Source organism: Paenibacillus oleatilyticus, from assembly GCF_018998565.1.
Classification (GTDB): Bacteria; Bacillota; Bacilli; order Paenibacillales; family NBRC-103111; genus Paenibacillus_G; species Paenibacillus_G oleatilyticus.
Genome location: NZ_JAHNZO010000001.1, coordinates 366131 through 422363 on the forward strand (window position 1 = coordinate 366131; position 56233 = coordinate 422363).

General features: G+C 52.6%; 55 protein-coding genes, 2 pseudogenes and 4 riboswitches (2 of these 61 cut by a window edge). Of the genes and pseudogenes, 16 read left to right on the forward strand and 41 right to left on the reverse strand.

Features of this window, described 5'->3' with window-relative positions:
- Together KQX66_RS01610 and tdh are read right to left on the reverse strand one after the other, a co-directional pair.
- A protein-coding gene (locus KQX66_RS01610) for a glycine C-acetyltransferase (RefSeq protein WP_216788966.1) crosses the window boundary here: on the reverse strand, positions 1-662 show its 5' portion. 517 nt of this gene lie to the left of the window's left edge; only the first 662 of its 1179 coding nucleotides appear in the window; its start codon is at positions 660-662; its stop codon lies off the left edge, out of view.
- Positions 634-1740: an L-threonine 3-dehydrogenase gene (tdh, locus tag KQX66_RS01615; RefSeq protein ID WP_216788968.1), complete on the reverse strand. Its 1107-nt coding sequence runs from the start codon at positions 1738-1740 to the stop codon at positions 634-636. The genes KQX66_RS01610 and tdh overlap by 29 nt, the downstream gene beginning before the upstream one ends.
- Positions 1741-1957: 217 nt before the next feature.
- Here tdh and KQX66_RS01620 point away from each other — a divergent pair, with 217 nt between their 5' ends.
- Positions 1958-2518, forward strand: coding sequence for a helix-turn-helix domain-containing protein (locus tag KQX66_RS01620; protein ID WP_025849811.1), 561 nt, complete (start codon positions 1958-1960; stop codon positions 2516-2518).
- Positions 2519-2604: 86 nt separating this feature from the next.
- Here KQX66_RS01620 and KQX66_RS01625 read toward each other — a convergent pair whose 3' ends face one another.
- From KQX66_RS01625 to KQX66_RS01635, 3 genes are all read right to left on the reverse strand, one after another.
- Positions 2605-3645 (reverse strand): NADH:flavin oxidoreductase, encoded by a 1041-nt coding sequence (locus KQX66_RS01625; protein WP_216788970.1) that lies wholly within the window; start codon positions 3643-3645, stop codon positions 2605-2607.
- 223 nt (positions 3646-3868) lie between these two features.
- The gene (locus KQX66_RS01630) at positions 3869-4450 is read right to left on the reverse strand and encodes a TetR/AcrR family transcriptional regulator (RefSeq protein WP_216788972.1); all 582 of its coding nucleotides are present in this window, start codon (positions 4448-4450) and stop codon (positions 3869-3871) included.
- Positions 4451-4706: 256 nt separating this feature from the next.
- Positions 4707-5318: a DUF4304 domain-containing protein gene (locus tag KQX66_RS01635; RefSeq protein ID WP_216788974.1), complete on the reverse strand. Its 612-nt coding sequence runs from the start codon at positions 5316-5318 to the stop codon at positions 4707-4709.
- 317 nt (positions 5319-5635) lie between these two features.
- Between KQX66_RS01635 and KQX66_RS38170 the strand changes: the two genes are divergently transcribed.
- Positions 5636-5890 carry an NUDIX hydrolase gene (locus KQX66_RS38170; RefSeq protein ID WP_438804164.1) on the forward strand — a complete coding sequence of 85 codons (255 nt, stop codon included), beginning with the start codon at positions 5636-5638 and terminating at the stop codon, positions 5888-5890.
- 200 nt (positions 5891-6090) lie between these two features.
- On the opposite strand, the gene KQX66_RS01645 is transcribed toward KQX66_RS38170, so the two are convergent.
- On the reverse strand, positions 6091-7053 hold the full coding sequence (locus KQX66_RS01645) for an ABC transporter substrate-binding protein (RefSeq protein ID WP_253956837.1): 963 nt from the start codon (positions 7051-7053) through the stop codon (positions 6091-6093).
- A 268-nt stretch (positions 7054-7321) separates the two neighbouring features.
- On the opposite strand from KQX66_RS01645, the gene KQX66_RS01650 reads away from it, so the two are divergent.
- Complete coding sequence (locus tag KQX66_RS01650) at positions 7322-7882, forward strand: TetR/AcrR family transcriptional regulator (RefSeq protein WP_281935933.1); 561 nt, start codon at positions 7322-7324, stop codon at positions 7880-7882.
- 8 nt (positions 7883-7890) lie between these two features.
- Here KQX66_RS01650 and KQX66_RS01655 read toward each other — a convergent pair whose 3' ends face one another.
- From KQX66_RS01655 to gcvH, 12 genes are all read right to left on the reverse strand, one after another.
- Positions 7891-8694, reverse strand: coding sequence for a carbohydrate ABC transporter permease (locus KQX66_RS01655; protein WP_216788979.1), 804 nt, complete (start codon positions 8692-8694; stop codon positions 7891-7893).
- Between the two features lie 14 nt (positions 8695-8708).
- Positions 8709-9638 carry a carbohydrate ABC transporter permease gene (locus tag KQX66_RS01660; RefSeq protein WP_216788980.1) on the reverse strand — a complete coding sequence of 310 codons (930 nt, stop codon included), beginning with the start codon at positions 9636-9638 and terminating at the stop codon, positions 8709-8711.
- Positions 9639-9678: 40 nt separating this feature from the next.
- A complete protein-coding gene (locus KQX66_RS01665) occupies positions 9679-11046 on the reverse strand; it encodes a sugar ABC transporter substrate-binding protein (protein WP_253956838.1) in 1368 nt (455 codons plus the stop codon).
- Between the two features lie 21 nt (positions 11047-11067).
- Positions 11068-11979, reverse strand: coding sequence for an amidohydrolase family protein (locus KQX66_RS01670; protein WP_216788981.1), 912 nt, complete (start codon positions 11977-11979; stop codon positions 11068-11070).
- A gap of 346 nt (positions 11980-12325) precedes the next feature.
- Complete coding sequence (locus KQX66_RS01675) at positions 12326-13207, reverse strand: ATP-binding cassette domain-containing protein (RefSeq protein ID WP_216788982.1); 882 nt, start codon at positions 13205-13207, stop codon at positions 12326-12328.
- Positions 13204-13527: a GntR family transcriptional regulator gene (locus KQX66_RS37735; RefSeq protein WP_413789278.1), complete on the reverse strand. Its 324-nt coding sequence runs from the start codon at positions 13525-13527 to the stop codon at positions 13204-13206. The genes KQX66_RS01675 and KQX66_RS37735 overlap by 4 nt, the downstream gene beginning before the upstream one ends.
- Positions 13528-13670: 143 nt before the next feature.
- Positions 13671-14411, reverse strand: a complete 741-nt coding sequence (locus KQX66_RS01685) for a hypothetical protein (RefSeq protein ID WP_216788984.1) — start codon at positions 14409-14411, stop codon at positions 13671-13673.
- A gap of 18 nt (positions 14412-14429) precedes the next feature.
- A complete protein-coding gene (locus KQX66_RS01690; protein WP_216788986.1) occupies positions 14430-14900 on the reverse strand; it encodes a small multi-drug export protein in 471 nt (156 codons plus the stop codon).
- Positions 14901-15061: 161 nt separating this feature from the next.
- Positions 15062-16540, reverse strand: a complete 1479-nt coding sequence (locus KQX66_RS01695; RefSeq protein ID WP_216788988.1) for an alanine/glycine:cation symporter family protein — start codon at positions 16538-16540, stop codon at positions 15062-15064.
- Between the two features lie 790 nt (positions 16541-17330).
- Positions 17331-18248, reverse strand: coding sequence for an L-serine ammonia-lyase, iron-sulfur-dependent, subunit alpha (gene sdaAA, locus KQX66_RS01700; protein ID WP_216788991.1), 918 nt, complete (start codon positions 18246-18248; stop codon positions 17331-17333).
- Positions 18245-18928, reverse strand: coding sequence for an L-serine ammonia-lyase, iron-sulfur-dependent subunit beta (gene sdaAB / locus KQX66_RS01705; RefSeq protein ID WP_216788993.1), 684 nt, complete (start codon positions 18926-18928; stop codon positions 18245-18247). Before sdaAB ends, sdaAA begins: the two co-directional genes overlap by 4 nt.
- 43 nt (positions 18929-18971) lie before the next feature.
- Positions 18972-19370, reverse strand: a complete 399-nt coding sequence (gcvH, locus tag KQX66_RS01710) for a glycine cleavage system protein GcvH (RefSeq protein WP_216789689.1) — start codon at positions 19368-19370, stop codon at positions 18972-18974.
- A 368-nt stretch (positions 19371-19738) separates the two neighbouring features.
- A riboswitch (glycine riboswitch) is annotated at positions 19739-19858 on the reverse strand.
- 150 nt (positions 19859-20008) lie between these two features.
- Positions 20009-20109, forward strand: a riboswitch (glycine riboswitch).
- Positions 20110-20112: 3 nt separating this feature from the next.
- Positions 20113-20230, forward strand: a riboswitch (glycine riboswitch).
- Positions 20231-20340: 110 nt separating this feature from the next.
- On the opposite strand from gcvH, the gene gcvT reads away from it, so the two are divergent.
- From gcvT to gcvPB, 3 genes are read left to right on the forward strand one after another with little or no spacing between them, the layout of a single operon-like run.
- Positions 20341-21450 carry a glycine cleavage system aminomethyltransferase GcvT gene (gene gcvT, locus KQX66_RS01715; RefSeq protein ID WP_216788995.1) on the forward strand — a complete coding sequence of 370 codons (1110 nt, stop codon included), beginning with the start codon at positions 20341-20343 and terminating at the stop codon, positions 21448-21450.
- A 35-nt stretch (positions 21451-21485) separates the two neighbouring features.
- Positions 21486-22844, forward strand: coding sequence for an aminomethyl-transferring glycine dehydrogenase subunit GcvPA (gcvPA, locus tag KQX66_RS01720; protein WP_216788997.1), 1359 nt, complete (start codon positions 21486-21488; stop codon positions 22842-22844).
- Positions 22841-24298 (forward strand): aminomethyl-transferring glycine dehydrogenase subunit GcvPB, encoded by a 1458-nt coding sequence (gene gcvPB, locus KQX66_RS01725; RefSeq protein WP_216788999.1) that lies wholly within the window; start codon positions 22841-22843, stop codon positions 24296-24298. The genes gcvPA and gcvPB overlap by 4 nt, the downstream gene beginning before the upstream one ends.
- A 211-nt stretch (positions 24299-24509) precedes the next feature.
- On the opposite strand, the gene KQX66_RS01730 is transcribed toward gcvPB, so the two are convergent.
- From KQX66_RS01730 to KQX66_RS01745, 4 genes are all read right to left on the reverse strand, one after another.
- A complete protein-coding gene (locus tag KQX66_RS01730; protein WP_216789000.1) occupies positions 24510-25976 on the reverse strand; it encodes a Kelch repeat-containing protein in 1467 nt (488 codons plus the stop codon).
- Positions 25977-26002: 26 nt separating this feature from the next.
- Positions 26003-27283 (reverse strand): fibronectin type III domain-containing protein, encoded by a 1281-nt coding sequence (locus tag KQX66_RS01735; protein ID WP_216789001.1) that lies wholly within the window; start codon positions 27281-27283, stop codon positions 26003-26005.
- A gap of 279 nt (positions 27284-27562) precedes the next feature.
- Entirely contained in the window at positions 27563-28057 is a 495-nt protein-coding gene (locus KQX66_RS01740; RefSeq protein WP_216789003.1) for an RDD family protein, read from the reverse strand.
- Between the two features lie 170 nt (positions 28058-28227).
- Complete coding sequence (locus KQX66_RS01745) at positions 28228-29418, reverse strand: MFS transporter (protein ID WP_216789005.1); 1191 nt, start codon at positions 29416-29418, stop codon at positions 28228-28230.
- A 113-nt stretch (positions 29419-29531) separates the two neighbouring features.
- On the opposite strand from KQX66_RS01745, the gene KQX66_RS01750 reads away from it, so the two are divergent.
- Positions 29532-29843: an ArsR/SmtB family transcription factor gene (locus tag KQX66_RS01750; RefSeq protein WP_010493600.1), complete on the forward strand. Its 312-nt coding sequence runs from the start codon at positions 29532-29534 to the stop codon at positions 29841-29843.
- Positions 29844-29918: 75 nt separating this feature from the next.
- Here the strand turns inward: KQX66_RS01750 and KQX66_RS01755 are convergent, their stop codons facing one another.
- Positions 29919-30311 (reverse strand): FmdB family zinc ribbon protein, encoded by a 393-nt coding sequence (locus KQX66_RS01755; RefSeq protein WP_216789007.1) that lies wholly within the window; start codon positions 30309-30311, stop codon positions 29919-29921.
- Between the two features lie 170 nt (positions 30312-30481).
- Here KQX66_RS01755 and KQX66_RS01760 point away from each other — a divergent pair, with 170 nt between their 5' ends.
- From KQX66_RS01760 to KQX66_RS01775, 4 genes are all read left to right on the forward strand, one after another.
- Entirely contained in the window at positions 30482-32086 is a 1605-nt protein-coding gene (locus tag KQX66_RS01760) for a LytS/YhcK type 5TM receptor domain-containing protein (RefSeq protein WP_216789010.1), read from the forward strand.
- 5 nt (positions 32087-32091) lie between these two features.
- A complete protein-coding gene (locus tag KQX66_RS01765; RefSeq protein WP_216789012.1) occupies positions 32092-32835 on the forward strand; it encodes a LytR/AlgR family response regulator transcription factor in 744 nt (247 codons plus the stop codon).
- A 120-nt stretch (positions 32836-32955) separates the two neighbouring features.
- Positions 32956-35043, forward strand: coding sequence for a carbon starvation CstA family protein (locus KQX66_RS01770; RefSeq protein WP_216789015.1), 2088 nt, complete (start codon positions 32956-32958; stop codon positions 35041-35043).
- Complete coding sequence (locus KQX66_RS01775) at positions 35036-35239, forward strand: YbdD/YjiX family protein (protein ID WP_216789017.1); 204 nt, start codon at positions 35036-35038, stop codon at positions 35237-35239. The genes KQX66_RS01770 and KQX66_RS01775 overlap by 8 nt, the downstream gene beginning before the upstream one ends.
- Positions 35240-35500: 261 nt before the next feature.
- Here KQX66_RS01775 and KQX66_RS01780 read toward each other — a convergent pair whose 3' ends face one another.
- From KQX66_RS01780 to KQX66_RS01795, 4 genes are all read right to left on the reverse strand, one after another.
- Entirely contained in the window at positions 35501-36259 is a 759-nt protein-coding gene (locus tag KQX66_RS01780; protein ID WP_216789019.1) for a DUF4179 domain-containing protein, read from the reverse strand.
- Positions 36260-36359: 100 nt separating this feature from the next.
- Entirely contained in the window at positions 36360-36800 is a 441-nt protein-coding gene (locus tag KQX66_RS01785; RefSeq protein ID WP_216789691.1) for a sigma-70 family RNA polymerase sigma factor, read from the reverse strand.
- A gap of 277 nt (positions 36801-37077) precedes the next feature.
- A complete protein-coding gene (locus KQX66_RS01790; RefSeq protein ID WP_216789020.1) occupies positions 37078-37425 on the reverse strand; it encodes a hypothetical protein in 348 nt (115 codons plus the stop codon).
- A gap of 213 nt (positions 37426-37638) precedes the next feature.
- Positions 37639-38106, reverse strand: coding sequence for a hypothetical protein (locus KQX66_RS01795; protein WP_216789021.1), 468 nt, complete (start codon positions 38104-38106; stop codon positions 37639-37641).
- Between the two features lie 216 nt (positions 38107-38322).
- Between KQX66_RS01795 and KQX66_RS01800 the strand changes: the two genes are divergently transcribed.
- Together KQX66_RS01800 and KQX66_RS01805 are read left to right on the forward strand one after the other, a co-directional pair.
- Complete coding sequence (locus KQX66_RS01800; protein ID WP_216789023.1) at positions 38323-38634, forward strand: site-specific integrase; 312 nt, start codon at positions 38323-38325, stop codon at positions 38632-38634.
- A 199-nt stretch (positions 38635-38833) separates the two neighbouring features.
- Positions 38834-39010, forward strand: a pseudogene (locus KQX66_RS01805) (hypothetical protein); the annotation flags it as partial.
- 315 nt (positions 39011-39325) lie between these two features.
- Here the strand turns inward: KQX66_RS01805 and KQX66_RS01810 are convergent.
- Complete coding sequence (locus KQX66_RS01810; RefSeq protein WP_216789025.1) at positions 39326-40459, reverse strand: glycoside hydrolase family 88 protein; 1134 nt, start codon at positions 40457-40459, stop codon at positions 39326-39328.
- 65 nt (positions 40460-40524) lie between these two features.
- Positions 40525-41589, reverse strand: a complete 1065-nt coding sequence (locus KQX66_RS01815) for a LacI family DNA-binding transcriptional regulator (protein ID WP_216789026.1) — start codon at positions 41587-41589, stop codon at positions 40525-40527.
- A gap of 249 nt (positions 41590-41838) precedes the next feature.
- Between KQX66_RS01815 and KQX66_RS01820 the strand changes: the two genes are divergently transcribed.
- Positions 41839-42240, forward strand: a complete 402-nt coding sequence (locus tag KQX66_RS01820) for a LytTR family transcriptional regulator DNA-binding domain-containing protein (RefSeq protein ID WP_216789029.1) — start codon at positions 41839-41841, stop codon at positions 42238-42240.
- A gap of 4 nt (positions 42241-42244) precedes the next feature.
- Here KQX66_RS01820 and KQX66_RS01825 read toward each other — a convergent pair whose 3' ends face one another.
- From KQX66_RS01825 to KQX66_RS01850, 7 genes are all read right to left on the reverse strand, one after another.
- Entirely contained in the window at positions 42245-42586 is a 342-nt protein-coding gene (locus KQX66_RS01825) for a LytTR family DNA-binding domain-containing protein (RefSeq protein WP_216789031.1), read from the reverse strand.
- Positions 42587-42611: 25 nt separating this feature from the next.
- Positions 42612-42734, reverse strand: a complete 123-nt coding sequence (locus KQX66_RS37740) for a hypothetical protein (RefSeq protein WP_284439767.1) — start codon at positions 42732-42734, stop codon at positions 42612-42614.
- Between the two features lie 7 nt (positions 42735-42741).
- Positions 42742-43260, reverse strand: a complete 519-nt coding sequence (locus KQX66_RS01830; protein ID WP_216789032.1) for an accessory gene regulator ArgB-like protein — start codon at positions 43258-43260, stop codon at positions 42742-42744.
- Positions 43253-43543, reverse strand: a complete 291-nt coding sequence (locus tag KQX66_RS01835) for a hypothetical protein (protein WP_216789035.1) — start codon at positions 43541-43543, stop codon at positions 43253-43255. Before KQX66_RS01835 ends, KQX66_RS01830 begins: the two co-directional genes overlap by 8 nt.
- Before the next feature lie 555 nt (positions 43544-44098).
- A complete protein-coding gene (gene sdhB / locus KQX66_RS01840; protein ID WP_036679356.1) occupies positions 44099-44866 on the reverse strand; it encodes a succinate dehydrogenase iron-sulfur subunit in 768 nt (255 codons plus the stop codon).
- 2 nt (positions 44867-44868) lie between these two features.
- On the reverse strand, positions 44869-46629 hold the full coding sequence (sdhA, locus tag KQX66_RS01845) for a succinate dehydrogenase flavoprotein subunit (RefSeq protein ID WP_216789037.1): 1761 nt from the start codon (positions 46627-46629) through the stop codon (positions 44869-44871).
- 15 nt (positions 46630-46644) lie between these two features.
- Positions 46645-47301: a succinate dehydrogenase cytochrome b558 subunit gene (locus KQX66_RS01850; protein ID WP_216789039.1), complete on the reverse strand. Its 657-nt coding sequence runs from the start codon at positions 47299-47301 to the stop codon at positions 46645-46647.
- 260 nt (positions 47302-47561) lie between these two features.
- Between KQX66_RS01850 and KQX66_RS01855 the strand changes: the two genes are divergently transcribed.
- The gene (locus KQX66_RS01855; RefSeq protein WP_216789041.1) at positions 47562-48470 is read left to right on the forward strand and encodes a LysR family transcriptional regulator; all 909 of its coding nucleotides are present in this window, start codon (positions 47562-47564) and stop codon (positions 48468-48470) included.
- Between the two features lie 17 nt (positions 48471-48487).
- On the opposite strand, the gene KQX66_RS01860 is transcribed toward KQX66_RS01855, so the two are convergent.
- From KQX66_RS01860 to KQX66_RS01870, 3 genes are read right to left on the reverse strand one after another with little or no spacing between them, the layout of a single operon-like run.
- Positions 48488-49714, reverse strand: a complete 1227-nt coding sequence (locus tag KQX66_RS01860; protein WP_216789043.1) for a cation:proton antiporter — start codon at positions 49712-49714, stop codon at positions 48488-48490.
- Between the two features lie 53 nt (positions 49715-49767).
- A complete protein-coding gene (locus KQX66_RS01865) occupies positions 49768-50430 on the reverse strand; it encodes a potassium channel family protein (RefSeq protein ID WP_036679370.1) in 663 nt (220 codons plus the stop codon).
- Positions 50431-50443: 13 nt separating this feature from the next.
- Positions 50444-51796, reverse strand: a complete 1353-nt coding sequence (locus KQX66_RS01870; protein WP_216789045.1) for a TrkH family potassium uptake protein — start codon at positions 51794-51796, stop codon at positions 50444-50446.
- A gap of 66 nt (positions 51797-51862) precedes the next feature.
- Positions 51863-52007, reverse strand: a riboswitch (cyclic di-AMP (ydaO/yuaA leader).
- Positions 52008-53459: 1452 nt separating this feature from the next.
- Here KQX66_RS01870 and KQX66_RS37200 point away from each other — a divergent pair.
- A pseudogene (locus KQX66_RS37200) lies at positions 53460-53705 on the forward strand (CPBP family intramembrane glutamic endopeptidase); the annotation flags it as partial.
- A 106-nt stretch (positions 53706-53811) separates the two neighbouring features.
- On the opposite strand, the gene uvrC reads toward KQX66_RS37200, so the two are convergent.
- Together uvrC and trxA are read right to left on the reverse strand one after the other, a co-directional pair.
- Entirely contained in the window at positions 53812-55899 is a 2088-nt protein-coding gene (gene uvrC, locus KQX66_RS01880) for an excinuclease ABC subunit UvrC (protein ID WP_216789047.1), read from the reverse strand.
- Positions 55900-55989: 90 nt separating this feature from the next.
- On the reverse strand, positions 55990-56233 hold the 3' portion of the coding sequence (gene trxA, locus KQX66_RS01885) for a thioredoxin (RefSeq protein WP_010493653.1). Its footprint extends 74 nt past the window's final position; the window shows 244 of its 318 coding nt (coding positions 75-318); the start codon falls outside the window, past its right edge; it ends in the stop codon at positions 55990-55992.

Consider the following 56233-nt stretch of genomic DNA (forward strand, 5'->3'; position numbering starts at 1 on the left):
GTCGAGCCTTTGCCGTTCTTGCCCAGCACGCCGCTCGCATGAGCGTCGTCGACGTAAACGAAGGCGTCGTATTTCTCCGCCAGCTCCACAATGCTTGGCAGCGGGGCAATGTCGCCGTCCATGCTGAACACTCCGTCCGTTACAACGACGCGCTTCTTGAACCCTGCGCTTTCCTTGAGCACGGCTTCCAGTTGGTCCATATCTTTGTGCGCGAATATTTTCCGGTGCGCCTTCGTCAGCCGGATGCCGTCGATGATGCTCGCATGGTTCAGCTCGTCGCTGATGACGACATCGTCCGGACCGAGAATGGACGAGAGCACGCCTTGATTCGTCGTAAAGCCGGATTGGAACACGAGCGCCGCTTCCGTCCCTTTAAACTGGGCCAGTTCCTGCTCCAGCCGGTCGTGAATGTCGAGCGTGCCCGTAATGGTGCGCACCGAGCCGCTGCCGACGCCGTACTGCTCAATGGCCCGAATGGCCGCTTCCTTCAAGTCCGGGTGATCGGTCAGTCCCAAATAGTTGTTCGAAGACATCTGCAGCAGCCGGCGGCCGTTCAGCGTCATCCATGTGCCTGAGCGGCTCTCCCACACCGTAAGCGGACGATACCGTCCTTCCTGCTTCGCTTGCTCCAACTCATCCCGCAGTGAGTTCCAATTGACCATGAACGAGCTCCCCCTTATTGGTTGATTGTGTATCCGTGTCGTGGTGAAATACGATTTTGCCGCATTGACCGGAAGCCGCGAGCGCAAAAGCTTCCTCATACTGATCCAATGTAAAAGTGTGCGAAATGAGCGGCTTCAGATCGATCCGTGTCCGGTCGAGCAAACCCTTGAGCTGGTACCAGGTCTGGTACATGCGCCGTCCGGTGATGCCCTCCACGCGAATTCCCTTAAAAATAATATGCCGCGACAGGTCGAGCGAAACCTCCCGGGTCGGGATGCCCAACAGCGAGACTCGGGCCGCCGGAGCCGCCGCTTCGAAACCTCCGCGGATGGCGTCCGGGTGACCGGACATTTCCAGCACCACTTCCGCCCCTTCCCCGCCGGTATGCTCCATGATCGCCTGTACCATGGACGTCTCCTTGCTGTTAATCGTCACGTCCGCTCCCATCGTACGGGCCAGTCCCAAACGGTAAGCGTTTACGTCCACAGCCATCACCGTACCCGCTCCGCACGCTTTGGCCACCGCTACCGCCATCAAGCCGATCGGTCCGGTGCCGATGACAGCCACCGACTTGCCGACGATGTCGCCGGAAAGCACCGTCTGTACGGCGTTACCCAGCGGGTCCTGCAAGCAGGCGAGCTCGAAGGGGAGCTGCGGATCGTTGTGAATCACGTTGGTCGCTTTGACGACCGCGTAGTCCGCGAAGCAGCCCGGCGCCGTAATGCCGAAGCTTTTCGTATTCGGGCAGACGTGCGCGTTGCCGGTCCGGCAGGCCTTGCAGACACCGCAGACGATATGCCCTTCCGCCGAGATGCGGTCCCCGAGCTTCACGTTCGTAACCCGGCTGCCTACGGCTTCTACGACACCGGCGAATTCATGGCCGAATACGTTAGGCGTGACCACCGTTTGCTCCGCCCAGGCGTCCCATTGGTAAATATGTAAATCCGTACCGCAGATTGAAGTCGTTTTCACCCGGACCAGCACTTCATCGGGACCGCACTCCGGAACGGGAACCTCCTTCAATACCGCGCCGAACGCCCGCTTTTCCTTCACAAGCCCTATCATCGTTGTTCCCATCGTGCATCCCTCCGCCGGATGTTGTATAATATAATAAACCATTGTGCGCTATGGTGTACTTACACTATATTATACATATGTACGTGATATTGTACATAGGGTAAAGCGTCACCTTGGAAAAAAATTTTTTCTTCCCGCCGGCAAGTCCCAACGGAACCGTTGTGCGCGACCGCCGTTCGTTTATAATGGAGAGAGTAAAGCAGCATGGGAGGATATCATGGAGCACGAACAAATTCATAAGAAAATCGGCAAAAGCCTTCAGGCCATCCGCAAGGCCCGCTCACTGAGCCTCGACCAGGTAGCAGAGCTGACAGGGGTCAGCAAAGCGATGCTCGGACAAATCGAACGCGGCGATTCGAACCCGACGATCTCGATTCTCTGGAAAATTGTCAACGGGCTGCGCATCTCGTTTACGTCTCTGATCGAAGAGGAACCGGCCAAGGTCACGCATTTCCGATTTGAAAATTTGGAGCCTTTTGTGGAGGAAGAGGGCCGGTACCGGGCGTTCCCGCTCGTTCCGTTCGACCAGCAGAAGCGCTTTGAAATTTATACGGTAGAAATGGAAGCGAACTGTACTCACATTTCGGAGCCTCATAACGAGGGGATCGAAGAGTACATTTTGATGATGCAGGGGGAGCTGGACATCACGATCCAGCAGAAGACGTACACGCTGAAGGTGGGGGACGCGCTTCGGTTTACGGCGGACCAAAGCCATATTTATACGAATAAAACGGATCAGAAGACGATGTATCATAACATCATTCTTTACCCTTCTTGATCCGTAGCAAATGAAAACGGCAATCCGGGAAGCAGCGCCTCCTTCGGATTGCCGTTTTTGCTGCGTTATGCAAGGACCTCTGCTACTTAATAAAGTGTCTTCACTGCCTCAGACGTAAAGGGGACCAGTTCGGCTGTTCGGCCTTCGCGGATCTTGTTTGCCCAAGCAGGGTCTACCAATAACGCCCGACCTACGGCGACCAGATCAAATTCTTGACGTTCCAGCCTCTCGATTAACCCGTCGATGTTCGAATGATTCGCTCCCTTTCCTTCGGTAAAGAGAGTCATAAAATCCTCGTCCAGACCAACCGATCCGACCGTAATCGTCGGTTTCCCCGTCAACTTTTTGGTCCATCCGGCAAGATTCAGATCCGAGCCTTCGAACTCCGGCTCCCAGAAACGGCGCGTGGAGCAGTGGAAAATATCGACGCCCGCGTCGACCAAGGGCGCCAAGAACTGTTTCAGTAGCTCCGGCGTTTCAGCCAATTTCGCTGTGTAGTCACTCGCCTTCCATTGCGAGAAACGAAACACGATTGGGAATTCCGGCCCGACGGCGCGGCGGCAGGCTTCGATAACCTCTACTGCAAAGCGGGTGCGCGCAACCATGTCGCCGCCATAGCTATCAGTTCTCGTATTCGTTTTCTCCCAGAAGAATTGGTCGATCAAATATCCGTGCGCACCGTGGAGCTCAATGCCGTCGAAGCCTAGCCGCTTGGCTTCGGATGCTGCCTGTGCGAAGCCTTGGACGAGTGCGGCGATTTCCGATTCCGAATAATCGCCTACATGGCCTCGCGCTCCCATATGCCAAATCTGCGGTATGATCCGTCCGCCCGCCGCGTGTACCTCAGTCACTACGTTTGCCCAACCGTTTAATGCAGCTTCGCCATAGAAATGCGGTACGTTGCCTTGATTGGACGCATCCGGATGATTGATTACCGTACCTTCCGTCACGATAAGTCCGACACCGTTTTCGGCTCTGCGACGGTAATAGGCGGCCACATCCGAACCTGGCACACCGTCCGGGGAAAATTGCCGGGTCATTGGTGCCATCACAATACGATTAGACAGAGTCATTTTTCCGGTTACGAACGGTTCGAACAAGGCTTGAACAGATTGAGAATTACTCATAACAACCTCCAAATTAAATTATATTTGATTGAATTATGTTAATAATGTTGGCAACAGCGTTAAAAGAGTTACAGTCAGCAGCGAATTCGGATGTTCGCTCATGTACTTGGATAATCCCGGAGAACCACCTCCTTTAATCTACCCCAATCTCCCTTATGTCATCCATTGTTTACCAACCAAATCCTTTATTGACTACGTAGTCAAAAACTTCGCAAAAAAAAGATCAACGTTCAAGCATCGCAAAAGACGTACGCAAGACCGCATCGATCTGCTCTCGGGAAGCACCTGATCTCTCCATGATTTTCGCGCCGAGAAGAGCGTTGTTTACATAAGCGGCAAGCTCGTGGCTGGTATGGCGGGTCGTAATGAGCTGCTGCTCCTGACCGCTGCGGATGATCTTCTCCAGTATTTGTTTAACCTTGGCGAACATCATCTCGATTTCGCGGGTTACTTCCTTGTCGTCGGTTCCGAATTCCAGCGCGGAATTGACAACGAGACATCCTCTACGAATGGTTTCGTTGCCTTGACATAGCTTAGCATCGCGTATGGCCTCCAGCTTTTTCAAGGGGGACATTTCCCGGGATGCCAGCTCTTCCAGCATCGATATACTCTGTTCGCGATACAGCGCCAGCGCCTTTAAAAACAAGGCCCGCTTATCTTCAAATACACAATACAAACTTTGCTTCTTAACCTGCGTCGTACGGGTCAAATCCTCAAAGGAAGTCGACTTAAAGCCTTTCGTCCAGAACACTTCCATAGACTGGTGCAGTGCACGATCGACATCAAATTCTCTAGGTCTGCTCATAGGGCCATGATATCAATTCTTGACCGTGAAGTCAACAATCGTTCGCCGGTGCCCTCTAACAACTCACAGATCGTTCACCGCGCTTTACTGCTCGTCAGTTTAACAATATCGTGCCGGTTAGCCTCTGGAAATCCCCCCCCCCCTCTGACGTAGTGCGCGGACTATCTTGCGCCTACCAAAAGAAACCGTTACGGGTGAGGTATCATCAGTTTTTTTTGCCACCACATCATTTCTCGCTTAAGTTCACTTTGCTGACTTATAGCTTATCAAATTCCACTCCGTATTTATTGAAGATGGCCTTGTATTTATTTTCGAATATGGTCCATCGCTTTTCTGTTCCATACTTTTCCTGCAAAGCCTTGAAATAATGTTTAGCCGCTGTTACATCATTGGATTGTAATAGCAAATGAAAGCTCTCTTCGCCCAGATGTAAAAATGGACCTGAAGTATAGTAATCAACAATGGATCTGGCACTGGTCATAGTATCATAGAAATGAATAACCTCTTCTAATCCACTTAGCAGCGTTTTTCTTAAATCATCCATATTCGTATCAGGAGTGATTGAAAATCGATCTGGAACAGACTCAACAATTTCCCCAATTCTTGCTCTGAAGTGACACTCCGCTTCTTGGGGTGCTGTCAGAATCTCTCTCGATTGTATCTGTGCCAACTCCGCTGCATAAATACCGCAGTTCACATAAAACATTACATTGTCCGCTGAATTGCCTGAGGATTTTTGGAAATTGAACATGTAGATGAGGCTTTCTGTTATCTTATTGAAATTCAAACCCTTCTTTGCGAAGCCACGCTTGGAAAGGAACGGCTTTACGTCCTGCTTAATCATATCGCTAAAGATCTGCTGCAACATGATCCCTCCTAGAAGATTATTATAGATTTTTTGTTTCAAATACGTATCTGCTAAGACTTTCGAAGATGAATATATGTTTTGTCCATATTATAACATTTATCCGGTAGCTTTCTCACTATCCTGTCCGTTAGCGTAATGATCAAGACCATTGTTCATGGTACGGTTCAATGTAATGCATCTGTTAAATAGAAATAGGTTTTGTGGATTGGCAATGATAAGATATTGGAAGAGTAGTTTTGTTTTCTACGATATAGCTATGCTGTATAAGGCAAGTTGAAGAAACCGCAAAACGAGAGTTATGGGAAGAAACAGGTTTAATAGCTAATGATCTTGAGCTTTTAGGTGTTTTTTCGGGAGAAGACAGGCTGTATACATATCCAAACGGAGATGAGGTTTATACGATCGGCATCGTTTATGTATGCAGAGATTTTTCAGGAGAGTTTTTATCACAAACCAATGAAACAACAGAATTGAAGTGGTTTAATATTGATGAACTGCCGGATGATATATTCCCGCCAAATAAAAAACCTTTGAAGGCTTTTGTTGATTACATTAATCGAACCAAGGGATAACACCAACATTTTAAGTGTTTTATACACTTAGCATTAGCGGACTATCTATCCAAGTTTTCTTTAGAGCTCAAAATAATGGTCCTTCCCTATAAGGTGCTTATTCCAAAACAAAAAACTTGCCTGATCTTTGGCAAGTTTTGATTTAGTAATAAAGTAAAAGTGCCTATGACGGTGGTTTCCCTAGAAGGCACTGCACAAATCTATAGGCTGTCGAACCGCTTGCGAATGTCCTCAAGCAGCAGCTTGGCCGCTATAATGCCGCCGGACGTATTCCAGATCGGCTCGTTGACGACGAAGGCCCGTTTCGTTTTGACGACGTTCATGTTTTGCGCGAGCGGGCTGCCCAGCCATTCCTCGGCCGTTTTCTTGGCCCCGGTGTCCCCTTGACGGTCCGAGACGAAATAGAACATCACGTCTCCGTCGAGCACGGTCATTTGCTCCTGCGTAATGTCCGCAGAGAAATCGTCCTTGTTCTGGGCGTCCGGACGAGCAAAGCCAAGCTGGCTCAAAATAATTCCGGCGAAATTGTTCTTGTAATAGACGCGAACCTTGCCGGGCTGGAAGCGGGCCAGCGACACGCGCATGTTCGTCTTGTCGCCCAAGTGCGCTTTGGTCTGCTCGACCGCTTTGTTGTAATCGTCCAGCACGGCCTTGCCTTCGGCTTCTTTGTTCAGCGCCGCGGCATACAGCTTGAAGTTGTCGATCATGCTGTCGCCCAGATTTTCCGTAAAGACCGTCGGCGCGATGGCGGACAGCTGCTGGTAAATTTTCTCCTGACGCACCTTCGTCCCGAGAATCAGATCCGGCTTCAGCGTCGCAATGACCTCGACATTCGGCTGCGTTTCGTCGCCGATCATCTTCACGTCGGCCATCTGCTCCTTAATATGCTCAAACCACGGATCACCAATCCATGATTTCACAGCGGCTACCGGCTTGATGCCGAGCGCCAACAGCGATTCGGTGCCCTGATTCGTCAGAACGACGACCCGCTGCGGCGTGCCTGTGATTTTCGTCTCCCCCATAGCGTGCTTAATCGTGCGAGACGCCGGTTCCTGCTGCGAAGGCTGCTGCCCCGCTTCAGGCTTCCCGGTCCCTCCGACACCGCAAGCCGCAGCGACCAAAGCAAGAACCAACACAACCGCTAGTACGGAAATCTTTTTCAACCCGAATCCCCCAAATCCCTTGAACAACAACGATAACTTCCCCTTTCAGCGATCAACAAGTGGTCTTTTATCGATAATGATTATTATTATCAATGAAAACTCGAAAAAACTCCCGTTCCGACGGGATCAAGCCGATAAACCAAACAAGCGTTACAATTGTCACTTGTGTTACACTTGTAACATTAAACGAAATCGTCCGGTTATGCAATAACCTCGGCACTCCCCAGGGGCGAAAATGGACAGATGAAAGGAAGTGTCACACTTGGGCGTGGCTACGGGCAAGCTCTCCTTGCGGTCGCAGGAATGGATTCAGACTGCGCTGTTTCAATTAATGGAAAAAAAGCCCTACTCTCTCATCTCCATTACGGAGATTGCAGATAAAGCAGGACTTGCGCGCCAAACGGTTTACCGGAACTTTCAGGACAAAGACGAAATTTTATTGAATTACTTGACCCGGTTGATGAGCGGCGTGTGGCAACATATCGACGGCGGGCAGCCGTATACGGAAGCGATGTTCGTGCTGCTGTTCCGTACCTGGAAGGACAACATTCCCCCGTCGCTGATCCTGAACATCAAGGGCCAGGACCGCAAAATCCGGCAGCTCATCTTCCGCAGCATCTGCGATTGCCACGACGAGCTGTTTATCGGCGGAAGCCGAAGCGGAAGCGGCACGCAGTCCGACATTTACCGCCTGTACGGGCAGAAATCGTTCTCGGCTCTCCTTCACATGATGCTGATCGAGTGGACGCTGCAGGAATTTCATCTGTCTCCCGAGGAGATCGGCAAGGTCGTCAGCGAGCTGTCGGCTTCGATGCGGAAGTTTCTATGAGCTACCGCTTATTTGAGTCCGGTGAGCGCAATGCCGCGCACGATCTGCTTCTGGAAGATCACAAACAGCAGGATCAACGGCAGCACGGACACGGTCGCTCCCGTCATGATCAGTACCCAGCCGCTCGTATCCTTCAGCTCGCTGGAGAAGAACGCCACGCCAACCGGAATCGTGAAATGCGTCTCCGTCTGCGTCACGATCAACGGCCAGATGAACGCGTTCCAGCTGCCGAGAAACGACAGGATCGCCAGCGTCGCCAGCGCGGGGCTCACGAGCGGCACGGCGACGCGCAGCATGATGCTCCATTCGTTCATGCCGTCGATCCGCGCCGCGTCCAGCAGGTCCGAGGGCACCGATTCCATGAACTGCTTCATCAGGAAGATGCCGAAGGCGCTGACGAGCCCCGGAAACAGGACGCCAACGTACGTATCGACCCAGCCGAGCTTGGCGGACAGCAGATACCACGGAATGATCAGCATCTCGGTAGGCACCATCAGCGTGCTGAGAATGACGATAAAAATGAGCCGTTTCCCGGCAAACGTAAATTTCGCCAGCACATACCCCGCGACCGTATCGAACAAGCATACGCTCGCCGTCATGATCACCGCGATCGCAAAGCTGTTATACACCCACTCCGTAAACGGCGTCGTGGCGAACAATTCCGCATAATTGGCCAGCGTCGCGCGATCCGGCACGAGGCTGAGCGAGAAGACATCCTGCGGAGTCTTGAGCGAGGTGGCGACCATCCAAAAAAATGGAAATACCATCGCGAGCGTGCCCGCGGTAAGCAGTGCATAGCTGCCAAGTCTCATCGATCTCCCCCTCCTTAATATTCGATCTTCTTGCTTAGCACCTTAAGCTGCAGCAGCGACAGGAGCAGGATCAACGCGAAGAGAACGACAGTAGCGGCCGCCGCTTGCCCCATATTGAAGTGCTTAAATGCGAGATTGTAAATGTACAGCACAATCGAGACGGTCGAGTTGAGCGGACCGCCGGACGTCATGTTGAGCACCTGCGTGAACGACTGCAAATAATCGATGCTGCCGATGACGACGGAAAACACGATCACCGGGTTGAGCAGCGGCAGCGTGATGTGCACGAACCGCTGCCAAGCACCCGCACCGTCGATGGCGGCCGCATCGTAGTACAGCCGCGGGATGCCCTCCAGCCCCGTCAGGAAGATCAGCATCTGAAAGCCGACGCCCTGCCAGATCATGGCGGCGATGACCAGATAGATCGCCTGGGACGGCGAGCCGAGGAACAGCTGCGGATCGAGCCCGAGCGAGAGCAGAATACCGTTGACGACGCCGTTCTTCATCAGCATCCAGCGGAACACCCAGCTGACCGCCACGACGCTGGTGACGTACGGGATAAAATAGATCGTGCGGAACAAGCCGCGCAGCCGGCCGATGCGCTGCAGCAGCAGCGCTACAGCCAATCCGGCGGCGACTTGCCCTGGCACGCCGGCCAGCACGTAGACGAGCGTATTTTTCAGCGCTTGCAGGAACACTTCGTCCTGAAACAAGGCGGCGTAATTGTCGAGTCCGACAAATGGCTTTTCTTCGGACAGCATATCCCATTCCCGGAAGCCGACGTTAAACGAATACAGGATCGGCAAAATCCGGATCGAGACAAAAAAAAGCAGCGGCAGCAGCAGGCTGGTGTATACGAACACATACCGCTGCTTTTTCAAGCCGAGCCTCCGCTTCAGAGGGGCCCGGCTTCTGACAGCAGGCAGCGCTTCGGCACGTTCCATCGTTTCTCGTCCTCCTTTCTCTCGCAGCACGCACGCCGCCTTATTTTTTATCCTGCTTCGCCCAGTAATCGTCGAACAGCTTCTGCGTCTTCTTCACCAGCTCATCGTACGCTTTCTCGACCGGCACCTGCTTCAGCGCCACTTGATCAACCGCCTCGACGAAGTAATCGCGCTCCAGCTTCTCGTCCACGAAGAAGTGCGCATGCGCATAAGGCAGCTGCTGGATGAACGGACCGAGCTTCTCGTCCTTCGCGTATTTGTCCTGCAGCGCGACCTCTCGCTTCGCCGGAAGCTCCCCGACCTTCTCCACCCACTGCTCCTGCACTTCCTTGCTGGTCAGAAATTTCAGGAACTCGGTCGCCGCCTCCAGCTTTTTGCCCTTCACGCCCTTCGTAATCGAGTTGGCCCAGAAGGACACCTGTGTCGCTTTGTCCTTGTACGAAGGAAGCGGCGCAATCGCATACTGGAGGTCGGGCGCGTCCTTCTTGATCCCGCCGAGCTGGAACGATCCGTCGATATTCATCGCGGCTACGCCCTTCTTGAAGGCGGTAATGTCGTCGTTATAGAAATCCTTGGTGCCGACCTTATGTACCAGCGACAGGTCGATTAAATACTTGAACGCCTCCAGCCCCGCAGGGGAATCCGCCCACAAAATTTTGCGCCGGTCGTCGCTGATATCCTTGCCGCCCGCCTGATACACAAGCGCGTCGCGGTACCAATGATGAAGCTGCGCGTTCGGCTGCCAAGCCAGCCCTTCGACAACGTATTGCCCGTTCTTGTCCTGCTGCGTCAGCTTCTTCGCGGTGTCGACCAGCTCGGTCCAAGTGGCCGGCGGCTTGCCCGGATCGAGCCCCGCTTTGGTGTACAAGTCCTTGTTGTAGAATAAGGCGAGCGTGCGCACGGCAGTCGGAATCGCGTAATATTTGCCGTTCAGCTTGGCTGTGTCGACGAACGGAAAATATTCCTTTTTGATCTGCTCCTCGGAGAAGGCGCTCTCCGGCAGCGGCTGCAAATAGCCCGAAGAGACGTATTTCGGCAGCCAGCCATAATACAGGTTAATAATGTCCGGCCCCTTCCCGGCGGGCACGAGCGTCGCTACCTTCTCGTTGTACTGGTCGTACGGAAAGTTCGTCTGCTTGACGGTAATGTTCGGATGCTTCTTCTGGAACTCGTCGATCAGCGCCGCGATCAGCTCGACCTTCGCCGGGTACTGGTACTGCCAGTACTCGATGGTCACCTTCTCCTCTTGGCCAGATTCCGTCGTCTTCTGAGCGGCCTGCCCCGATTGGCCGTCTCCCGCCGGCACCTTGGAGCCGCCGCAGGCGGATAGCCCCACGGCTAAGCCAAGCGCAAGCGCTGCGGCACTCCAAGGCGTATAACGATAACGCTGACGATGAATGCTCTTCATGGTTTTCCAGTCCCCTTTTTTCTATATTAAGTTCAACAGTCTTCTCGCGTTGTTGCCGAAAATGTTCTCGATCTCCGTCTCGTTCATCCGCAGCTCGCGGCAGGAGCGCACCTGATCCTGCAAGTAGCGGTAGACGAATCCTCGCGGGAAGCTGCTGGAATCCGTGCCGAAAATAATCCGTTCGGGACCGATCAGCTCGTAGCATTTGCGGAACAGGATATCCAGGTTCAGCTCGTACGGCGTCCAGCGCATCCACTGGTTCGACCCGGACGTATCGATGAAGATGTTCGAACAGCTCCAGCACAAGTGCAGCAGCTCTTGAAAATAGCCCGCGCCGAAATGCGGAATGATAAACGGAATATCCGGGTATTCCCGGGCCACGTTAAAGATCGCCAGCGGATTGATATTGAGGTGTGAGGCGATGCCGCCCGTATGTCCGAGCAGCCCGAAATGAATGAGCACCGGCAGCTTCCGCTCGGCGAGAAACCGCCACACCGGCGTCAGCTTCGGATCGTGAAACGGGATTTCCACGAGCGGGCCGAACAGCTTGTAGCCTTTCAGGCCAAGCGTGTCCACGGCTCTTTGCAGCTCTTCCGCCGCATTCGGCTCCTCGATGGAATGGTGGGCGAAGCCGGTAAACCGGCCGGGGTATTTGCCGATCTGCTCGGCCAGATCGTCGTTGCTCCAGGCGGTCAGGAAATTGATGCCGCCGAGGCCGTAGCGGTCCAATTCGTCCGCCCAACGGTCGATGAGCGGCCGGGCCGCATCCTTATCCTCCTGTATCGGAGGCTCCGGAAAATCCCACGTCAGCCGCATCCGCTCGGAACGCAGCGCGTTCTGGCTTCGGATCACCGGATTAGCCGACATAAACGGCAGCGGATAAGGCAAATGAGCGTGAATGTCGAATACTTGAAAGTCATCCTTGAACAACATCGAGGTCCCACCTTCTGTCTTTAGGTTAGCAAGCTATACAAAAAAAGGAGATGAACGCCTGCTTCTGAAAAGCAAAATGGCTTCATCTCCGGCGATCCGGTCAATGGATAGGCAGGTCCCGGCGGGAGGAGCTCCGCTCCGCCCATTCGGCAACCGTATGAGTGCGCCCCCTTCGCCGGACGTCCATAAAAATAAAAAAGACACATTCCGCCCAGCAGGCGGTACGTGTCTCCGGTAGTCCGGTAGATTTTTAACTATTCCCATAAAATTACTATGCTTTGATCAAAATCATACCCCCGAACCCCGGGAATGTCAATAGAAAAATCGGGATTCGCGTATGATTCGCCTAGCGTGCGCTCTTCTCCAGGAGCCGGTCCAACAATTCGTCCAGCGGCAGCGGCTGCTCCTTCGTGACTTGGATTCCGCTCTCGGACAGGAAAGCCAAAGTTGCCGTACGGTCGCAGGTGACCAGTTGAGGAAACGGTACCTCACTCCATTCGACCGCACCCGGGATATCCGCCAGACTGGGCAGCGCTTCTCCGGTTAACCAAAGCCTGCGCCACGAGGCGCTTAACGCATCTTTTTCGTAAGGGCCTTCCAAAGCGCCGTTTCTCAGCAAAAGAATACAATCCGCAAACTGCCGGATATCTTCGACCGAATGGGTGGACAGCAGAACAGTCCGCTCCATGATCTCCGCATCCTCGACGAGCATCTGCTTCAGACGATTGCGGCTGGCGATATCCAGACCGTTCGTCGGCTCGTCGAGCAGCAGCAGAGGCGCATGCGTACTCAGCGCGAGCGTTAACGCCGCTTTCTTTCGTTCCCCCTGCGACATCTTGCCGTAACTTTTATCCAGCGGAATACGAAAAGACGCGGCGCGCCGCACAAAATCGTCATCGTCCCACGATGCGTACCAGCCGCCGATAAAACCCCTCATCTGCTGCAGCGTAAAGGGCTCGCAGCCGTCCAGCGGATCGGGGACAAAAGCGGTATGCGTCTTAATGGCCTGCTCCTCCAGCTCATACGTATGCCCGAAAATTTCCAGCTCGCCTGAGGTCGGCTTCATCAGATTCATAAGGCACTTGAGCAGCGTCGTTTTGCCCGAGCCGTTCGGGCCTACTAACGCATACGTCAGTCCGGGTTCCAGCACGACATCGATCGGTCCCAGCCGGAAGTCGTCTCGCTGTTTCACGAAGCGCTCCAGCCGAAGAGGACTTAGGGAAGTCATCCGTCTCGCCTCCTTTCTTGCAGCATTTCCGCCAAGATCTGCTCGAACGTCTGCCGCGTTTGCTTCGGATCGTTTTGCAGCCGGAAGCTCATTTCAATCGCCGCGCGGAACGCTTGATGCAGACTGGCGTCCGCGACCTGCTTCTTTTCGCCCTCCTGCACATCCGCTACGAACGTTCCTTTTCCTTGCACGGTTTGGATGAATTTGCGCTGCTCCAGATTTTGATAAGCCCGGTTCACCGTAATGACGCTGCAGGCCAAGTCGCTGGCCAGTGACCGGATCGAAGGAAGCGGCGTCCCCGGTTTGAGCTGGCCGCTCACGATGAACGATATCAGCTGCTGTTCAATTTGATGATAGATCGGCTCCCGGCTATGTTCCGAGATGTGTATCGGTAGCTGTATCGCTGCCGCCTCCTTTCTGAGAAGTCCGGTGAACGCCCGGCCGCTGTGCGATCGGACCGCCCCTAGGGAAGATCCTTGCGCGCAAGCCGGTACATTAAGGCCTGTTGGAACCCCGCCACGCCAAGCACGGCCACAAGTACGGACAAGACCATGGCAACCGGCGGATTTCCCCGTGCCCATTCAAACACCCATAAATAAACCGGTTGTCCAAAATGCGAGTAGAACATTAAGATTGCCACAACGATCAGCAGCAGCCCCGCAAAAGCGCCGATAAGTATCGCTTTGCCGTTCGTTCCGAATTCAAGATACGGATTGATGCCGCTGACCGCAAAGGCGTAGCCGACCCAGACAAATACAAAGGCGGCGTACTCCGCCACGGACAGCACGCCGAGCAGAGCGGGGCCGCTGAACGTTACGAAGACGGAAACACAGACGAGCAGGGATATTCCAAGACACATCATCATATACAGCATCCGGCTCCAGACTACGACCTTTAACGGAATGGCCCACATCCGGAAAAAGCGCAGCCGCTTCAAAAACGGCTCCTCCGACGCCAAGTAACCGAAAGAGATGTATTCTCTGGAAAAGGCAAGCGAGCCGAGCGTAGGAACGACGGCAATCAGCCATAAATCCACGGGAAAAGAAACGCCCGGCTGCATATTGCCGCGCTCGTCTCCCGCCAGCACGCGCACCATATCGTACGCCAGAAAGTACCCGATCAAGGCCGAGAACAGAACGTTGGCCAGCAGCGCAATATATTTATGTTTTAACTCATTCCATGCAATCCGGCAAGCATCACGCATGTCCACTCACGCTCCAGATTATTGATTCATGCGGGTCAGCCCGAAAAGATCGACGCCGTAAGCGGCGGCTGCGGCGAACAGGATCGTCCAGAACGCCAGCGAGCACGTCATCCAGAACAGGACGGGGCCGCGCGGCGCTTTGAACAGCATGGCGAATCCCGCCGCAATCTCCGTCCCGATCAGGATGGGACCGAGAAAGGCAAGGCCCGGCAGCCCGTACCGGACAAACAGACGGTAGGCCCGCTGGCTTCGCTTGCTTTCGCTTGCTCCACTGCGTTTGCTGCGCCATGCGTTCCAGCGGTCGAACAAGAAAACGACGAGCAGCACGGTAATCCAATTCCCCAGAAAAGCCAAAATCGTTGTGGCAACCGGGTTTAAGTCAAGCATGGCGATACCTAGCACTACGACAAAAGCCGATTCCACCCAAGGCAGCACCGCAAGAACGAAAACGGCAAGATAAGACCATTCTTTCAGAAATTCAGCAATCATGCAATACTCACTCCTCTGAAGGTGTATAACTGTATATATTAATATATACACTATATCACCAATTGAAGATTGTCAACGATCCTCCGCCCGGGAAGCAAAAAAAAGACACGCCCCGCGTTCAACGGTACGTGTCTTTTATCCGGTAAATTTTAATATCGCTGTTATACGTTTTCCAGTCGCTGCGTTTGATGACCGACAGGCACGCCCGAAGCTCGAACTTCAGGTGTCCGGGAAACCGGCGGACGGTTCTCCCAGCACTCGACGTCTTCTAACCCCTCAATGCTGTCCTTGTAAAACACCGGATCAAGCCCGGCCTTCTTCTGCTTCATGTAATCCTGCAACGCTGCAAAAGCGATTTTGGACAGCCACAGGATCGCAATCAAGTTTACGATAACCATCAGACCCATAAATAGATCGGCCAAATCCCATACCAATTGCACCTTCGCGACTGAACCGAAGACGACCATGGCAATCGCGCCGAGCCGGTAGACCAGCAGCCATTTTTTGCTTGTGCTTAAAAATTGAATATTCGTTTCCCCGTAATAATAGTTACCAATGAGCGCACCAAAGGCAAACAGGAACACAAAAATCGCAAGACAGCCGGATGCCCAAGAGCCGATGTGCTGGCTTAATGCCGCTTGTGAAAGCGCAATGCCACTTAGCCCCGGTTGTTTGTACGCATCGGAGAGCAAAATAATAAACGCCGTGCTTGTACAGACGATGAGTGTATCCGTTAATACGCCAAAGGCTTGAATCAATCCTTGTTTCACCGGATGACTTGTGGTTGCCGTTGCGGCAACATTCGGAGCGCTCCCCATACCTGCTTCGTTCGAAAATAGCCCCCGCTTCGTTCCATGCATGAGAGCAGCGCCAATGGAACCGCCTGCGAATTGCTGAAAGCCAAACGCATTTTTAACAATAAGCGAAAGCACTTCCGGCATTTTGGTAATGTTGATCAGCACGACAAACAATGCAACGCCAATGTATAATACGGCCAGAATCATAACCTTGTATTCCGCCATTTTGGCAATACGCTTTACACCGCCGAAAATAATCACGGCGAAAGCAATGGTCATGAGAATTCCCAACGTTAAACGATTCGTGCCGAATGCGTTCTCAAAGGCGATCGTAACCGTATTGGATTGCACGGAATTGAAAATAAAACCGAACGTAACGGTAATCAAAATGGCGAAGAACACGCCCATCCAACGCTGCTTTAAGCCTTTCTCCATATAATAGGACGGGCCGCCGCGGAAGCCAAGCTTATCTTTCGTTTTATAGACCTGCGCTAACGTGCTCTCAACAAAGCTGGATGCTGAACTGATGATGGCAATAATCCACATCCAGAAGACCGCCCCTGGGCCACCTAACGCTATGGCAATGGCAATCCCTGTAATGTTGCCCGTTCCCACGCGGGCGGCCATCCCAATGGCGAACGCCTGAAAAGGGGAAATATCGTCTTTGGAGGAGCCTGACTTCCCTTCCTTTAAAACACGAACCATCTCTTTCAGCATGCGGACCTGCAGGAATTTCAATTTAAACGTGAAATAAAGTCCCGCAGCAACGAGCAGCACAATCAATAATTTTCCCCAGAAAAATTCGTTGATTTCGCCAACAATACTCTGCAGCAATTCTTGCATAGTTTCACCTCGTGTCAAATGAATGTTAAAAATACCCGGACCCCAATGTTACGCGATAGGCTGCAAGAGCTTTACCGCCGGCAACGATACCTTGGCAGCCAAGGAGCGCCCGTGAAAACCGGTACTGCCAGCCGCCCACTGCCGGATCAATCGGAGCATAGACGTGCCCGCAAGATCCGTTTCGATCAAGTGTTGCTTAAAGCTTGCTCAACCTCCAACTATCCGGTCTGCTTCAATCGTAGGTTCAGCCCGTCTGCATTGATCTGGGAGTTCCAGCCAATGCCTTTCCCATTCATCCCGGGCGATCCGAACGTTGGCAATCCCTGAGAGCTCCCATCGGTCTGGCGTTACCCCACTCAAGCGCATTTCCCCGTTACAATCGCGACATGAACGAAAACGCTTTCAACGCTTTTATGAAACTGTGGTTTATTTTACTTTTCGGACTACAGAATGAAACAGAAAACTACAACGTATGAAAAATTATCTTTTGGAATGAATGGAATTTTTTCACCTCATCCATACTGAAAAGTGCGATAAAACGGAGCTTCGCAACAAACAAAAAGACGCAACTCGCTCTGCGCGAATACGTCTATCGTCCATTTGAAAACCTATACATTTACATTTTTGATCTTTTTAAGGTTATAATAGAATTGTTGGAATACATGGCAAGTCATTCTCTTATTCCAAGGAGGAGCCCGTCCATGTCAGACTATCAAATCCGCTTATTGAAAGCGTTCTCGCTGCTGCTGTTTCTTCTATTAGTGATGGGCATCGAATATTACAGCCAGCTTCACGGCTGAACAGGCTCTTTCTGCTCGTCCGACCCGCTTCGTTTGCGGGCGCGCAGCTGTTCCGTCAGCTTCCGCCCCGTTGGCGTCTGGGCCAGCCCGCCTAGCGCCGTTTCCCGGTGCTCGCGCGGCATCGCCCGGCCGACCGACAGCATGACGCCGATCACTTCATCCGACGGAATGACGCTGCGAACGCCGGCCAGCGCCATGTCCGCAGCGGCGAGCGCATTGACGGCGCCAAGCCCGTTGCGCACGATGCACGGAATTTCCACGAGTCCGGCAACCGGGTCGCAGATCAGGCCCAGCGTATTTTTTAACGCCAAGCCGACCGCATGCATCGCCTGCTCCGGGCTGCCGCCGCGCATTTCGACCAGCGCGCCCGCCGCCATCCCGATGGCGGAACCGACCTCGGCCTGGCAGCCGCCCTCCGCCCCGGAAATGGACGAATTGTTGGCGATGACATACCCGATCGCTCCCGCGCAAAACAGTCCTTCGACCAGCTTCTCGTCCGGCCAGCCGAACCGTTCCTGCGAGCTGACGAATACGCCGGGGATAATGCCGCAGGAGCCCGCCGTCGGTGTCGCCACCACGCGGCCCATCGAAGCGTTCACTTCCGATACGGCAAGCGCATAGGCCATCGCCGTGCTCGCTTCGCGGCCGGAGGAAGGATCGCCGCTTGCCGCGAAGGAAGCGACCCGGCCGGCGTCGCCGCCCGTCAGTCCGCTCCGCGAAGCCGTCGGCTGTTCGATGCCCCGCCGCACCGCTTCTTTCATCGTTTGATAATATTCCGCCATCTGGCGAATGACCTGCTCCCTCGTCTCGCCGGTTTCCTTCGCCTGCTCCTCAATCATGAGGCGTGCGACCGTCGTCGATTCCGAGCGGCATAGTTCGGCTAGCTGCCGCAGCGTTTGAAATCTCATGCTCTCCCGCTCCTTTGTGCCAAATCGATGATCGTCGCGTCCGCCACGTCCGGCAGCAGACGAATGGACTCCAGCATGCCCTCCGGCGGAGCCGAATCCATCTCGATAACCGTCATCGCTTCGCCTTGACGACCCTTGCGGTCGACATCCATAAAGCCAATATTGACTCCCGCCTCGCTGACGACCTTCGTAATCGAAGCAAGAATTCCCGTTCGGTCCGAATGCTTGATCACCAGCATCGGGTACTGCGCTGTGCAGCTGACATCAAAGCCGTTCAGCGAATGAATCTCAATATTGCCCCCGCCGATGGAAGCGCCCAATACCTCCGCATAGCGATCGCCCGCCCACAGCTCGATTTTGGCCGAGTTCGGATGAGGCGCGGCTCCGGAACTCGGCTCGAACGTGATCTCCATGCCGAGCGACCAGGCTTCCTCCAGCACTTGCGGAATGCGGGGATCGTCCGTATCGTAGTCGAGCAGCCCTCCGGCGATCGCCAGATCCGTGCCGTGGCCCCAGTACGTCTCCGCGAACGATTCGTACAGGAGCACACGGGCTTTTTCCGGCCTGCAGCCGAGGAGCTGCCGCGCCACACGGCCGATGCGAACCGCACCGGCCGTGTGGGAGCTGGACGGACCGACCATCGCCGGTCCGATAATCGTAAATACATGCTTAAAGCGCATTGGACATACCCTCTTTCAACGGTTCGTCCGCTTTGTCGGTCGTTTAGTCCTGGCTTGCGACGAATTCGCCGTAGGCTTCGGCGGTAAGCAAGCTCTCGAGCGCTTGGCCGATTTCCCCGTCGATTTCCACTTCCACGATCCAGCCGGCGCCGTACGGCTCGCTGTTGACCAGCTCCGGCGAATCGAGCAGCGCTTCGTTCACCTTCGTCACCGTCCCCGCGACCGGGCTGAACAGATCGGATACCGTCTTGACGGATTCGATCGTTCCCATCGGCGCATGCGCCTCCAGCTTGGCTCCGAGCTTCGGCAGCTCGACAAATACAATGTCCCCGAGCTGATGCTGGGCAAAATCCGTAATGCCGATCCGCACGGACGTCGCCCCGATCTTTTCCGCCCATTCATGCTCTTCCGTATAACGCAATCCCGCTTTCACTTCACTCATCGTCAGCACCCTTTTCTCCTGGAATGAATAGATCCCTATCGCTTTGAAAACGCGGGCAGCAGCATGACGGCGGCTCTGCCCCTATCGTGTTGTCGCCCGGCCTTGCATGCCGTCCGGCCGAGCGGTCTGCTTCCTCTTAGCGTCTCCGCCGATACCGGCGCTTTATCCGCGCCAGCCGAAACACCGGTCGTGCAGACCGGATTGAAGCGCTTCCACTCGGATTATCCGATAGCGCCTGCTTGCTTGCAAACGCCAAAAAAGGACAGGAAAAGGCATCTCGCCTTGTTCTCTGTCCCGGGTACCTGAGAGTTTAGGGCCGCTCGTCGCGCCGTTACCCCTTTGGTGGCTTACGCTCTCTCCAGAGGCGCGTCGGATGGCGGTACGTTTACCTGAGAGATTAATCGCCATTCGGCAGGTTTGGCGACTTGCTCCTTCGGTGCCTTACGCGGACTTATCGCGGCCGCTCCGGTCTCTCCCAACCATCGTCATTCGCTGTATTTCACATCTCCTTCAAGAGTAATTCAACCGGATAGGGATGTCAAGAATCCGCATCAAAATGTTGCCTGACGTTTACGGTTGACACAGGCCTGCTCTTTAGAGTATTAATGAATATAGAACTATGCAACCGAATAACGCGGATGAACGTAAAGGGAGAGATTACCGGAACGTACGGTAGCGCCGAAGGAGTAAGCCCGCCGAGCCGGGTGAATCTCTCAGGCAAAAGGACCTCTACCGGACGCAACTCTGGAGAGCACCCTCCTTGCTTTAAGCAAGCTCAGGGTCACCCAAGGGGAAACTTGTACGGCCGCTTCCATCCTGGAAGACGGCTGCAAGGTAACTCTCAGGTACAAAGGACAGAGCGAAAAGACAGCGCAGGCATGCGATTTTGGCATGCTTGTCTGCCTTTTCGTCCTGTCCTTTTTTGGCTTGAAGCGTTTTGCAATCCCATACTACGACCGAGGTGATTCGATTGAATCCGTCATTGAAAAGAACGCCGCTGTTCCCTTTGTATGCCGAATACCCCGGTGTCCGCTGCATCGACTTCGGCGGCTGGGAGCTGCCGGTCCAATTCACCGGCATTGGACGTGAACACGAAGCGGTCAGACAGCAGGCCGGCCTGTTCGACGTATCGCACATGGGCGAATTTCTCGTGACCGGGACCTTCGCGGAGACGTTCCTCCAGCGGGTCACGACGAATGATGTCTCGCGGCTTGCCGACGGCCAGGCGCAGTATACGCTGATGTGCTACGAGGACGGGGGCGTCGTCGACGACCTGCTCGTCTACCGGCTGTCGGCCGATCAATTTATGCTCGTCGTCAACGCCTCCAATATCGACAAAGACTTCCTCTGGCTGGAATCGAATCTGCTTGGCGATGTCTCCCTGGAGAACAAATCAGATACGACGGCCCTTCTGGCGCTGCAAGGTCCGAACGCTCAAGCGATTGCCGCGCGCGTCACGGAAGCCGATTTGAATGCGCTCTCACCGTTCCATTTTATTCCTGAAGCCAAGGTATGCGGCGTGACCGTGCTCGTCTCCCGCACCGGCTACACCGGCGAAGACGGCTTCGAGTTTTACGTCGCCGCGGATGACGCCCCCGCGCTGTGGAAAGGGCTGATGGAAGCGGGAGAGCCGCTCGGTCTGACGCCTGCCGGACTAGGCGCGCGGGATACGCTGCGGTTTGAAGCCAAGCTGCCGCTGTACGGGCAGGAGCTTTCGGACAAGATCACGCCGCTGGAGGCGGGTCTCGGCTTCTTCGTCAAGCTGGCGAAGGACGACTTTATCGGCCGGAACGCGCTGCTCCGCCAGAAGGAAGAAGGCGTGCCGCGCAAGCTCGTCGGCATCGAGATGATCGACCGGGGTATTCCCCGCTCCCATTATCCCGTCTATGCCGGCGACCGGCAGATCGGCGAAGTGACCACCGGAACACAGTCTCCTACGCTTAAACGAAATCTAGGTCTGGCGCTGGTTCAAGCGGAATACGGCGAGCCGGGCACCGAAGTGGAAGTGGAAATCCGGGGCAACCGGTTGAAGGCCGTTGTCGTCAAAGCGCCGTTCTATCGGCGCAATGTACAATCCTAACAGAAGCGAGAACCGACAAGGAGTGAAACCATACAATGAGCGTCAAACACCGGTATTTGCCGATGACCGACCGGGATCGGGCCGACATGCTGCGCACGATCGGCGTCGACTCGGTCGAAGAGCTGTTTCGAGACATTCCTGAACCGATCCGCTACCGCGGCACGCTGCCGATGTCCGGCGCGCTGGACGAAATCTCGCTGTTAAAGCATATGAAGCAGCTCGCTTCGCGCAATGCGGATACGAGCCAATACGCCAGCTTTCTGGGCGCGGGCCTGTACGATCATCACGTGCCCGTCGTCATCAATCATATGATTTCCCGTTCGGAATTTTATACGGCCTACACGCCGTATCAGCCGGAAATCAGCCAAGGGGAGCTGCAGGCGATTTTCGAATTCCAATCGTACATTTGCGAGCTGACCGGCATGAAGGTCGCCAACGCCAGCATGTACGACGGCGCGACGGCGCTGGCCGAAGCGGGCGCTCTCGCCAGCGGAGCCACACAGCGGAAGGAGATCGTCATCTCGCGGACCGTCCATCCCGAGGCGCGCGAAATTATGCGCACGACGGCGCGCGGCCTCAACCTGACTGTGGTAGAGGTCGACTATGCGGACGGCGTGACCGATCTGGAGCAGCTTAAAGCTGCGGTGACCGACGATACCGCCGCTGTCATCGTGCAGTCGCCGAACTTCTTCGGCTGCATCGAGGATCTGGCGGCGATCGAACCGATCGCTCACAGCCGCAAAGCGCTGTTCGTCGTCAGCACGAATCCGATGTCGCTCGGACTGCTGGAAGCGCCCGGCAAGCTGGGTGCGGATATCGTCGTGGGCGATGCCCAGCCGCTCGGCATTCATCCGGCGTTCGGCGGCCCGACCTGCGGATTTTTCGCCGTCTCCGAGCCGCTGATGCGCCGCATGCCCGGCCGGATCGTCGGTCAGACGGTCGACCGCGACGGCAAGCGCGGCTTCGTGCTTACGCTGCAAGCCCGGGAGCAGCACATCCGCCGCGAGAAAGCGACCTCGAACATTTGTTCGAACCAGGCGCTGCTGGCCTTGTGCGCCTCCATCTACCTGTCCACAATGGGCAAGGAAGGAATGCGCGAAGTGGGAAGCCTGAATCTGCAGAAATCCCACTATGCCGCGCGCGAGCTGGCGAAGCTCGAAGGCCCGTCGCTGCCGTTCACGGCGCCTTTCTTCAACGAATTCGTCGTGAGCCTTCCGGCGAACGCGAATATCACGGACTTGAACGAACGGCTGCTGGAAGCCGGATTTATCGGCGGGCTCGATCTGGGCCGCTATTATCCTGAGCTTCAGAACCATATGCTCGTCGCCGTCACCGAAAAACGGACCAAAGCCGAAATTGACGAATTTGCAGCACGATTGGGGGAACTCGTATGAAACCGGAAAAAGCGCTCATTTTCGAGCTGAGCCAGCCGGGGCGCGTCGCCTACTCGCTGCCCGCTTGCGACGTCCCGGAGACGGAAGCCGCCGAGCTGGTTCCGTCCCACCTGCTTCGCAGCGAGCCCGCCGCCCTGCCGGAAGTGTACGAGGTCGACGTGATCCGGCATTACACCGAGCTGTCGCGCCTCAACTTCGGCGTGGACAACGGCTTTTATCCGCTCGGCTCGTGCACAATGAAATACAATCCGAAAATTAACGAAGATACGGCGCGTTTCCCCGGGTTCGCCGGAATTCACCCGTATCAGCCGGAATCCAGCGTTCAAGGGGCGCTGGAGCTGCTGTACACGCTCCAGAACGATCTCGCCGCGCTCACCGGCATGGATCAGGTGACACTGCAGCCGGCCGCGGGAGCGCACGGCGAATGGACGGGGCTCATGATGATCCGCGCTTACCACGAAAGCCGGGGCGAGACGCGGACCAAGGTCATCGTGCCGGACTCCTCGCACGGGACGAATCCGGCCAGCGCAACGACGGCCGGCTTCGAGACGCTGACGATCAAGTCGAACGAGCAGGGCCTCGTCGATCTTGACGCGCTGCGCGCGGCGGTCGGTCCCGACACGGCCGCGCTCATGCTGACAAATCCGAGCACGCTCGGCTTGTTCGAGGAGCACATCGTGGAGATCGCGGAAATCGTTCACGCCGCAGGCGGATTGCTCTACTATGACGGAGCCAACTCCAACGCGATCATGGGCATTACGCGCCCCGGCGACATGGGCTTCGACGTCGTGCATCTCAACCTGCACAAGACGATGAGCACACCGCACGGCGGCGGCGGTCCGGGCGCAGGGCCGGTCGGCGTGAAAAGCAAGCTCGTTCCGTTCCTGCCGAAGCCGATCGTAGCCCGCCGCGAGGACGGCACGTTCTACCTTGACTCTGATCGTCCGAACTCGATCGGACGGGTGAAGGCTTACAATGGCAACTTCGGCATTCTCGTCCGGGCGTATACGTACATCCGCACGTACGGTCCGGAGGGGCTCCGCGAAGTATCGGAATGCGCCGTGCTGAACGCCAACTACATGATGCACCGGCTGGCTCCGTATTACGAGATGCCTTATCCGGGCGTCTGCAAGCACGAGTTCGTCATGTCCGGACGCGGCCTCAAAAAGTACGGCGTGCGGACGCTCGACGTCGCCAAGCGCCTGCTCGATTTCGGCTACCATCCGCCGACCATCTACTTCCCGCTCAACGTCGAGGAATGCATCATGATCGAGCCGACGGAGACGGAAAGCAAGGAAACGCTCGACGCGTTTATCGATACGATGATCCGGATCGCGAAGGAAGCCGAGGAGCAGCCGGACCTGCTCTTGAACGCACCGTACACGACCGTTGTCCGACGGCTTGATGAAACGCTGGCCGCCCGCAAGCCGGTGCTGAACTGCACCTGCGGGTAAAATCCGAGCTTTAAAAATAACACTCGCACTGCGCGAAAAACAAAACCCCGGCCGCCTGCGGAAGTCCGTTGTTACAGGACCTCCGCCGAAGCGGCCGGGGTTTCCTTTTCACATGGATGGGAGTGAAATTCAGGTAGAACGACGCGGCTTTAAATTATTGAATTTAATGATACTGAAAATCTGCCGCAAGGACAAGAAAGGTATTGAACAACTAATTTATTGTATACTCGCTTACTTCGAAAGTGAGAATCTTGTCAAAAATAAAATATTCATTTCTTTCAGTAAAGGGGCCTTTATTATTCTCATGTTTATCAATAGGATATGATGCTGTACCTGTACCGGCTTGCTTGGCTTCATACCACTGGATAAATGAATTGACTTCAAACATCGATAAGTCAAACTCTTTTTCTAAGCCATTTACTAAAGTGATTGTCAAAATTGCTCTATTAGCAGATTCTAACTTAGCAGAGGCTTCGTTAGATGTAATAGTCTCAGTGGAACCAATAGTAGCTGTCACAATATAGTAATATGTGATTCCGCTCGACACATTCTTATCTAAATAGGAATTGCCTGTCACATTACTAGCGATTGTGGTGTAAGGTCCACCTGATGTCGTGGAACGTTTAATATTGTAACCAGTAGCACCTTCATATACTGACCAATCCAAATAAATAGCTTTGTCTTTCCCTGTGGCAGTGAGAATAATTGTTGCTTCACTATCGTCAAATACTTCTACACTTCCTACTGGTGCATTGGATGAGGTACTTTGGCTTCCACCAATAACATATATTTTTCCGTTATAAGTAATTGCTCCTGAACCGCTTCTTGCATAATTTAAGCTCGGTACAACTGACCATTTATCTAGTACCGGATCATAAGCTTCCACCGAATTCGTTTCGGCGTCTGGACTTACACCGCCAATTGCGTAGATTTTCCCAGATAGTACAGTAGCGCTTAATCCTCCTCTTGTCACAGATAGGCTTGGTTTTGATGTCCATTTATCTATTGTTGGATCATATTCATTAAATAAATTTACAGAGTACACTCTGGAACTATATGTATATCTGCCGCCTACTAAATAAATTTTATTGTTGAGTGTTACCGCTACAGATCCGTGAAGAGCTTGCTGCATATCGGATCTCGCTGCCCATGTATCCGATGCAGGATCATATACTTGTACTGTTCGAACTGAATTAATACTACTTGTTAGCCCCCCGAAAACGTATACTTTTCCGTCATAGGCTACTGCCGAAACACTTGCTAATGAAGAGGGCATATTGGCTTTTTTCGTCCAAGTATCTGTAGCAGGATCGTACATTTCTACCGAATTTATTACCGATCCTCCATTAAAGGTGTAATAATTGCCGGTGTATCCGCCGAAAACATATATCTTTCCATCTACTACAGCAGCAGAACTTAATGTTCTAGCCGTATGCATGCTCGCTGCAGTTGTCCATACTTTTGAATTGGGATCGTAAACTTGTACGTCACTAAATGAGGTGCTGCCACTCGATCCTCCAATAGAATTAATTTTCCCGTTAATTTGTGCAACCGTAACGCCAGCCCTTGCATTGGGCATATTACTTTGAACTTCCCAAACACGGTTTTCATCAGCCAATGCTGTAGAGGAAAATAACAAAATAATGGTGACAAGCATTAAAATAACTTTTTTCCACATGGAGATCGCCTCCTTAATCCGTTGATTTATCGTGCTGGAACGTATTCGTTGATTCCAAAAGTTAAAATCTTATCATAGACGATGTAGTCTTTTCTACTTTTGAAAGGACCTATATTATTTTCATGCTTATTAAATATAAATAATGCAGCCCCAGAACCGGCTGATTTTTTTTCGTACCAATCCAGAAAAGCATTTACCTCATCCAAACTAAGGTCATATTCCTTCTCCAGCCCAGTAGTAAGCGTTAGTGTCAGCAATACCCGATGTACAACTAATTCTGCCGGCGTGGCTGAAACTTCTTTTGAATTTTTACTTTCACCATCGGAATTAACAGCGCTGATGACATAATAGTACGTATTTCCGTTAGATACGGATAAATCAGTATACGTTGTTCCCGTTACTGTTGCTATAGTTGTGTATGGACCACCAGAAGCAGAAGCTCGCTTCAAATTATAACCAATCGCATTTGAAACAGAAGACCAGTTTAATTTTACTGAAGCGCTTCCAGCCGATGCTTTTAATTCATTGGGAGTCTCAGGAATTTGTGGGAGTGCGGCTTTGGCTTCGACGGAATTACTACTTTCACATCCGAAAGTAACAGTGCATACGACATAATAATAAGTAACTCCAGATATAGCTGAAGTATCTTTATAGAAATTAGAAGTTACTGCCGACGCAATCGTAGTATATGGTCCTCCAGCAGTAGTCGATCTTTTTACATTATACCCAGATGCTTGTGGGATAGAGTCCCAGTGAAGGGTGACAACACTGTTATCAATAGACGCTTGCAAATTAGTTGGTTGGAAGCCAATTAGCGAACCAGTTGCATCAATATCTACAGCGTCTAATTCCATCCAAGCTGACTGATTATTTGTTACCTCTACCATATGAATACCCGAATTTAGGCCTTTATTTTCAAACAACAGGACTTGAGCTATGGCAGTTGAGGAATACTGTGAAAATTCACCTGCTGGATTTCCATCAATTTTGACGCTGATATTATTTGATTTATTTTTATAAGTACCACCAATCAAACGAACCTGGGTTCCTTGAAAATAAAAAACGATTTTAGTTCCAATAGTAGCCGATCCAGTGTCTGTTTTGTTATACCAGTCTGGAACTGGAGAAAAACGAGTAGGAGTCGTTGACCAATAAATATTCGGGTCGGTATCGTCATACCGTTGCCATCCGCTTTCTGGAGAAGTTAATACTTCTCCCGGCTTTGCTGCATAAGCACTGGCTGAAAAAAGGAATACTGTCGCGAAAGTTGCTAACATTACAAATTTCATTGTCATTCTGCTAATCATAAATTCCTTGCCTCCATATTTATACATTTTCTATCTATTTGGGATGTTATATTTTTTGTCGTATTTTGTCTAATCATATATTTCTAAATTAGTTATTTATGATAAATCCAAGAAAAAAAGATGTTAAAAGTATTTTTGTATAAAATTAGTTGCATCTTTCTGATTAAAGAAATCATAGCTTCCCACTACCCTTCCAAACTTTCACGTAAAATGATGTCATTGCTGCGTGGATAACAAAAAAAGAAGCTGCCAAGGAGCAGCTCTTATTCGCATTTGTATTCAAATTTGCCTCACATTCGTATAACCGTTCCCCTGCATTTCGAGCGCATTCTTATCCACCACATAAGTCTTTGCAATCATATCGTGCAGCGCTTGTTTTTTCTGGGTGAATCCGGCCATGATGAAGCCGACGTACAGAGTACACACGGAAATCAGCTTGCTCCAATATCTGCCGCTCGCCCGCGCGAACGAGATCCTTTCGTTCCTTTCATCCACCACGACACTGCCTGTCGCAAGCTTTCCTAACGTCGCCTTCCATTTTGAAGATTCCATGATCGCAAAATACAACCATCCGGTAACAACGATGAGCAGGCCCCGTGCTCCCAAGGCAGCCCATACGATGGAAGTAGTGGATTGGGTCGATTTAAGAGCGAATGGAATCATAAGCAGATATTCAAACATGGTAAATACGCTGCCCAGAATCACACTGGCTACATAAAGAATGATTCCATCGAGAATATAAGCGCACAATCGTTTCCAAAATCCCGAATACATTTTCTCTCTTCCTCCCATATCTCTTCGTATTGCCATAATATCTGACGATTTGATCCTATGATTTCCAGATTATTATCGGCAGAAAGTCCGACTTTTTTTAGAAAATCAGGCTCGTCGGCACGAAAAAATGTTCAGAAATCGTTCGGGAGGCGAAAGCGAAATTCGTATGCTTATTTCATGGCGGTGGCACCGCGAGATTCGCTTCGCGAACGGGCTGGCAGCACCCCGCTTCGAAGAAACAAGAGCAAGGAGACGATAAAACAAAGAACGGCAAACAGGCTGACCGAAACAAACCCATCAAGACGAGTGTACAGAACTCCGGCCACAGACGAAGCGAGCGTAGCTCCGAAATACATGGACGAGTTCGCCAAGGAGGAAATCGTTCCGCGTGCTGTAGAAGACAAGCCTTGCAGCAAGCTCATCATGAGCGGGAAAAGCATGCCCATAATAAAATAAATCAAAAAATAAGCCAGCTTTACATATGTAATACTTTTCATAAAGGAGAGGCTTGGAAAGATCAGGACGAGTACTACCATCCCCAAAATGAACGCGCTTCTTCCCCCCATCCTCTGCACCACGCTGCTGCCAAAAAAGCTGCTGAGCGTATTGCCCAGACCCAGAAACAGCAGCACCGTTCCAATCTCAGCGACGCCAAGCCCGAATTTGTCCGAAAGCCAGGTTCCGATAAAGGAGAAGGTGGCAAAGTTCCCGAGTTGAAACACAAAATAAGCGAGGAAAGCTTTTTTCGCCCTGGATTCGCGAAGCAGCGCACGATAGCGTCCGACAATGGAAGGAGCTTTCCCTTCGGCCGGCGGCGCCGGAATCGACGGCAGCACCAGAGCAATAAGCATCATGATCATAAACGAGGCGACCCCGATCGCGATAAACGGAGTATGCCATCCGTATGCAGCAAGATAGCTGCCAATGGGCACTCCGAGCATTTGCGCAACCGCAAGTCCGGCCGTTGCGATCCCCATCGCTTTTAATACTTTGCCGGATGGAACGATTTGCGGGATAGCTGCCCATACCTGCGGCGACACAAACGCACCGCTAACCCCCGCCAAAAAGCGGAAAAGAAGCATGGTCCAAAAGTCGGCGGCAACCCCGCAAAGCAGCGTAAACACACCGAAGCTGGCTATCCCCGCGATCATGACTTTTTTCCGGTTCCATCCGTCCGAGAGAGGCCCGGCAACGAGCGCAAACAGCGCATAGCCTAAGGCGTAGGCGGAAACAATCCAACCGGAGCGTTCGACCGAAACGCCGAAGGCTTCCCGAAGCGTCGGCAATAAAGGCGAAGCGATAAACGTATCGGTGCCGATAATAAACATGATGCAGAAAAACAACACGATGCCCCTATTCAAGATCCATAGCTCCTTTATTTCGTTATTTCGAAAATATTCGAATAATTGAAATATATCACTCCCTTTGGTATAATTCAACTACCGAAAATATTTTTCATGGAAGGCGATCGATCTTGAGGAAGCTTTTTCACCCGCAAGTTGATGAAATTAATTTATCTACCGTGCTCTATGCGCTCAGTGACGACATTCGGCTCCAAATTATCAAAAGCCTGGCGGACCACGGGGAGCAAGCCTGCAATCAGTTTGACATCCCGCTTCCGAATTCGACCCTCTCCCATCACTACAAGGTGCTTAGAGAATCGGGGGTTACGCATACGCGAATCGAAGGAACCCAGCGTTTTGTCTCCCTGCGTTACGACGATCTGAATGTTCGCTTCCCTGGCCTATTACAGGCCGTTCTTCAGGGTTTGGAGCCCCGAGCATAACCGCTTCCCTGAAACGCAAACAGGCCAGCCTTCACAACGAAGGTGGCCTTTGCTTACGCTGAATCAGCCCATTGCCTAATCCCAGTCCATGTAAAAGGTCGCCGTCAGCTTGCCGCTGGCACACTCGGGACAATCTAGTTCAACCGTCCTCGGATCGTCCGGTACGGGATGCATCGCTTCCCCACATTTCCCGCAGGAATAGGCGGTGACAAAATAATCGCTGTCCGACTTCATCTCCAGATAAAGCTCATTCCGGAGCGAACGGCATGCCGTGCAACGGTACAAGGCGTCATAAGCCTCGTATCGCGTGCTCGGTTCCTTCTCAAACTCGGCGATCCGCTTCTTAAGCGCCGCGTCCTGCACGAATGAAGCGATAGAGTGCAAATACACATACATGAATCCGATTCCTACAAAAACGTTCGCATGATAGCCGCAATTCGCGCAATCCAATTTATATGCTTCGCCCATATCTCCTCTACTCCCTCTCCGGAAAACCGAAACTACTCTATTATAACAAAAAAAGAAATACATTATTTTCAAAATAACCCCATTTTTTCATCAACCCGGCATTCAATGCGCAGCAAATACGATATAATAGACAACAAATACCGAGATTCTTCTAAAACGGATGTGTAAGGATGCTACATCTTTTTGTCGATATGCTCGAACGCGTCGGCTTCCTGATTGCGCTGGCGTTCGTCTTCTCTCGGAGCCGATGGATGCGAAGCTACATGAGCTACCAAGGGGAGCAGGCTCATCCGTGGCGCTTCGTTGTCTTTTTCAGCCTGTATGCGATTCTCGGCACGTATTCCGGGGTAACCGTGACCCCGTATTCGTACCAGCCAGCGCCATGGATCGGCGAAGTCTCCCCCACGGCCGCCATCGCCAACTCGCGGTCGATCGGCGTCGTCATCGCCGGACTGCTCGGCGGGGTGAAGAGCGGGCTGGTCGTCGGCATCATTGCCGGCCTGCACCGGTACAGCCTCGGCGGCTTCGTCGCTGTCGCCTGCATGCTGGCGCCCATCGCTCAAGGTATCCTCGCGGGATTGTGCCGCAACGCCGTCAAACGGAGGTTCCGGCATGCGACTTCGGCCAAGCCGGCGTTTGCCGTCGGTCTGATCGCAGAAGCGGTCCAGATGGCATTGATCCTGCTGCTGGCAAAACCATGGAACGAGGCGTTCGGGTTGGTCGCGCTGATCGGGATTCCGCAGGTAGTTGCGAACGGGATTGGGATATCCTTGTTTTTCATCGTGTATCATACGATGGAAAGCGAGGAGGACCGGATCGGGACGGAGCACGCGCGCAAAGCGCTCCACATCGCCGATCTCACGATGCCGCTGTGGCGGTTGGATTTTGACCGGGCGGTCCGGGAGGTTGCGAGAACGCTGCATGAGGAGACGAAGGCCGTCGGCGCTTACTTTTACAAAGACGATATGGAATGGGTCAAAGAAGGCCGCAAGACGCCGTATTGGGTCGATCTGCCGATGGAAATGCAAAATAAGAAGCTGATTGGCCGCTTCCGGTTGTTTTACGAGCGGAAGCAGGAGGATTCCCCGTCCCGGCGGCGGATGATGACAACGCTGGCGAGGCTTATTTCGCAGCAGTATGCTTTCGTGGAGGCAGAGCGGCAGGGACAGCTGTTGGCCGATGCCGAAATCCGCTCGCTGCAGGCGCAGATGAACCCGCACTTTTTATTCAACGTATTGAATACGGTCAAATCGTTCATCCGCACGAAGCCGGAGGAAGCGCGGCAGCTCATCACGCACCTGTCCAAATTTCTCCGCAAAAATATGAACGGCAGCAGCAAAACGCTGGTCTCGGTCCGCGACGAGCTTGAGCTTGTTACGTCCTACCTGAGCTTGACCAAGGCGCGGCTCGGCGATCAGCTGGAGTTTGTGACGGATATTGACGAAGCAGCGCTGGACTGCCGTATTCCTCCGTTTACGATTCAGCCGCTGGTAGAAAATGCGATTGTCCACGGGCTCCAAAACATCGGCAGACCCGGCATCATTCGCCTCGGCGTGAAGCAGGAGGCGTACGGCGGACAATACCGCGCCCGGATCACGGTGGAGGACAACGGCACAGGTATGTGCCTGGGCGTGGCAGGGGCGGCGGACGAGCATGCGGGCGTCGCGCTGCTCAACATCGTCCAGCGGCTCAGCTATCATTACGGTACGGAGAAGACGCTGCAGATCGATAGCGCACCGGGGAAAGGCACGAAAGTTAGCTTTTGGGTGAGGTGACAAAAATGGGTTGGAATGTGGTGATTGCCGACGATGAAGCGCCTTCCCGGGAGGAGCTGGCCTATTTGCTGGAGCAGATCGCCGACGTGTCACAGGTGACACAGGCGGTCGGCGGAATGGACGCGATCCGCAAGGTCAAGGAGCAGACCCCGGACGTACTGTTTCTCGATATGCAGATGCCGGACCTCAACGGATTGCAGGTGGCGCAAATCGTAGGAGAGCTCGACCCGAGGGTCAAAATCGTCTTTTCTACCGCTTACGATCATTATGCGATCGACGCCTTCAAGCTGCGCGCGTTTCATTACGTATTGAAGCCGTATGACGAGGACGATCTGGGCGCGGTCTTTCGGGAACTGCGGCTGGCCGCGGAGAAGAGCCTTGCGCCGGATTTGCGCAAGCCCGTGGCAGGAAACGTCTGCGTGAAGCTGGCGCTTGAATTGGACGACGGCATCAAGTACATATCGCCGAAACAGATCGTTTATATCAGCAAGGAGGGCAAGCGGGTTCAAATCCATACGGCCGACAAAGCTTACGAGGTCTCGTATACCTTGCAAGAGCTGGAGCAGAAGCTGGCGCCGTTCGGGTTTTTCCGCTGTCATAAAAGCTACCTGGTCCGGCTGGAAGCGATCTCGGAATTGAAGTCGTGGGTCAACGGGGCTTACGACGTACGGATGGACGATGCGGCGCGGAGCCGCGTTCCCGTCAGCCGGAATTATGTGAAGGAGCTGCGTTTGAAACTGGAAATCTGACATCTTAAACCGGGTTCCGGACATCATACGATCCAAGCGGTTTCCCTCGGGCAAAAGAGCGATTATACTTGTTTGCAAACGCTGCCAAGATGGAAGCAATTCACAGGTGGAGGGAACCGCATGGCTAAAAGCTTGAAATCCATAGGTTTATGGGGACTCGTATCGGTACTCGGCGCCTTCGGTTTCGCGACGATTGCACTGAACCGCGGGGAATCGGTCAACGCCGTCTGGCTGATTGTCGCCGCCGTTTCATGTTATGCCGTCGCTTACCGCTTCTACAGTAGATTCCTGGCCCGCAAAGTGCTCGGCTTGGACGACAACCGCAAGACGCCGGCCGAAATCAACAATGACGGCAAAGATTACGTGCCGACGAACAAATGGGTATTGTTCGGGCATCACTTCGCCGCGATCGCCGGCGCAGGGCCGCTCGTCGGCCCGGTGCTTGCGGCGCAGATGGGCTATTTGCCCGGCACGCTCTGGATCGTGATCGGCGTTATTCTCGGCGGAGCCGTGCAGGACTTCGTCATCTTATTCGCCTCGACGAGACGGGGCGGCAAATCGCTCGGAGAAATGATCAAGGACGAAATCGGCCCGGTAGCAGGAGCAATCGCGATGATCGGCATTCTCGCCATCATGGTAATTCTGCTTGCGGTACTGGCGCTCGTTGTCGTCAAAGCGCTGGTCGGCAGCCCATGGGGGATGTTCACCATCGCAGCCACTATCCCCATCGCCGTCGTGATGGGAATTTACATGCGGTTTATTCGCCCCGGACGGGTCGCCGAAGCTTCGCTGATCGGGCTGGTGCTGCTTCTAGGCTCTCTCGTAGGGGGCAAGTACGTGGCCGAAAGCCCGGTGCTCGCCGGCATGTTTACGTTCAGCGGCGAGACGATTGCGATCATGCTGATCGCTTACGGCTTTATCGCCTCCGCGCTGCCGGTTTGGCTGCTGCTGGCTCCACGCGATTACTTGAGCACGTTTCTGAAAATCGGGACGATCGTAGGGCTGGCGCTCGGCATCCTGTTCGTCATGCCGGATCTCGCGATGCCGGCCACGACCAAGTTTATCGACGGCACGGGCCCGGTCTTCGCCGGCAACCTGTTCCCGTTCCTGTTCATTACGATTGCGTGCGGCGCGGTCTCCGGCTTCCATGCGCTGATTTCGTCCGGCACGACGCCGAAAATGCTGGAGCGGGAGACGCACGCCCGGCCGATCGGCTATGGCGCGATGCTGATGGAATCGTTCGTCGCCATCATGGCGCTGATCGCCGCCTGCGTCATTACGCCGGGCGCCTACTTCGCCATTAACTCCCCGGCTGCCGCCATCGGCACCGATGCGGTGAAAGCGGCGGCCACGCTGACGTCATGGGGCTTTACGATTACGCCGGACGACCTGACCAATTTGGCCAAGGACGTCGGCGAATCGACGATTCTTTCGCGGACCGGCGGCGCGCCGACGTTCGCGATCGGCATGGCGCATATTTTGTCCGGGGTCATCGGCGGCAAGGCGCTGATGGCGTTCTGGTATCATTTTGCCATCTTGTTCGAGGCCTTGTTTATCTTGACGACGATCGATGCCGGAACCCGGGTAGGCCGGTTTATGATTCAAGAAATTCTCGGCAGCGTCGTCAAGCCGCTCGGCAATACCGAATCGACGCTCGGCAACGTCATCGCTACGGCGCTTTGCGTGGCCGGCTGGGGCTATTTCTTGTACCAAGGCGTCATCGATCCGCTGGGCGGCATCAACTCGCTCTGGGCGCTGTTCGGGATCGCCAACCAGATGCTGGCGGGCATGGCGCTTATTCTCGGCTCGACCATCCTGCTGAAAATGGGCAAGAAAGCGTACGCCTGGGTGACGCTGGTGCCGACGGTCTGGCTGCTCACCATTACGATGACGGCCGGCTGGCAGAAGCTGTTTCACTCCGACGCCAAAATCGGGTTTCTGACCCACGCGCAGCAGTATCAGGACGCGCTGAACGCCGGGAAGCTGATCGCTCCGGCCAAAACCGCCGCGCAAATGCAGCAGATCATCACGAACGATTACGTGGATGCGATCTTATGCGGCGTGTTTATGATCATCGTGCTTGCCATACTCCTCGTATCGCTGCGGACTTGGTACCGCGTGCTGAAGGGCCTGCCCGTCGGGCTGAGCGAAGCGCCTTACGTGGCGCGCGGCGCAGACGGCGTCCGGGAGGTGCCGAAGTATGTTTGAGGCGGTCAAGGATGTCCTCAAGTACCGCAGGCAGTTCCTCGACTTGCTCGTCGGGGTGCCGAACTATGAGCGGTATGTCGAGCACCGGAAGGAATACCATCCGGGCGAGCCGATCCAGACGCGGGAGGAGTTTTTCCGCGAGGCGCAGGAAGCCCGCTACAACGCCAAAGGCGGCAAAGTTTCGCGCTGCTGCTAAGAGCAAACAAAGGCCGGTCCTTAGCGGATCGGCCTTGTTTTAAATCATTTGCTTCCGTCTTCAGGATTCTCGGGCACCGGTACGACAAACTCCAGTTCAGGGATATATTGTTTCCCTTGCATGCCCCTATCCAAATACGGCTTGACCGTTATTGATTTCGGCCTGGTCGGGAAAGCGTCGTAGCTTTTAGCGGCTTCGCCTTCGAGAGGGTATACATGCCCGCCGTGAGATTCCAGTACATTCCCCTCGTGATCCGCGAGATCAAACCCCATTTCTTCTCTGAAGGTGCTTGTCCGCGATGTTAACAACGAGATGGGTTGTGATAAGCGAGATGTCAATTTTGGCGGCTATTTTCCAAATCTCACCCTTATAGATTTTCGTCTCTTCGGATGTGAGTACGGTGTGTCCGGCCATTTTGACGACCGGCACTTTTAATTCAAACGGCCGTTTATACCCTCGCAGCCCCATCTTTACCGTCAAATCGAATTGATCCGGAATATCCCCCGATAAATCGTTAAGCTCCACAAGCACGGATTCGGAAGGCTCTGTGACTAGGTTCGTTCCCAAGCTAAGGCTGCCATAATGACCGGAAGGCAACCAAACCTGAATATTATCAAAAGAACCCTTCTTCGCCGTATCATTCATGATCGAACGCAAATGATATAGCGCGCCTTCGGTACCCTCCGGGGCCGTTCTTGTCAACTCCATTGCAATTCGTATTCCGTCATAGGACACCTTCGTAGCCGTTATGGTGAAGCCGTCATGGCTTGCACTTTCATTTACGGTCGTCGTAAGGCCCTCCTCTTCGGCCTTCTGCAGCCCGAAATCCCCTGCAAGATTGAAAATGTTCCCCACGATCGGCAATTTGTTCAATGACTCGGCCATCGTCGGGGAGATCAGTACGGGACTCAGGATCAATAATCCCAGAATGGCTGCGGCAACGGCAATGACCAACCCTTTCCGAAGCGGCTTCCGCTTTTTTATTGTTTCACTGGGAAGCTTGTCCATTTGCTTCTCCATTTCACGGATCATCCTATACGTTTCATCCAAACGGGAACGCATCGTTGCCGTGATATGGTCGGGAAGCTTATTCCTTCATTCGATCAAGTTTTTGTCCAGCTCATTGTGCGCCACAGCTCATCTTCCTTTCCGTACCGTTTTCTAACCAAGATAATAACTGCTTTCTTGCCCTGTGCAGGCGGGTCTTCACCGCTCCCGTCGATATCCCGAGCACGTCGGCTATTTCGGAGAGCGGTAGATCTTGAAAATAATGCAGGACAATGACGATTTGCAGGTTCTCCTCCAGATGGTCCACCATCTCCCGCAAATCGATATTTTCATAATCCGCCATACCCGAAGGGCGGCTGGGAAGCTCGTCGCCCGTCATCAACAGCATCCGCTTCTTCAGCAGTTTATTGCACTCGTTTATCAAAATCCGGTAGATCCACGTCTTGAAAAAAGCAGGATCTTTTAACGTATGCAGAGATTTGTACGCTTTCAGTATCGCCTCTTGCACGACATCGGCACAATCTGCCTCCTGCTTGACGACCGCCCAGGCCATTCGATACAAGGGGTAGCTCCAATTCCTTCATCAGATCGATGAATGCTTCGCTATCCCCTGCTTGCGCTTTGAGGACGTAGTCTTCTTTCAAATCCACCAATACAGCCACCTTTCCATAAAAAACGATCCCTTTTGCAATCTTCTTCTCTCTGTTCAATAATTAGATCTTTCAAATACGGAAAAGGTTACATAAAAAAATAGACCGTCCCTGATAAAGTAAAGGTAACGGTCTACTTCTCGTTCTCTAACTATGCCGATTTATAATAATAGCATCAAATCATCCCAAAAACTTGATTAAATTCATGTTTCCTGTTGGCCTAATAATTACCCATCCTTGAGGAATGGGCGAGCCCAACATCACCCAAATTTCACGGCCATAAGTGGCACTCTTGACATTCGTAATTTCGATCATGTTTCCTCCCACTTTGGTAATAACCCATCCTTCAGGAATAGGAGATCCGACCATAACCCATTGGGTTGGGAACGCATTTGAAAATGGCGGTTCCAGCTGAACACTGGAGGATGGAGCCGCTTGAGACGCACTTGCAGCTTGAGCATCCATAGATAAAGCCGATAGAGCCATCAATGAACATAATGCTAAGATTGCCGCGCTTCTTTTAACCATGAAATACACTCCCTTTCATTTAATTGCTAATAACCTACATCTCCTTATTCCGAAACCAGTACGCAGCTTTATGAAATGGCTTGCTCCTTCTTGGCACATGCGAAATAGATAATAATTTTCGCTTCATAACAAATGAAAATCCCCACCAGCTAAGCTAGTGGGGGAATGCTCAATTGTCCGGCCCTAAGCCGGATGCATCATGCAGCTATATTCTTAGTTTGAGAAATAAAATTGGATATTGAGCTTGACATCGGTAGTGCCAGAATAGTACATGACATTTGTAACATCGAGACGATAAAACGTTGATGAGTCACTCCCCAAAATTTCACTGCGTACCCCATTTCCCGAAGCATAATATTCCTTTAAAAGTTCCCAGTTCCCATTTTTGTAAATGTAATGCTGATATTTTAAATACGGAATACCACCGAGTACACCCTGTTGATTCGCTTCAAATGTGAGCGTTCTATTGCTAGTAGGCGATAACCAGTAAAATGATTGAGTTTCCCACGGTTTAAGAGTATAACTCCCGCTAGGATCACTGGCGAGTGAAATGATATTGCTTGTCTCAGGTGTTTTATCGGCGAAACTTGCCGGAACATTCACATCCGCAGCACTAACAGGCACTGCAAAAGCCAAGCATGCAAGTGCCGAAACCATACAAACCTTTTTCAAAATTTTCACTTTAATCACTCCTACATCTTAATAATTTGAATTACAGTAAAATAATAACATTAAATTACTCATAATGTAAGTGTTGTAATATAAATATTAATAGATTTTTAGAAAATAAACTTTTCATTTCCTAAAGATGGTAAAGGGGACACGCTTTCCTCAAGTGCAGTTCTATATATCTATAAAGTTATAAAGTGTGTTTTTGATAGGGCTTTCGAGTAGAAGATGATCCCTTCAAACCCACTGGATGGCGTAAAGCGACCAACGGCTGAGAAAAATAAAGCAAAGTTTTATGACGATGAAGAAGCCCAATTATTAGATACTACTCTGAATAAAGAACCTTCAAAGTGGCGTTTGTACTTTCTTGGCTGCTTGATCGGTGGGTTTCGTCGAGGCGAATTAATTGCGGTCCAGTGGTCAGATCTGAATTTTGAAGAGAACACCATCAGCATAAATAAAAGCATCTCTGTATCTAAGATTGTAGACACAACAAAAATGATTCTGAAGATGAGATCGATATGCCTGAATGGTACATGAATGAATTGAAAGCTTACCGCCAGATATGGGATGAAGAAAAGGAGCACCGAGGTACTTTATGGCGCGGTGGAGAAAATAAATATATTTTTCATAGGGGATTTGGCGAACCTCTTTACCCAGGGAGACCCACGAACCGCTGGAACAAATATCTACAGAAAAGCGGTCTGAGACAAATACGATTGCATGATTACGTCATACCTCGGGTTCACTTCTCTTTGAGGCAGGAGAAGATATAAAGTCCATTCAAGAGCGTTTACGCCATTCTAACTCCAGGATTACCGCTCATATTTATGTCCATGTAACTAAAAAGAAAAAGAAACAAATTGCTCACCAATTCAATCATTCTGCACAGGTGTCCCCAATTCGTCCCCAATAACGATTTCCGCTAAGTTCACGTACCTAAAAACCCTTATATATCTAGGCATTTCCGCCCCTAAACAAAAAAAAGAGACCCGCCAACGGGGCGAGTCTTCAAAAGGTTTATATATTAAAAAGGGGGTCTTGCTTATTATATTACACCCCCAACATGTTAAATACGTAACAGGAATATTTCATTTGTGTAACAAAATTGTAATCGCTACCATTTCAAAATGCTGCTATCTTTTCCCCAAATGGCCTCCCCCTTCACGCTAAAAAAACTCCCTTACGTCATCCTAAGCGGATCGAATCGTAAGGGAGCTTTACATTCATCCTAGCTTCTTTCGTACCAATAGCCCGTGATGCCATTTTCCATACGCAGCAGCGCTTCGAGGTAGTAATAATCGCCCCAAATCATATAATCGTCCGGCGCCGACCCACCGCGCACGCTGTACGAACCGTGCTCCAGCAGCCCTTCCGCATCCGGCTGTCCGATCGTGGAATAATTCTCCACCAGCGATTTCATCGAACGGTGCAGCCCGTCCTCCAGGAAGGCCCGGTCGCCATCCTCGACGTTCAAATGAGACAGAAGCTCAACAAGCCCGGCCGAGGCGATCGCGGACGCGGAGCTGTCGCGTTTCGTCTCCGGGGTGACCGGCGCATCGAAGTCCCAGTACACCACATCGTCTTCCGGCAGCCGCTCCAGGAAATAACGCGCCATACGGCGGGACGTTTCCAGATACAGCGGATTTTTTGTATACCGGTAAGACAAGGCGAACCCGTAGATGCCCCAAGCTTGACCCCGGGTCCATGTAGAGGCATCGCGGTAGCCTTGATGCGTCCCCCCGCGAAGCGACTCGCCCGTTTCTTGGTCGAAGTAAAACGTATGGTAAGACGAATCGTCCCCGCGGACCAGGAAACGCCGAGATTTGTCGGCGTGCGTAACCGCTACGTCCAAGTACTCCTTGTTCCCCGTCTGCTCGTAAGCCCAGTACAGCAAAGGCAGGTTCATCATGCAGTCGATGATGATGCGTCCGCCGTTCTCCGGGTCGCCTTCCGGCCCCCACGCTTGGATGTAACGGCCTTTCGGCCGCCAACGCCGCATCATCACATTGGCCGCTTCCAGCGCCAGTTGCTTGCCAGCCGGGTCCCGCTCGATAATCCATTGCGCTTTGGCGGAAAGCGAGTACAAGAACCCGATATCGTGATGGTCCAGCACCCGATGGGCTTCGAGCCGTTTCTTAAAGCTTTCGACTGTCTGAACGGCCGCTTCGCGGAACGCCTCGTCCTTGGTATGCTCATAACAAAGCCACAGCATCCCGGACCAGAAGCCTTCCGTCCAATCGCAATTATCGTTTAAGATATATTTTCCGTTCTCGCTGACATGAGGAAACAGGCCGCCGAATTTGCCGATGTTGGCTTTTGTTTTTTGAACCGCGTCTTCAATCGCTTTTTGCCATAAACTCATGAGGATCAAGCTCCTTTTTTCTGGTTGTCGTCTATGTAGGGCCCGGAGGCCGATGAAGCCCGTCGTCAGACCCACTGGCTGGACATGCGCGGGACAAGCTGCATCGGAACGCGAACCTCGTGCGCATCGGTAATCTCGACTTGATCGGAATTCCCATCGATCCGCACCATCGTCTCGATCTCCCCGAGCTGCTCCAGCATTAACCGGATGGCCAGTCGGGCCTGCTTGTCGTAAGGAATGTTCATCGTCGTCATCGACGGATAGCAGACCGATGTGAACGGATCGTTATTGACCCCGACGATCTGCACGTCCTGCGGAACTTTGTAGCCATGACGCAGCACGGCAAACATGAACGCCAACGCCACATTATCGTCGAATCCCATCACTCCGATCGGCCGTACCCCCTCCGAAAAAGCAAGCACCTGTTCCACCGCTTCATCCATCGTGAGCCCGTCATCCATCTCTACGATCGCGGACGGGATCGATTCCGGAAGCCGGTCCAGCCCATTGCGGAAGCCGATCCGGCGCTGCCGGTCCGTTCCGAGCGACTTTGCTTTCGCCAAGTAAACCATCTTCCGGCTGCCCTGCTCGTACAAATGCCGCACGATCGTATCGCAGCCTTCCAGAAAATCGAGATTGACCGCGCCGGCCGCGATGTCGCTCGGCCACCCCCATGCGTTAAACAGGACCAACGGGGTGCCATCCGATACGATCTGTCTGGTAGCTTCCTGAGACATCGCCAACCCGTGGCAAAACAACCCGTCTACCCTGCGCTGCAGCAGCACATCCAGGTGACGCTTCTCGATCTCCGGGTCGAACCCCGCCGCCGAAAATACCGACAGATGGTACCCGTACTGATGAGCGGTCCGCTGCATCTCTTCGGCAAAACGCCCGTAATACCCGCCGAAGCTCGGTACGAGCATCCCCAGCTCGTAAGACTTTTTGCTGCTGAGGCTGGCAGCCATCACATTGCGGCGGTAACCGAGAAGCTCTGCCGCCGCTTCCACCTTCCGAATCGTCTCCGCCGACATCGGCACATTCCGGCGATTCAGCACATTCGACACCGTAGCAATCGATACGCCGGCAGCCTCTGCCAGATCTACGATCGTGATTTGGCGTTTTTTGCTCATAACCGGCACTCCAATTCTTCAATATAATTTAAACGTTTAAATTAATGTCTATTTTACATTCTATCCTACCGATTCGTCAACGGAATTTTATAGATACGGTTGGCTTATTTTGTCAATAGAGGATTTAAATTTTAAACCAATGTAAAAAAATTACTAAATCTATGTTATCCTTTTCAGTAAACAATTCCATGGTTAACCATTATTTAGTATCTATTTTTTTGTTAAAAAGTACACAAAAGGAGAGCCTCCATGAAATCGCCCATGTCGGTTATTCAAACTTTGCCAACGGGAGAAAGCAGACTCGCCGTTATCGATCTCCATAGCGATGTTCTTTATACCGAAAAGGATAAGTCCGGAAGGCTTATTTTCCATACTTTACACGGAGAATACCGGGCTATCGCGGATTTGGACGATCTGGAAAATCATATTGAAGACTTCTGGCAGCTTGATGGCTCCAATGTCGTGAATATGTCGAAGGTCAAGGGCGTAGGACGCCATTTGAAGGCCTACTTTGACGATTTCCCGACAGAGCGAAGCAAGTTCGCTTCCATCAGCTGGATGTTCATGCATCTGCTGCAAGACATCGTTCATCAGCGCATCCACCATAACCGGTGTCAATCGATCTCCGGAGCACTGCCGAAAAAAGACTAGCCTTTCAAGGTTGGTCTTTTTTCTCTTCCAAATGCTTTAACACTTTTTTCATATTGGGCTCGGAAACGGGAGCATATTTCGTGTTCTCCGTCGTTTCCTCCTCGAAATAAACCGCCTTACGAACAGCATGGTAACCTGCGATCCGGTCCATTCTTACGCTATAAGATCGATCCACCTTATCGAACGACAAATCTTGATACGCTTTGCTCAACTGGTCGAGCGTCGTCGGAACGATATATCGTTCAGTGCGGGTATGTACGCTGATGACATTATTATGAGTGGTGAAAAAAACGATCTCATCGTCGTCAAGTTCGTAACCCGAACCGTCCTCCCGAAGCACTCGCATTGTAAATCCAACTCCAAACTCATACTTATTTGTCGACCAGTTCTTTCGGGGCTTTGGGACTGAAAGCAAATGGTTTTAAAGTAATGAAAAAAAATGCTGCACAAGCTGACAATACTAGGGAAGCTCCTTGTGCAAACCGTTTTTTCATGAGAAACTCACCTCCTTGCTTCAGGGATAACCGTCAAGCTTTGAACCAAAAAGATTACTGCAAGAATGGACGAGCAAAGTATAAAATTGGAGCAAACAATGACAACAGAAAACCATTTTAAAAAGGGCCGGAAACTCTTTTTGATTTCGGTCTCCCTATCGATATGAGGAGCGAAAAAAAGAAGCAGCAAAATCGAAACAAAAGTAACCACGAAGATCCAGTTAGCACTTAACTCAGGAAGATGAGGTATTACTGAACATACAAGAATCGATGTTGCTATACACCCGAAGCTAGACTTCAAATGCATGCCGCCAGAAAAAAATCTCAACAAAGCAAATGAAAATAAGGTTACGGCGGTTTCAATTAATTCATCACTAATAAATCCAATTATTAATGACATGCTAACGATAAGTACAGTATTTATTACAATAGATAGAGCATATTCCATTACTTCGATACTAGCGGTCTTTTCAGGATTAGCATTTTTTATCCAAGTCGCGATTGAGTTTGCAGGCCCGTTATTCATCACTACGATCCTTTTTATATGATAAATATAAAATCAAGTACATGATCAAAGTTAGAATCATGGACAAATAAATCAACTGCAAGCTTTTATTTAACAGAAAAGAATAAAAAATAGCCGCCAGCCCGAAAAAACCTAAAACATTTAAGCTGAGAAGCGAGACATTGATTTTATTCATTTTAACAAGTCCGAATGGAGAGTGCGGGACAAAATCAAAACCTTTCCGCTTTGCTTTTATCCAAAATCCTAGCGCCCAGGCGGTAGAAGCCGTAATCACTTGCAGCATGTAAGTCCCATACTCGTTAAAAAAGGGGGCCCGTGCATCAAAAAAACCAATGTTCTTCATAATGGAATAATACAGCATTTGTAATAAAACATATGAAAGATAGGTGGTACTCGTCATAATCCCTGCATAAAACGCATTTACTCTGAAAAGAAGCCAGACAAACATAAACATTAATATAATTTGTATAATAATGTCGATAGAAGAAAAGTCATACTTAATTCGTATCGTATACGAAATAAACGACGCCACCGCGCTCGCAAATATAATCGAAGCCGGGTACATATCGAACTTGAACAAACGGAACATCAAATAATACATCGCCATTGTTTCCATTATCGAAAAAACCATGAACAATATAAAATCGACCAATGCAACCGCGCTCCCACAATGGCTATCTTAACAATTTCTCCTGATTATACCTTGTATTAATATACTTCTATTTACAAATTTCGACAAGGACATAAATTGGAAAAAGATGATCTAAACTGCCTATTCCCAAAACATAAAAAATCTCCCCTGTTATCATAACAAGGGAGACTTTTATTACAAGTATGATTACACGCTAAGCCATTTCTTGAACAAATGCTTCGTCGTATCGAGGTTCATCGCCGCGATCGACGTAGTGAGCGGAATGCCTTTCGGACAGGAACGTACGCAGTTCTGCGAGTTACCGCAGCCTTCGATGCCGCCGTCCTCCATCAAAGCTTCCAGACGCTCGTGAGCGTTCATCTCGCCTGTTGGATGCGCGTTGAACAAACGCACTTGCGAAACGGCAGCCGGACCGATAAACGTCGTTTTGTCGTTCACGTTCGGGCAGGACTCAAGACATACGCCGCAGGTCATGCACTTGGACAGTTCATAGGCCCATTGACGCTTGGACTCGGCCATCCGCGGTCCCGGACCGAGGTCGTACGTACCGTCGATCGGAATCCATGCTTTAACCTTCTTCAGAGCGGCAAACATGCGCTCACGGTTGATCACCAGGTCGCGAACGACCGGGAATGTCGTCATCGGCGCGATGCGAATCGGCTGCTCCAGCTTGTCGACGAGCGCGGAGCAAGCTTGCCGCGGCTTGCCGTTAATGACCATCGAGCAGGCGCCGCACACTTCTTCCAGACAGTTCGATTCCCAGCAGACCGGTGTCGTTTTATTGCCGCTCGCGTTCACCGGGTTCCGCTGAATCTCCATCAACGCACTGATCACGTTCATATTCGGACGGTAAGGAACCTCGAACTCTTCCGTGTACGGTTTGCTTTCCGCAGAATCCTGACGCGTTACGATGAACTTGACCTTTTTATTCGCTGCTGCAGTTGCTTCGGCCATGATTAATGACCTCCCTTCTTCTTGTCGGTCGTGTAGTCACGCTTTCTCGGTTCGATCAGCGATACGTCAACGTCTTCCCAATCGATTTGCGGACCGTCCGGCGTCCATTTCGCCTTCGTCGTTTTCAGGAACTGCTCGTCGTTACGATCCGGGAACTCCGGCTTGTAGTGCGCGCCGCGGCTTTCGTCGCGAAGCAGAGCGCCGAGCGTCATCGCGTGAGATAGCTCAAGCATGTTCCACAGCTGGCGGGTGAATGCCACACCCGGGTTGTTGAAACGGGCCGAGTCGTTGATGTTGATGTTTTTGTAGCGCTGCTTCAACTCGTTGATTTTGTCGAGCGTTTGCTGGAGCTGCTTGTTGTAGCGCACGACAGTCATGTTGTTCGTCATCCACTCGCCCAGCTCTTTATGAAGCACGTAAGCATTCTCGGTACCGTTCATTTTCAAGATGCTTTCGTATTTGTCCGTTTGCTGCTTTTGGTAACGGTCGTACACCGTTGACGAAACGTCTTCAGCAAGCTTATCCAAGCCTTTGATATATTCAATGGCCTTCGGACCGGTGATCATACCGCCGTAGATCGCGGAAAGCAGCGAGTTCGCACCCAGACGGTTGGCGCCATGGTACTGGTACTCGCACTCGCCACAGGCGAACAGCCCCGGAATATTCGTCATTTGGTTATAGTCAACCCACATGCCGCCCATCGAGTAGTGCACGGCAGGGAAAATCTTCATCGGAATTTTGCGCGGATCGTCGCCCATGAATTTCTCATAGATCTCGATGATCCCGCCGAGCTTGACGTCAAGCTCCTTCGGATCTTTGTGCGACAGGTCGAGGTACACCATGTTCTCGCCGTTCACGCCGAGCTTCATATCGACGCAGACAGAAAAAATTTCCCGTGTCGCGATATCGCGCGGCACCAGGTTTCCGTAAGCCGGATATTTTTCTTCAAGGAAGTACCACGGCTTGCCGTCTTTATAAGTCCATACGCGTCCGCCTTCACCCCGTGCGGATTCGGACATGAGACGAAGCTTGTCGTCGCCCGGAATCGCCGTCGGGTGAATCTGAATGAACTCGCCGTTCGCGTAATAAACGCCTTGTTGATATACCGCACTGGCCGCCGTCCCCGTATTGATAACCGAGTTCGTCGTTTTACCGAAGATGATCCCAGGACCGCCTGTCGCCAAAATAACCGCATCGGCCTTGAAGGTGTTGACTTCCATGCTGCGCAGGTCTTGTCCGGCAATCCCGCGGCATACCCCGTCGTCGTCGAGCACCGCGCCCAGGAATTCCCAATGCTCGTATTTCTTGACCAGACCTGCCGTTTCCCAGCGGCGTACTTGCTCGTCAAGCGCATACAGCAGCTGTTGGCCTGTCGTCGCACCGGCAAATGCCGTACGGTGATGCTTCGTTCCCCCGAAACGGCGGAAATCGAGAAGTCCTTCCGGCGTACGGTTGAACATAACGCCCATCCGATCCATCAAGTGGATGATGCCCGGCGCCGCTTCACACATCGCTTTAACCGGCGGCTGGTTGGCCAGAAAGTCTCCGCCGTAAACCGTATCGTCAAAGTGTTCCCACGGGGAGTCGCCTTCCCCTTTCGTATTCACCGCTCCGTTGATGCCGCCTTGCGCGCACACGGAGTGGGAACGTTTAACCGGCACCAAGGAGAACAGGTCGACGTGAACTCCAGCCTCTGCCGCTTTGATGGTGGCCATCAAACCGGCCAAGCCTCCACCGACAACGATGATTTTTGAATTCGCCATGATCGTCCCTCCCCCTTAACCTTTCGCCATTTTCGGCAGCTGACTGAAATCCGGATTCATAAATGCCGTCAAGGACAAAATAAACATGACGGACATCACCACGAACACGGCCATCCACACGTAAGTCGAAACTCGCTGCGCGCGCGGCCCCACGGTAATTCCCCAGCTGACGAGGAAAGACCACATGCCGTTGCTGAAGTGGAACACGGCCGCAACGATGCCAATACAGTACATAATGAAGTAAATAGTGTTGGTAGCGATCCCATGCATGTGAACGCCAATCGCCGCTTGCTCCACGTTGCCGAACGAGATTTGCAGACGCGTTTGGAAGAAGTGGAAGGCCACGAACAAGAACGTAATGACACCGGTTACGCGCTGCAAGAAAAACATTTGGTTGCGGAAATAGCCGTAGTTGGACACGTTGTTGCGCGCCGTATAAGCCACATACAAGCCGTAGATAGCGTGATAGGCGAGCGGAATCCAAATGCCGACAATTTCCAGCAGCAGCACGAGCGGCAGCTCATGCAGCCAGAACACTTGATCCAAAAAAGCCGCATGTCCGCCGCTGAACGCCTTGTAGTTCGTCAGCAGGTGCTCGATCAGGAAGAAGCCGACCGGAATAACACCAAGCAATGAATGCAGCTTCCGTGAAAAGTAAGAATTTTTAAACATTGAAACTAGTTCCCCCCTCAAATTAAAGCTTGTCACCGCTTCGTCAAAACCATTTACCATTGTACTCCCGCATATCGGGAGCGTCAACAAAAAACGCTATGCCTATTTTCGATGTTTCGACAAGCTTTTATACCGTTTGCGGCAAAAAATGTGAACAAGAAGTGACACATTCCATACTACTCCTGAATCGCTTATAATGGAAGTGCTGATTTTTTATATATGCTTATAACTTATTAACATATGAAGGACGGATACCCGCTATGGAGCTTATCGATGTATTTGCCACCGTCGTCGAGCAGCAGAGCCTGAATAAAGCGTCGCAGCTGCTCAACGTCTCCCAGCCCGCGCTGTCGCGTAAAATTATGCGGCTGGAGGAGGAGCTCGGCATTCAGCTCTTCGTCCGCAAAGGCAAGCGGCTGGAGCTGACCCGCGCCGGTGAAGTATGCTACGAGTTCGCCTTGGAGCAAAAGCGGCTGGAGCGTCGGCTGCACGAGAAGCTGCAGGCGTTCAAGACAAACGTCAAGCCCGCCAGCATCGTCATCGGAGCAAGCCTGACGACGCTCCAGTCGACGCTGCCCGACCTGATTACGATCTATACCCGCGAATACCCGAATACGGACATCAAAGCCGTTACCGGCAAAACGCACGAGATCGTGCCGCTCATCAAAGAAAAACGCGTGGACATCGGTCTCGTCGCCTCCATGATCGAAGACCCGTCCATCGTCTGCGTACCGTTATTCGACGACCCGCTCTGTCTGGTTCTGCCCGAGGGGCACCCGTTCGCCGACAAGGAGGAGCTGTTCATTCAAGATCTGCACGAGCTGCCGATGATCTTGTTTTCGCGGGGTACATGGTACCGCGTCTTGATGGATGAGATGTTTCACCGCTGCGGAGTCCATCCGGATGTCAAAATGGAGATCGACTCGTTCGAGGCGATTACCCGGCTCGTATCCACCTGCAAAACGGCAACGCTCTTGCCCGAATCGTATTTGCGGCGCAATCTGATCGAAGACAACGAGCTGACCGTGCGCTTCATTCCCGAGCTGGAGCAAACGAAAAGAACGACCTCTCTCCTGTTCACGGAGGAAGCCGTTCTTGAACCGTCCATCCGCCGCTTCATCGATCAAGCGGTCCGGCATTACCATACGGCGGACGAATATACATTATAAGAGCCGGGGACGAAGCGTCAGTCCCCCTTCTCCTCCAACCCGAGCCTGCGGGCGACATACGCCGTCGTTCCGGCCTGGAGCAGGATGGTCAGAAGTACGGCCAAAAACGTGACCGAGGCGATCACGTCCCCATACTTCACGCCCATCCCGACAACCATGCCCGACAATGCCGCCGGGATTACTCCCGTTTCGCGCACCCAGAACATGAATACAATCTCGTTGCGCTTCCATCCAGCCTTGCGGTCCGGAAGCGCGCATGTCAGTACGGTCAACGGGCGGGCAATCAGCATAAAGACGACGATGACGGCAAGACTCGGCCACAAGTGATCGAGAATGACCCGGAAATTCACTTGGCTGCCCAGCATAATAAAGATGAGCATCCGCATAAGTACGGTCATATTTTCGGTAAAATGGGCCATTTCGTGCAGCTTGTCGTCCAGCTCCAGCTTGAACAGCTCGTGATTGCCCCAGATGAGTCCGGCCACGAAGGTCGCCATAAACCCGCTGACGTGCAGCACGTCGCCAAGCCAATACGCGCCGAGCGCCGTAACGATCAAGGCGATGGTCGCATAATCCCGCAGCCAGCCGAGCTTGAAGTGAGCCGTGACATAGACCAGAACGAGGCCGACAAGCAAACCGACGACAATGCCGCCCACGGCAGTCTGCGCAAACCCGATCACACTCGCGCCAACCGACAATGCCTGTCCGCCTGTGATGGCTCCGAGCACCGAAAAGGTCAGGATCGAACCGGTCGCGTCGTTGAAGGCGGACTCGCTTTCGACCGTTTCCCGCACCTTCGGACGAATGCGCACCTGCTTGAAAACGGGAATAAGCGTCGCCGGGTCCGTCGATGAGATGATTGCACCGAGCAGCACCGCGTACATCATCGGGATGCCGAGCAGCCAATGTGCGGCAAAAGCAACAACGGCGCAGGTGATCAGAACCCCGGGCACACTGAGCAGCGATACGGTGATCCATACTTTGCGAAGCCCCGACAACTTGATATTCCGGCCGCCATCGAACAGAATAAGCGCCGATCCGGCCGTCAAAATAAACTGGTTCATAAACGAGCTGCTGGGCTCGTTGACCAGATGCATCCCTTGCCCCACGATAACGCCCGCGATCAAAAAAAGAGCGACGTCCGGCAGTTTCAGCCAGCTCGCTACTTTTCCGGAAATCATGCCGACGAGGAGGATAAATATAATAAGAAAGAGTACGTGTTCAATCATAACGCTATTTTCCATTAGTGCTCTTCGCCTCCTGAAAACTCGGCCCTGCTTCGGTCGACCGCGGTCTGCTACCGGATAACCTCGTTCTCGAACGTCTCGATCTGCTCATTCGTTCCAATGACGACCATCACATCTCGTTCTTCCACCATGTCTTCAGCTGTCGGAGCGATAATGACGCCGTTCTTCTTATTAATGGCAACGACGCTGCAGCCGTACCGCGCTCGCGGATCGAGCTCCTTCAACGAACGGCCGTTCAAGCTGCGCGGCACCGCAAGTTCGGCAATCGTATAATCCTTCGACAGTTCGATGTAATCGAGCAGATTGGGCGATACCAGTTGGTGCGCCACGCGGATGCCCATATCCCGCTCGGGATAGATGACGCGGTCCACGCCGATCTTTTGCAGCACTTTGCCGTGCAGCTCGGACAGCGCCTTGGCTACCACCATGCCGACACCGCTATCTTTTAACAGAATCGCCGTTAAAATACTCGCTTGAATGTCGTCGCCGATGGAAACGACAACGCAATCGAAATTCCGGATGCCGAGCGAGCGGATCACATCCTCGTCGGTAGCGTCCGCCACCACGACGTGCGTCAACTCGTCGCTCATTTCCTCTACCGCTTCTTCATCCTTGTCGATGCCCAGCACCTCATAACCGAGCTTGATCAGTTCCTTTGCAAGGCTGGAACCGAAGCGGCCGAGGCCGATGACTGCATACTGACTACGTTTCATTCGTTAGCTTCCCCTATCCGATCGTAATTTTTCCTTCCGGGTATCGGTACAACTCTTTTTCCGCTTTCGGCCCTAGCGCATAGGCGAGCGTAAGCGGTCCGAGACGGCCGGCAAACATAGTGAGAGAAATCATAATTTTCCCAAAAAATGAGAGCTCCGGCGTCACACCCATCGTTAATCCGACCGTGCCGAAGGCGGAAGTTACCTCAAACAGCAGTTTCAGGAACGACTGGCTTTCCGTCGTGGTGAGCAGCATCGTGACGAAAATAACGAGAAACAAGGCGATCATCGTAAGCGTAATGGCTTTAAGAATGCGGTCCTTGCCGAGCCGGTAATGAAATAGTACGATATCCTCTTTCCCGCGGATCATGGCGATCATTGCGCCGATCAGCGTCGTGAACGTCGTCGTCTTAATCCCGCCGCCCGTCGATCCCGGAGATGCCCCGATAAACATCAGGATGATGATAAAAAATTGCGACGCCTGACGCATGGCACCGATATCGACCGAGTTCGCCCCGGCCGTCCGCGGCGAAACGGATTGAAAGAACGAAGCGAGAATTTTGCCGGACCAGTTCAACGAGCCCAGCGTTTTCTGATTCGTAAATTCGAAAATAAAGATGACGACCGCCCCGATCACAATCAGAAGGCCGGTGGCGGACAGCACAACCTTGGAATGCAAGGACAACCGCTTATGCTTCCTGTAGTCGACGACGTCGGACATGACGACGAAGCCTATGCCTCCCAATATGATCAAGCTCATCGAAACGATATTCACGATCCAATCGTCCGCGTACGTCGTTAGACTCGTAAACGGAGCGACGACGGAGCCGAATAAGTCGAAGCCCGCATTATTAAAGAATGAGATCGCATGGAATATGCCGAAATATATGCCTTTGGCGATCCCCAAATCGAATGACCATCGAATGGAGAAAATAACGGCCGCCACGAATTCGATCGTAAGTGAATAAACGATGACGCGCCGGATCAGGCGAACGATCCCTTCCATACTCCCTTGGTTCATCGCTTCCTGCAAGATGAGCCGTTCTTTTAGCGATATGCGCTTTCGGAGCACGAAAGCAAATAGCGTCGCCATGGTCATAAAGCCGAGGCCCCCGACCTGGATCAAGGAAATAATGACAATTTGTCCGAACATGGAATAATGGCTGCCCGTGTCCACAACGACCAATCCGGTTACGCAAGTGGCGGACGTAGCCGTAAACAACGCGTCTATAAAGAGCGTAGGTTGTCCGTTTGCCGAGGAGATCGGTAAGGAGAGCAGAGTAGCTCCGAGCAGAATGATCGCCGCAAAGCCGATTACTAAAATTTGCGGCGGCGTCAGCTCGATTTTTTTGGCGATGGATTTCATCATACACCTCTGTTAACAGGTTTCAGGCAACAAAAAAGACACTGGAAACCCTAGTGTCATTGTAAAGGTTCCTGCAAAAAAAGCCTACGAGGTTAGCTGACGGATTCGGGTTTACAGGCACCCTATCCACAAGCCCTCCAAGGACTTGCGGAATTCACCCCTAAAATCATGGTTCCCCCGTTTTCGTAAAGAAATTCGGCTTGTTATTCAATTGATATGAATGAATTATAATCCCGTTTCGGCGGAAGTACAAAGCTGTTTTTGACTGAAATGGCACGAGAATTTGAACCTTTGGACAGATGTAAGCGCTCTTACACCTATGTCGCTTCGCTTTTCGCGTTTTTCCCCAGACATGCTCGCAATATCGATGGATTTTCTCGGAGCATGTATGCTAATTTAAAAGAATACACTGTTATTATTCCGGATCCGATAAGGAGCTCTTATGCTGAAACGATTTTTTTCCGCAACTCCCCTGCCGCTGCTTGCTGTCGTCGGTCTACTGCTGTACTTTGGCGTCATCATCGTCTCTCCTTTTTTTCGCGATACGGAGCAGGCGAACCAAGCCCCAACGAACGGCCCGGAAGTATCCAAACAGCAAGCGGCCGCGGCGGCAACCGACTTTGTGCGCAGCAGGTTCAAGCTATCCCCGGAGCCGCAGACGAGCGTGCTGTATCAAGCGTACACGGCCATTAGCGGCTATCTGCAAAAAGAACACCTGTACGACGAATACGCAAAGCGCTACGGCGACCATTATCCGCTTGAGTTTTACGAGGTCGAGATCAACGACAAGCCGAACGGAACAACTTATTATGTCGCCGTAAATTACAAAACGCTGCAAATTTTCGGTTGGGCGCGCAGCAAATCTCCGGTTGCGAAAAGCGACACGGTAAGCTCAGCCGAAACCGATCTCGCCCGATTGGCGGAGCGCACGATCCGGGATATGGGCTACGCACCGGAGCAGTTTATACGATCTGAGGACAAAGGCAAGGAACGTAACGGAGCTCTTGTTTATGTAAGCAAAACGGAGCAAATTGGCGAGGCGGGACTGGAGTTACGGCTCGACGTATCCGGTGGACAAATCGCGTCCTTTAAACCGGCTTTTCCGGCTCCGGAGAGCTTTATCTCTTGGCAGCAAGCCCAAGACGAGCGGTCGGCCCTGATGACAAGAATCAGCATGGGGATGTCACTGATGATGACGTTTGCCGCGTTGATCGTCATCATCCGTTATCGGAAGGAAATCCGCTTCGGGCGCGGCACGGTGCTGACGATGCTGTTTTTGGCCATCTACCTGACGAACAACTTCAATATGCTGCCGGCCTTCCGTACGATGCACGGAAGCGGCCCCTCAGAACCGGAGGCCGCTATCTATTTGGTCATTATGAATATTTTCATTACGCTGATGGCCGGCTCGACTTACCTTTCCTTCCTGGCCGGGCGGCAGCTTTGGCTGAACCGCGGCTGGAACGCGTGGCCGGTATGGCGCGATCCGCAGTTCGGAAGCGAGACGCGAACGGCCATGGTACGAGGCTACTTGATCTGCTTGTTCATCCTTGGCGTTCAGCAAGTGCTGCTCTTCATCGCCTCCGAGGCGTTCGACGTATGGGCCGTCAGCGAACCGGCAGACTCCATCTACAATATGCGCGTGCCGGGCTTATTCCCATTAATGGCTTGGGCTGCCGCGATATCGGAGGAAGCCGTCTACCGGCTGCTCGGCATTGCGCTCGTGCTCAGACTGACCCGCAGCCGGGTGCTGGCCGTGCTCCTGCCCAGCGTCATCTGGGCCATGAGCCATACGCAGTACCCGATCTATCCGGTGTACACGCGGCTGATCGAGGTGACGGTGCTCGGCTTGATCTTCGGATGGGCGTTTCTGCGGTACGGCTTCCTGACCGCTATGTTCGCCCATGCCGCTATGGACAGCATCCTGATGGGACTATCGCTTATGTATACGGGAGAGCCGCTGCAGATTGCCCTCGGAGCGCTATATCTCCTTGTACCCGCAGCGGTCGGATGGATCATTGCATGGCTTCACGGCCGGTTTCATCGGCGTCCGCCTGCTGCATCTCTTCCTGGAGCTCCCCCGCTTCCGGAGGCGAATCCGGATTCCGGCCGTTTAACGCCGATAAAATTTGGCCCGCCAGCTTTTCCCCGATCCCCAGAGGCTTGAAGTCTGCGACTTCGGCCTCTTTTATTTTTTTAAGCGAGCCAAAATGCTTCAGCAGCGCCTTGCGCCGCTTCTCCCCAATGCCGGGGATCGCGTCAAGCTGCGAGACGGTCATCGACTTGGCGCGGGTCTCCCGGTGGAAGGTGATCGCGAAGCGGTGCACCTCGTCTTGAATGCGCTGGAGCAAATAAAACTCCTGGCTATCGCGCGGCACCGGAACCACTTCGGCCGGGTCGCCGATCAGCAGTTGGGCGGTTTTGTGCTTCGCATCTTTGACCAAGCCGCAGACGGGAATGTAAAGCCCGAGCTCGTTCTCCAGTACGTCGATCGCTGCGGACATATGGCCTCGTCCGCCGTCGATGACGATCAGGTCGGGCATTTGCAGCCCTTCCTTGAGCACCCGCTCGTACCGGCGGCGCACCACTTCACGCATTGTTTCGTAATCGTCCGGTCCTTGGACGGTACGGATTTTGTACTTCCGGTACTCCTTACGGTCCGGCTTGCCGTTCGTAAATACGACCATCGCGGATACCGGGTCCGACCCTTGAATGTTCGAGTTGTCGAACGCCTCGATCCGGTGCACCGTTCCGATGCCAAGCCATTGTCCCAAATTCTCGACCGCTTTGACTGTCCGGTCTGCGTCGCGCTCGATCAGACGGAATTTTTCTTCCAACGATACGCGGGCGTTGTCGCATGCCATATCGACCATATTTTTCTTGAGTCCGCGCCGCGGAATATGCACTTTGACCTTGAGCCAGCTTTCCAGCGCTTCCTTCACATCGGTTTTGGACCCCGATCCCGCGGGATCGTCCGCTTCCGCCGGGTCATCGGCCGGCTCCGGATCAGAGTCTGCGGAATACGCTGTTCCGGCCTCGGCCACCATTTGCGCCGCCCTGTCTTCCATCGCCGGCCCCTCGACGGCTGCCGCCGCTTCCAGGTTTGGTTCAGGCTGCTGCCCGTCCGTCCATGCCGGAAGGAACACTTCCTTCGGCAGCGCCGGGTTCTCGCTGTAATATTGCGTCACGAACGTCAGGAAATCGTCATACGCTTCGCCGTAGTAGGGAAAGGACGACGCATGGCGCTCGATCAGCTTGCCTTGGCGCATATAGAGAATCTGTACGCACATCCAGCCCTTGTCCACGGCAAAGCCGAAGACATCGCGGTCCACAGTGTCCGTCGTCGTAATCTTCTGCTTTTCCATGACCGTATCGATATGCTGAATCTGGTCCCGCAGCTCCTTCGCCCGTTCGAAATTGAGCTCCTCGGCCGCTTCGTGCATTTTGCGGGTAAGCTCCTGCTTGATCTCGTTATGCCCGCCGCTGAGAAACCGGCTGATTTCATGCACCATCTTGTCGTACGTCTCCTGCTCGACCTCGTACTCACAGGGCGCGATGCATTGTCCAAGATGATAATAGAGGCATACGCGGTCCGGGAGCGTCTTGCATTTGCGGAGCGGATACAGACGGTCCAGCAGCTTCTTCGTTGCCCCCGCAGCGTACGGGTTCGGATAAGGGCCGAAATATTTGGCCTTGTCCTTCAGCACCCGGCGCGTCACTTCCAGCCGGGGATGCTTTTCGTTCGTAATTTTGATGTATGGAAACGACTTGTCGTCCTTCAGCAGAACGTTGTATCGCGGATAATATTTTTTGATCAGATTGCACTCCAGAATGAGCGCTTCCATGTTATTGGCCGTAACGATGTACTCGAAATCGACGATATCGTTTACGAGCAGCTGCGTCTTGATCGTATGGCTCCCCGTAAAATAAGACCGCAGCCGGTTGCGCAGCACCTTGGCCTTGCCGACGTAGATGATTGTGCCTTCCCGGTTTTTCATCAGGTAGCAGCCGGGCTGCTCCGGGACGAGCGACAGCTTGTTTTTGATCGCTTCCAGTATTTTTTTCCGGTCCTGGCGATCCGGTTCCCCTGCATATTCGGTCAACGAATTCCTCCCCTTTCCCAACGGCAAAAAGCTCTTTTTCCAGCATAGCAGAAAAAGAGCTTTTTCTCACGCGATCCGCAGGCTGCCAAATTATTGATGGCGGCTCAATACGTTTTTCAGCGCATCTTTGGACTGGAAGCCGACGATTTTATCGACCGGCTGGCCGTCTTTGAACACGATCAGCGTCGGAATGCTCATTACGCCGAAACGGGAAGCGGACTCCGGATTGTCGTCCACGTTCACTTTCGCGATTTTCACGCTTTCGCCGATTTCTGTATCCAGCTCCTCCAACACGGGAGCAATCATTTTGCAAGGTCCACACCAAGGTGCCCAA

What these genes read in the sequence shown, in the direction of transcription:
- KQX66_RS01810 (WP_216789025.1), bottom strand. Translation starts at nt 40,459, where the DNA reads ATGAGTTTATGGCAAAAAGCGATTGAAGACGCGGTTCAAAAAACAAAA.
- KQX66_RS01830 (WP_216789032.1), bottom strand. Translation starts at nt 43,260, where the DNA reads ATGAATAACGGGCCTGCAAACTCAATCGCGACTTGGATAAAAAATGCT.
- sdaAB (WP_216788993.1), bottom strand. Translation starts at nt 18,928, where the DNA reads ATGCGCTTTAAGCATGTATTTACGATTATCGGACCGGCGATGGTCGGT.
- KQX66_RS01690 (WP_216788986.1), bottom strand. Translation starts at nt 14,900, where the DNA reads ATGATTGCTGAATTTCTGAAAGAATGGTCTTATCTTGCCGTTTTCGTT.
- KQX66_RS01785 (WP_216789691.1), bottom strand. Translation starts at nt 36,800, where the DNA reads ATGGCCTGGGCGGTCGTCAAGCAGGAGGCAGATTGTGCCGATGTCGTG.
- KQX66_RS01855 (WP_216789041.1), top strand. Translation starts at nt 47,562, where the DNA reads ATGGAGCTTATCGATGTATTTGCCACCGTCGTCGAGCAGCAGAGCCTG.
- KQX66_RS01625 (WP_216788970.1), bottom strand. Translation starts at nt 3,645, where the DNA reads ATGAGTAATTCTCAATCTGTTCAAGCCTTGTTCGAACCGTTCGTAACC.
- KQX66_RS37740 (WP_284439767.1), bottom strand. Translation starts at nt 42,734, where the DNA reads ATGAAAAAACGGTTTGCACAAGGAGCTTCCCTAGTATTGTCAGCTTGT.
- KQX66_RS01825 (WP_216789031.1), bottom strand. Translation starts at nt 42,586, where the DNA reads ATGCGAGTGCTTCGGGAGGACGGTTCGGGTTACGAACTTGACGACGAT.
- KQX66_RS01760 (WP_216789010.1), top strand. Translation starts at nt 30,482, where the DNA reads ATGCTACATCTTTTTGTCGATATGCTCGAACGCGTCGGCTTCCTGATT.
- KQX66_RS01620 (WP_025849811.1), top strand. Translation starts at nt 1,958, where the DNA reads ATGGAGCACGAACAAATTCATAAGAAAATCGGCAAAAGCCTTCAGGCC.
- KQX66_RS01815 (WP_216789026.1), bottom strand. Translation starts at nt 41,589, where the DNA reads ATGAGCAAAAAACGCCAAATCACGATCGTAGATCTGGCAGAGGCTGCC.
- gcvPB (WP_216788999.1), top strand. Translation starts at nt 22,841, where the DNA reads ATGAAACCGGAAAAAGCGCTCATTTTCGAGCTGAGCCAGCCGGGGCGC.
- KQX66_RS01820 (WP_216789029.1), top strand. Translation starts at nt 41,839, where the DNA reads ATGAAATCGCCCATGTCGGTTATTCAAACTTTGCCAACGGGAGAAAGC.
- KQX66_RS01665 (WP_253956838.1), bottom strand. Translation starts at nt 11,046, where the DNA reads ATGAAGAGCATTCATCGTCAGCGTTATCGTTATACGCCTTGGAGTGCC.
- KQX66_RS01800 (WP_216789023.1), top strand. Translation starts at nt 38,323, where the DNA reads ATGATCCCTTCAAACCCACTGGATGGCGTAAAGCGACCAACGGCTGAG.
- tdh (WP_216788968.1), bottom strand. Translation starts at nt 1,740, where the DNA reads ATGGGAACAACGATGATAGGGCTTGTGAAGGAAAAGCGGGCGTTCGGC.
- KQX66_RS01765 (WP_216789012.1), top strand. Translation starts at nt 32,092, where the DNA reads ATGGGTTGGAATGTGGTGATTGCCGACGATGAAGCGCCTTCCCGGGAG.
- KQX66_RS01655 (WP_216788979.1), bottom strand. Translation starts at nt 8,694, where the DNA reads ATGAGACTTGGCAGCTATGCACTGCTTACCGCGGGCACGCTCGCGATG.
- gcvH (WP_216789689.1), bottom strand. Translation starts at nt 19,370, where the DNA reads ATGAGTGAAGTGAAAGCGGGATTGCGTTATACGGAAGAGCATGAATGG.
- KQX66_RS01670 (WP_216788981.1), bottom strand. Translation starts at nt 11,979, where the DNA reads ATGTTGTTCAAGGATGACTTTCAAGTATTCGACATTCACGCTCATTTG.
- KQX66_RS01740 (WP_216789003.1), bottom strand. Translation starts at nt 28,057, where the DNA reads ATGTATTCGGGATTTTGGAAACGATTGTGCGCTTATATTCTCGATGGA.
- sdhB (WP_036679356.1), bottom strand. Translation starts at nt 44,866, where the DNA reads ATGGCCGAAGCAACTGCAGCAGCGAATAAAAAGGTCAAGTTCATCGTA.
- KQX66_RS01695 (WP_216788988.1), bottom strand. Translation starts at nt 16,540, where the DNA reads ATGCAAGAATTGCTGCAGAGTATTGTTGGCGAAATCAACGAATTTTTC.
- KQX66_RS01850 (WP_216789039.1), bottom strand. Translation starts at nt 47,301, where the DNA reads ATGTTTAAAAATTCTTACTTTTCACGGAAGCTGCATTCATTGCTTGGT.
- KQX66_RS01630 (WP_216788972.1), bottom strand. Translation starts at nt 4,450, where the DNA reads ATGAGCAGACCTAGAGAATTTGATGTCGATCGTGCACTGCACCAGTCT.
- KQX66_RS01660 (WP_216788980.1), bottom strand. Translation starts at nt 9,638, where the DNA reads ATGGAACGTGCCGAAGCGCTGCCTGCTGTCAGAAGCCGGGCCCCTCTG.
- KQX66_RS01755 (WP_216789007.1), bottom strand. Translation starts at nt 30,311, where the DNA reads ATGGGCGAAGCATATAAATTGGATTGCGCGAATTGCGGCTATCATGCG.
- KQX66_RS01730 (WP_216789000.1), bottom strand. Translation starts at nt 25,976, where the DNA reads ATGTGGAAAAAAGTTATTTTAATGCTTGTCACCATTATTTTGTTATTT.
- KQX66_RS01835 (WP_216789035.1), bottom strand. Translation starts at nt 43,543, where the DNA reads ATGCTGCAAGTGATTACGGCTTCTACCGCCTGGGCGCTAGGATTTTGG.
- KQX66_RS01790 (WP_216789020.1), bottom strand. Translation starts at nt 37,425, where the DNA reads ATGGTTAAAAGAAGCGCGGCAATCTTAGCATTATGTTCATTGATGGCT.
- KQX66_RS01865 (WP_036679370.1), bottom strand. Translation starts at nt 50,430, where the DNA reads ATGAAACGTAGTCAGTATGCAGTCATCGGCCTCGGCCGCTTCGGTTCC.
- KQX66_RS01635 (WP_216788974.1), bottom strand. Translation starts at nt 5,318, where the DNA reads ATGTTGCAGCAGATCTTTAGCGATATGATTAAGCAGGACGTAAAGCCG.
- sdaAA (WP_216788991.1), bottom strand. Translation starts at nt 18,248, where the DNA reads ATGAGATTTCAAACGCTGCGGCAGCTAGCCGAACTATGCCGCTCGGAA.
- KQX66_RS01735 (WP_216789001.1), bottom strand. Translation starts at nt 27,283, where the DNA reads ATGATTAGCAGAATGACAATGAAATTTGTAATGTTAGCAACTTTCGCG.
- KQX66_RS01770 (WP_216789015.1), top strand. Translation starts at nt 32,956, where the DNA reads ATGGCTAAAAGCTTGAAATCCATAGGTTTATGGGGACTCGTATCGGTA.
- KQX66_RS01870 (WP_216789045.1), bottom strand. Translation starts at nt 51,796, where the DNA reads ATGAAATCCATCGCCAAAAAAATCGAGCTGACGCCGCCGCAAATTTTA.
- gcvPA (WP_216788997.1), top strand. Translation starts at nt 21,486, where the DNA reads ATGAGCGTCAAACACCGGTATTTGCCGATGACCGACCGGGATCGGGCC.
- KQX66_RS01780 (WP_216789019.1), bottom strand. Translation starts at nt 36,259, where the DNA reads ATGGAGAAGCAAATGGACAAGCTTCCCAGTGAAACAATAAAAAAGCGG.
- KQX66_RS01675 (WP_216788982.1), bottom strand. Translation starts at nt 13,207, where the DNA reads ATGACTTCCCTAAGTCCTCTTCGGCTGGAGCGCTTCGTGAAACAGCGA.
- sdhA (WP_216789037.1), bottom strand. Translation starts at nt 46,629, where the DNA reads ATGGCGAATTCAAAAATCATCGTTGTCGGTGGAGGCTTGGCCGGTTTG.
- KQX66_RS01685 (WP_216788984.1), bottom strand. Translation starts at nt 14,411, where the DNA reads ATGCGTGATGCTTGCCGGATTGCATGGAATGAGTTAAAACATAAATAT.
- KQX66_RS01860 (WP_216789043.1), bottom strand. Translation starts at nt 49,714, where the DNA reads ATGGAAAATAGCGTTATGATTGAACACGTACTCTTTCTTATTATATTT.
- KQX66_RS01775 (WP_216789017.1), top strand. Translation starts at nt 35,036, where the DNA reads ATGTTTGAGGCGGTCAAGGATGTCCTCAAGTACCGCAGGCAGTTCCTC.